This window comes from Cytobacillus sp. S13-E01 (assembly GCF_029193815.1).
Lineage (GTDB): Bacteria > Bacillota > Bacilli > Bacillales > Bacillaceae_L > Bacillus_BV.
On record NZ_JARFVC010000017.1, the window covers coordinates 1 to 57,671 of the forward strand.

Annotated in this window: 65 protein-coding genes and 2 pseudogenes (1 of these 67 running past the window's edge); 22 read left to right on the forward strand and 45 right to left on the reverse strand. The window is 36.6% G+C overall.

What is annotated here, in order from left to right; translation table 11 throughout:
• Together PY093_RS11905 and kapD are read right to left on the reverse strand one after the other, a co-directional pair.
• A pseudogene (locus PY093_RS11905) lies at positions 1-170 on the reverse strand (group II intron reverse transcriptase/maturase); the annotation flags it as partial.
• A gap of 584 nt (positions 171-754) precedes the next feature.
• A complete protein-coding gene (kapD, locus tag PY093_RS11910) occupies positions 755-1,378 on the reverse strand; it encodes a 3'-5' exonuclease KapD (RefSeq protein WP_275646093.1) in 624 nt (207 codons plus the stop codon).
• A 248-nt stretch (positions 1,379-1,626) separates the two neighbouring features.
• Between kapD and PY093_RS11915 the strand changes: the two genes are divergently transcribed.
• Entirely contained in the window at positions 1,627-2,811 is a 1,185-nt protein-coding gene (locus PY093_RS11915; protein ID WP_275646094.1) for an MFS transporter, read from the forward strand.
• Between the two features lie 157 nt (positions 2,812-2,968).
• Here the strand turns inward: PY093_RS11915 and PY093_RS11920 are convergent, their stop codons facing one another.
• Entirely contained in the window at positions 2,969-3,202 is a 234-nt protein-coding gene (locus PY093_RS11920) for a hypothetical protein (protein WP_275646095.1), read from the reverse strand.
• 227 nt (positions 3,203-3,429) lie between these two features.
• Here PY093_RS11920 and PY093_RS11925 point away from each other — a divergent pair, with 227 nt between their 5' ends.
• Genes PY093_RS11925 through mnhG form a run of 7 tightly spaced genes read left to right on the forward strand, consistent with a single transcriptional unit; the run spans position 3,430 to position 9,170 of the window.
• Entirely contained in the window at positions 3,430-5,826 is a 2,397-nt protein-coding gene (locus PY093_RS11925) for a Na+/H+ antiporter subunit A (protein ID WP_275646096.1), read from the forward strand.
• Positions 5,823-6,245, forward strand: coding sequence for a Na(+)/H(+) antiporter subunit B (locus PY093_RS11930; RefSeq protein WP_275646097.1), 423 nt, complete (start codon positions 5,823-5,825; stop codon positions 6,243-6,245). Before PY093_RS11925 ends, PY093_RS11930 begins: the two co-directional genes overlap by 4 nt.
• The gene (locus tag PY093_RS11935) at positions 6,245-6,586 is read left to right on the forward strand and encodes a Na(+)/H(+) antiporter subunit C (protein ID WP_275646098.1); all 342 of its coding nucleotides are present in this window, start codon (positions 6,245-6,247) and stop codon (positions 6,584-6,586) included. Before PY093_RS11930 ends, PY093_RS11935 begins: the two co-directional genes overlap by 1 nt.
• Positions 6,579-8,063 carry a Na+/H+ antiporter subunit D gene (locus PY093_RS11940; protein ID WP_275646099.1) on the forward strand — a complete coding sequence of 495 codons (1,485 nt, stop codon included), beginning with the start codon at positions 6,579-6,581 and terminating at the stop codon, positions 8,061-8,063. The genes PY093_RS11935 and PY093_RS11940 overlap by 8 nt, the downstream gene beginning before the upstream one ends.
• A gap of 3 nt (positions 8,064-8,066) precedes the next feature.
• The gene (locus PY093_RS11945; protein ID WP_275646100.1) at positions 8,067-8,543 is read left to right on the forward strand and encodes a Na+/H+ antiporter subunit E; all 477 of its coding nucleotides are present in this window, start codon (positions 8,067-8,069) and stop codon (positions 8,541-8,543) included.
• A complete protein-coding gene (locus PY093_RS11950; RefSeq protein ID WP_275646101.1) occupies positions 8,543-8,830 on the forward strand; it encodes a Na(+)/H(+) antiporter subunit F1 in 288 nt (95 codons plus the stop codon). The genes PY093_RS11945 and PY093_RS11950 overlap by 1 nt, the downstream gene beginning before the upstream one ends.
• Positions 8,814-9,170 carry a monovalent cation/H(+) antiporter subunit G gene (gene mnhG / locus PY093_RS11955; protein WP_481769296.1) on the forward strand — a complete coding sequence of 119 codons (357 nt, stop codon included), beginning with the start codon at positions 8,814-8,816 and terminating at the stop codon, positions 9,168-9,170. The genes PY093_RS11950 and mnhG overlap by 17 nt, the downstream gene beginning before the upstream one ends.
• Positions 9,171-9,283: 113 nt before the next feature.
• Here the strand turns inward: mnhG and PY093_RS11960 are convergent, their stop codons facing one another.
• Complete coding sequence (locus PY093_RS11960) at positions 9,284-9,670, reverse strand: hotdog fold thioesterase (protein WP_275646168.1); 387 nt, start codon at positions 9,668-9,670, stop codon at positions 9,284-9,286.
• 217 nt (positions 9,671-9,887) lie between these two features.
• Positions 9,888-10,961, reverse strand: a complete 1,074-nt coding sequence (locus PY093_RS11965; RefSeq protein ID WP_275646102.1) for a PQQ-dependent sugar dehydrogenase — start codon at positions 10,959-10,961, stop codon at positions 9,888-9,890.
• Positions 10,962-11,125: 164 nt separating this feature from the next.
• On the opposite strand from PY093_RS11965, the gene PY093_RS11970 reads away from it, so the two are divergent.
• Positions 11,126-11,974, forward strand: a complete 849-nt coding sequence (locus PY093_RS11970; protein WP_275646103.1) for an oxidoreductase — start codon at positions 11,126-11,128, stop codon at positions 11,972-11,974.
• 245 nt (positions 11,975-12,219) lie between these two features.
• Here PY093_RS11970 and PY093_RS11975 read toward each other — a convergent pair whose 3' ends face one another.
• Positions 12,220-12,558: an RlpA-like double-psi beta-barrel domain-containing protein gene (locus PY093_RS11975; RefSeq protein ID WP_275646104.1), complete on the reverse strand. Its 339-nt coding sequence runs from the start codon at positions 12,556-12,558 to the stop codon at positions 12,220-12,222.
• A 193-nt stretch (positions 12,559-12,751) separates the two neighbouring features.
• Here PY093_RS11975 and PY093_RS11980 point away from each other — a divergent pair, with 193 nt between their 5' ends.
• A complete protein-coding gene (locus PY093_RS11980; protein WP_275646105.1) occupies positions 12,752-13,207 on the forward strand; it encodes a YuzC family spore coat inner layer protein in 456 nt (151 codons plus the stop codon).
• A gap of 288 nt (positions 13,208-13,495) precedes the next feature.
• Here the strand turns inward: PY093_RS11980 and PY093_RS11985 are convergent, their stop codons facing one another.
• The 4 genes from PY093_RS11985 to PY093_RS12000 form a co-directional block, all read right to left on the reverse strand.
• Entirely contained in the window at positions 13,496-13,624 is a 129-nt protein-coding gene (locus tag PY093_RS11985) for a hypothetical protein (protein WP_275646106.1), read from the reverse strand.
• A gap of 18 nt (positions 13,625-13,642) precedes the next feature.
• Positions 13,643-13,810, reverse strand: coding sequence for a hypothetical protein (locus PY093_RS11990; protein ID WP_275646107.1), 168 nt, complete (start codon positions 13,808-13,810; stop codon positions 13,643-13,645).
• Entirely contained in the window at positions 13,807-13,962 is a 156-nt protein-coding gene (locus PY093_RS11995; protein ID WP_275646108.1) for a hypothetical protein, read from the reverse strand. The genes PY093_RS11990 and PY093_RS11995 overlap by 4 nt, the downstream gene beginning before the upstream one ends.
• Before the next feature lie 834 nt (positions 13,963-14,796).
• Entirely contained in the window at positions 14,797-15,564 is a 768-nt protein-coding gene (locus tag PY093_RS12000; RefSeq protein ID WP_275646109.1) for a sulfite exporter TauE/SafE family protein, read from the reverse strand.
• 239 nt (positions 15,565-15,803) lie between these two features.
• Between PY093_RS12000 and PY093_RS12005 the strand changes: the two genes are divergently transcribed.
• Complete coding sequence (locus PY093_RS12005) at positions 15,804-16,664, forward strand: dimethylarginine dimethylaminohydrolase family protein (protein WP_275646110.1); 861 nt, start codon at positions 15,804-15,806, stop codon at positions 16,662-16,664.
• Positions 16,665-16,676: 12 nt separating this feature from the next.
• Here the strand turns inward: PY093_RS12005 and PY093_RS12010 are convergent, their stop codons facing one another.
• Positions 16,677-16,844 (reverse strand): hypothetical protein, encoded by a 168-nt coding sequence (locus PY093_RS12010; RefSeq protein WP_275646111.1) that lies wholly within the window; start codon positions 16,842-16,844, stop codon positions 16,677-16,679.
• 244 nt (positions 16,845-17,088) lie between these two features.
• On the opposite strand from PY093_RS12010, the gene PY093_RS12015 reads away from it, so the two are divergent.
• Positions 17,089-17,700 (forward strand): biotin transporter BioY, encoded by a 612-nt coding sequence (locus PY093_RS12015; protein WP_275646112.1) that lies wholly within the window; start codon positions 17,089-17,091, stop codon positions 17,698-17,700.
• 447 nt (positions 17,701-18,147) lie between these two features.
• On the opposite strand, the gene PY093_RS12020 is transcribed toward PY093_RS12015, so the two are convergent.
• Positions 18,148-19,650, reverse strand: a complete 1,503-nt coding sequence (locus PY093_RS12020) for a leucyl aminopeptidase (protein WP_275646113.1) — start codon at positions 19,648-19,650, stop codon at positions 18,148-18,150.
• A 97-nt stretch (positions 19,651-19,747) separates the two neighbouring features.
• Positions 19,748-20,128, reverse strand: a complete 381-nt coding sequence (locus tag PY093_RS12025; RefSeq protein WP_275646114.1) for a DUF309 domain-containing protein — start codon at positions 20,126-20,128, stop codon at positions 19,748-19,750.
• Positions 20,129-20,230: 102 nt separating this feature from the next.
• On the opposite strand from PY093_RS12025, the gene PY093_RS12030 reads away from it, so the two are divergent.
• Both PY093_RS12030 and PY093_RS12035 read left to right on the forward strand, forming a co-directional pair.
• Positions 20,231-20,713 carry a divergent PAP2 family protein gene (locus PY093_RS12030; protein WP_275646115.1) on the forward strand — a complete coding sequence of 161 codons (483 nt, stop codon included), beginning with the start codon at positions 20,231-20,233 and terminating at the stop codon, positions 20,711-20,713.
• A 16-nt stretch (positions 20,714-20,729) separates the two neighbouring features.
• On the forward strand, positions 20,730-21,536 hold the full coding sequence (locus tag PY093_RS12035; protein ID WP_275646116.1) for a cobalamin-binding protein: 807 nt from the start codon (positions 20,730-20,732) through the stop codon (positions 21,534-21,536).
• A gap of 151 nt (positions 21,537-21,687) precedes the next feature.
• On the opposite strand, the gene PY093_RS12040 is transcribed toward PY093_RS12035, so the two are convergent.
• The 5 genes from PY093_RS12040 to PY093_RS12060 all read right to left on the reverse strand — a co-directional run bounded on the left by PY093_RS12040 (position 21,688) and on the right by PY093_RS12060 (position 25,374).
• Entirely contained in the window at positions 21,688-22,407 is a 720-nt protein-coding gene (locus PY093_RS12040; protein WP_275646117.1) for a 3D domain-containing protein, read from the reverse strand.
• A 170-nt stretch (positions 22,408-22,577) separates the two neighbouring features.
• A complete protein-coding gene (locus PY093_RS12045) occupies positions 22,578-22,901 on the reverse strand; it encodes a YuiB family protein (RefSeq protein WP_275646118.1) in 324 nt (107 codons plus the stop codon).
• Positions 22,902-23,002: 101 nt separating this feature from the next.
• Complete coding sequence (locus PY093_RS12050; RefSeq protein WP_275646119.1) at positions 23,003-23,122, reverse strand: YuiA family protein; 120 nt, start codon at positions 23,120-23,122, stop codon at positions 23,003-23,005.
• A 206-nt stretch (positions 23,123-23,328) separates the two neighbouring features.
• A complete protein-coding gene (locus PY093_RS12055; RefSeq protein ID WP_275646120.1) occupies positions 23,329-23,814 on the reverse strand; it encodes an NUDIX domain-containing protein in 486 nt (161 codons plus the stop codon).
• 336 nt (positions 23,815-24,150) lie between these two features.
• Positions 24,151-25,374 (reverse strand): NAD(P)/FAD-dependent oxidoreductase, encoded by a 1,224-nt coding sequence (locus tag PY093_RS12060; protein WP_275646169.1) that lies wholly within the window; start codon positions 25,372-25,374, stop codon positions 24,151-24,153.
• A 499-nt stretch (positions 25,375-25,873) separates the two neighbouring features.
• Between PY093_RS12060 and PY093_RS12065 the strand changes: the two genes are divergently transcribed.
• On the forward strand, positions 25,874-26,863 hold the full coding sequence (locus PY093_RS12065) for an NAD(P)/FAD-dependent oxidoreductase (protein ID WP_275646121.1): 990 nt from the start codon (positions 25,874-25,876) through the stop codon (positions 26,861-26,863).
• A gap of 219 nt (positions 26,864-27,082) precedes the next feature.
• Here the strand turns inward: PY093_RS12065 and PY093_RS12070 are convergent, their stop codons facing one another.
• From PY093_RS12070 to PY093_RS12080, 3 genes are all read right to left on the reverse strand, one after another.
• Positions 27,083-27,445: a HesB/IscA family protein gene (locus tag PY093_RS12070; protein ID WP_275646122.1), complete on the reverse strand. Its 363-nt coding sequence runs from the start codon at positions 27,443-27,445 to the stop codon at positions 27,083-27,085.
• Positions 27,446-27,634: 189 nt separating this feature from the next.
• Complete coding sequence (gene dapF, locus PY093_RS12075; protein ID WP_275646123.1) at positions 27,635-28,489, reverse strand: diaminopimelate epimerase; 855 nt, start codon at positions 28,487-28,489, stop codon at positions 27,635-27,637.
• 310 nt (positions 28,490-28,799) lie between these two features.
• Positions 28,800-29,036, reverse strand: a complete 237-nt coding sequence (locus PY093_RS12080; RefSeq protein WP_275646124.1) for a YuzB family protein — start codon at positions 29,034-29,036, stop codon at positions 28,800-28,802.
• A 621-nt stretch (positions 29,037-29,657) separates the two neighbouring features.
• On the opposite strand from PY093_RS12080, the gene PY093_RS12085 reads away from it, so the two are divergent.
• Positions 29,658-30,725 (forward strand): NAD(P)/FAD-dependent oxidoreductase, encoded by a 1,068-nt coding sequence (locus PY093_RS12085; protein ID WP_275646125.1) that lies wholly within the window; start codon positions 29,658-29,660, stop codon positions 30,723-30,725.
• A 446-nt stretch (positions 30,726-31,171) separates the two neighbouring features.
• On the opposite strand, the gene PY093_RS12090 is transcribed toward PY093_RS12085, so the two are convergent.
• On the reverse strand, positions 31,172-31,498 hold the full coding sequence (locus PY093_RS12090; protein ID WP_275646126.1) for a YuzD family protein: 327 nt from the start codon (positions 31,496-31,498) through the stop codon (positions 31,172-31,174).
• 166 nt (positions 31,499-31,664) lie between these two features.
• Between PY093_RS12090 and PY093_RS12095 the strand changes: the two genes are divergently transcribed.
• Positions 31,665-31,904 (forward strand): NifU family protein, encoded by a 240-nt coding sequence (locus tag PY093_RS12095; RefSeq protein WP_275646127.1) that lies wholly within the window; start codon positions 31,665-31,667, stop codon positions 31,902-31,904.
• 215 nt (positions 31,905-32,119) lie between these two features.
• Here PY093_RS12095 and thrB read toward each other — a convergent pair whose 3' ends face one another.
• From thrB to yutH, 5 genes are all read right to left on the reverse strand, one after another.
• Entirely contained in the window at positions 32,120-33,025 is a 906-nt protein-coding gene (gene thrB, locus PY093_RS12100; protein WP_275646128.1) for a homoserine kinase, read from the reverse strand.
• Positions 33,019-34,083: a threonine synthase gene (gene thrC / locus PY093_RS12105; RefSeq protein ID WP_275646129.1), complete on the reverse strand. Its 1,065-nt coding sequence runs from the start codon at positions 34,081-34,083 to the stop codon at positions 33,019-33,021. Before thrC ends, thrB begins: the two co-directional genes overlap by 7 nt.
• Positions 34,080-35,378, reverse strand: a complete 1,299-nt coding sequence (locus PY093_RS12110) for a homoserine dehydrogenase (RefSeq protein WP_275646130.1) — start codon at positions 35,376-35,378, stop codon at positions 34,080-34,082. The genes thrC and PY093_RS12110 overlap by 4 nt, the downstream gene beginning before the upstream one ends.
• 294 nt (positions 35,379-35,672) lie before the next feature.
• Complete coding sequence (locus PY093_RS12115; RefSeq protein WP_275646131.1) at positions 35,673-36,665, reverse strand: 2-hydroxyacid dehydrogenase; 993 nt, start codon at positions 36,663-36,665, stop codon at positions 35,673-35,675.
• Positions 36,666-36,744: 79 nt separating this feature from the next.
• A complete protein-coding gene (gene yutH, locus PY093_RS12120; RefSeq protein WP_275646132.1) occupies positions 36,745-37,752 on the reverse strand; it encodes a spore coat putative kinase YutH in 1,008 nt (335 codons plus the stop codon).
• A gap of 170 nt (positions 37,753-37,922) precedes the next feature.
• Here yutH and PY093_RS12125 point away from each other — a divergent pair, with 170 nt between their 5' ends.
• Complete coding sequence (locus PY093_RS12125; protein ID WP_275646133.1) at positions 37,923-38,423, forward strand: phosphatidylglycerophosphatase A family protein; 501 nt, start codon at positions 37,923-37,925, stop codon at positions 38,421-38,423.
• A gap of 94 nt (positions 38,424-38,517) precedes the next feature.
• Here the strand turns inward: PY093_RS12125 and PY093_RS12130 are convergent, their stop codons facing one another.
• The 3 genes from PY093_RS12130 to PY093_RS12140 all read right to left on the reverse strand — a co-directional run bounded on the left by PY093_RS12130 (position 38,518) and on the right by PY093_RS12140 (position 41,160).
• Entirely contained in the window at positions 38,518-39,291 is a 774-nt protein-coding gene (locus PY093_RS12130) for a TIGR01457 family HAD-type hydrolase (RefSeq protein WP_275646134.1), read from the reverse strand.
• A 106-nt stretch (positions 39,292-39,397) separates the two neighbouring features.
• Positions 39,398-39,835: a DUF86 domain-containing protein gene (locus PY093_RS12135; protein WP_275646135.1), complete on the reverse strand. Its 438-nt coding sequence runs from the start codon at positions 39,833-39,835 to the stop codon at positions 39,398-39,400.
• A 17-nt stretch (positions 39,836-39,852) separates the two neighbouring features.
• Positions 39,853-41,160: an EAL domain-containing protein gene (locus PY093_RS12140; protein WP_275646136.1), complete on the reverse strand. Its 1,308-nt coding sequence runs from the start codon at positions 41,158-41,160 to the stop codon at positions 39,853-39,855.
• 269 nt (positions 41,161-41,429) lie between these two features.
• On the opposite strand from PY093_RS12140, the gene PY093_RS12145 reads away from it, so the two are divergent.
• Together PY093_RS12145 and PY093_RS12150 are read left to right on the forward strand one after the other, a co-directional pair.
• The gene (locus PY093_RS12145; protein ID WP_275646137.1) at positions 41,430-41,696 is read left to right on the forward strand and encodes a DUF3055 domain-containing protein; all 267 of its coding nucleotides are present in this window, start codon (positions 41,430-41,432) and stop codon (positions 41,694-41,696) included.
• A gap of 136 nt (positions 41,697-41,832) precedes the next feature.
• Positions 41,833-42,078, forward strand: a complete 246-nt coding sequence (locus tag PY093_RS12150) for a cytosolic protein (protein WP_275646170.1) — start codon at positions 41,833-41,835, stop codon at positions 42,076-42,078.
• 272 nt (positions 42,079-42,350) lie between these two features.
• On the opposite strand, the gene PY093_RS12155 is transcribed toward PY093_RS12150, so the two are convergent.
• On the reverse strand, positions 42,351-42,707 hold the full coding sequence (locus PY093_RS12155; protein ID WP_275646138.1) for a hypothetical protein: 357 nt from the start codon (positions 42,705-42,707) through the stop codon (positions 42,351-42,353).
• Positions 42,708-43,268: 561 nt separating this feature from the next.
• A complete protein-coding gene (locus tag PY093_RS12160; protein WP_275646139.1) occupies positions 43,269-43,544 on the reverse strand; it encodes a YutD family protein in 276 nt (91 codons plus the stop codon).
• 164 nt (positions 43,545-43,708) lie between these two features.
• Here PY093_RS12160 and PY093_RS12165 point away from each other — a divergent pair, with 164 nt between their 5' ends.
• A complete protein-coding gene (locus tag PY093_RS12165; RefSeq protein ID WP_481769295.1) occupies positions 43,709-44,542 on the forward strand; it encodes a YhcN/YlaJ family sporulation lipoprotein in 834 nt (277 codons plus the stop codon).
• 32 nt (positions 44,543-44,574) lie between these two features.
• Here PY093_RS12165 and lipA read toward each other — a convergent pair whose 3' ends face one another.
• Positions 44,575-45,474, reverse strand: coding sequence for a lipoyl synthase (gene lipA, locus PY093_RS12170; RefSeq protein ID WP_275646140.1), 900 nt, complete (start codon positions 45,472-45,474; stop codon positions 44,575-44,577).
• A gap of 218 nt (positions 45,475-45,692) precedes the next feature.
• Here lipA and PY093_RS12175 point away from each other — a divergent pair, with 218 nt between their 5' ends.
• Positions 45,693-46,670 (forward strand): M23 family metallopeptidase, encoded by a 978-nt coding sequence (locus PY093_RS12175; protein ID WP_481769297.1) that lies wholly within the window; start codon positions 45,693-45,695, stop codon positions 46,668-46,670.
• A 56-nt stretch (positions 46,671-46,726) separates the two neighbouring features.
• Here the strand turns inward: PY093_RS12175 and PY093_RS12180 are convergent, their stop codons facing one another.
• The 12 genes and pseudogenes from PY093_RS12180 to sufD form a co-directional block, all read right to left on the reverse strand.
• Positions 46,727-46,852 carry a methionine/alanine import family NSS transporter small subunit gene (locus PY093_RS12180; RefSeq protein WP_275646141.1) on the reverse strand — a complete coding sequence of 42 codons (126 nt, stop codon included), beginning with the start codon at positions 46,850-46,852 and terminating at the stop codon, positions 46,727-46,729.
• Positions 46,852-48,363: a sodium-dependent transporter gene (locus PY093_RS12185; protein WP_275646142.1), complete on the reverse strand. Its 1,512-nt coding sequence runs from the start codon at positions 48,361-48,363 to the stop codon at positions 46,852-46,854. The genes PY093_RS12180 and PY093_RS12185 overlap by 1 nt, the downstream gene beginning before the upstream one ends.
• A 318-nt stretch (positions 48,364-48,681) precedes the next feature.
• Positions 48,682-49,449, reverse strand: a complete 768-nt coding sequence (yunB, locus tag PY093_RS12190) for a sporulation protein YunB (protein WP_275646143.1) — start codon at positions 49,447-49,449, stop codon at positions 48,682-48,684.
• A gap of 56 nt (positions 49,450-49,505) precedes the next feature.
• Positions 49,506-50,624, reverse strand: a complete 1,119-nt coding sequence (locus PY093_RS12195; protein ID WP_275646144.1) for an HD-GYP domain-containing protein — start codon at positions 50,622-50,624, stop codon at positions 49,506-49,508.
• A 129-nt stretch (positions 50,625-50,753) separates the two neighbouring features.
• Complete coding sequence (locus tag PY093_RS12200; protein WP_275646145.1) at positions 50,754-51,056, reverse strand: YunC family protein; 303 nt, start codon at positions 51,054-51,056, stop codon at positions 50,754-50,756.
• A 177-nt stretch (positions 51,057-51,233) separates the two neighbouring features.
• Positions 51,234-51,536 (reverse strand): annotated as a pseudogene (locus PY093_RS21425) (metallophosphoesterase); the annotation flags it as partial.
• A 20-nt stretch (positions 51,537-51,556) separates the two neighbouring features.
• Complete coding sequence (locus tag PY093_RS12205; protein ID WP_275646146.1) at positions 51,557-52,378, reverse strand: sulfite exporter TauE/SafE family protein; 822 nt, start codon at positions 52,376-52,378, stop codon at positions 51,557-51,559.
• Positions 52,379-52,407: 29 nt separating this feature from the next.
• Positions 52,408-53,262 (reverse strand): DUF72 domain-containing protein, encoded by an 855-nt coding sequence (locus PY093_RS12210; RefSeq protein ID WP_275646147.1) that lies wholly within the window; start codon positions 53,260-53,262, stop codon positions 52,408-52,410.
• A gap of 121 nt (positions 53,263-53,383) precedes the next feature.
• On the reverse strand, positions 53,384-54,781 hold the full coding sequence (gene sufB, locus PY093_RS12215; protein WP_275646148.1) for a Fe-S cluster assembly protein SufB: 1,398 nt from the start codon (positions 54,779-54,781) through the stop codon (positions 53,384-53,386).
• A gap of 83 nt (positions 54,782-54,864) precedes the next feature.
• Complete coding sequence (sufU, locus tag PY093_RS12220) at positions 54,865-55,305, reverse strand: Fe-S cluster assembly sulfur transfer protein SufU (protein WP_275646149.1); 441 nt, start codon at positions 55,303-55,305, stop codon at positions 54,865-54,867.
• Positions 55,295-56,515, reverse strand: coding sequence for a cysteine desulfurase (locus tag PY093_RS12225; RefSeq protein ID WP_275646150.1), 1,221 nt, complete (start codon positions 56,513-56,515; stop codon positions 55,295-55,297). The genes sufU and PY093_RS12225 overlap by 11 nt, the downstream gene beginning before the upstream one ends.
• Positions 56,515-57,671: the 3' portion of a Fe-S cluster assembly protein SufD gene (gene sufD, locus PY093_RS12230; protein WP_275646151.1), read on the reverse strand. Its footprint extends 151 nt past the window's final position; only the last 1,157 of its 1,308 coding nucleotides appear in the window; its start codon lies beyond the right edge, outside the window; it ends in the stop codon at positions 56,515-56,517. Before sufD ends, PY093_RS12225 begins: the two co-directional genes overlap by 1 nt.

Sequence of the window (57,671 nt, forward strand, 5' to 3'; positions counted from 1 at the left end):
TCATAAGTCCCTTCGAGGAGTTCCATTTTCATAGATTCCCAGTGTTCCAAGATGTGTTTCCGTAGGTTTTGTACGGACATTCCATCTACACCATGACTCCCTTTATTCCGTTCTACCCTTTTCAGGGCAGAGAGCAGATTTTCTCGTGATAGTATTCGTTCCATCAACATTGTTACGCCTCTTTCCGTGAACAACGGTTCTTCTTATGCCAGTTCTGCTCCACCATCTTGAGGTCCCCCGTGGAATTCACCACTTCCTCCATCAAGCATGCCATATCGGTTATCTGTGTTCTTCGCAGTTTACTGAATGCCAAGATGTTGTTCTCTCTAAATTGTTCAGCCCTTCCCATCCTTCTCGAGTTCGAATGGTACTATGGCTTCTGCTGACTTCTGATTGTTCAGCTATCCATCACTAGATAGGTTATCAAGTGTACTTGACGTATCAATCAGACCTCCCCAGGTAAGAGTACAGTCTTTCCCTCCATCTATCTGCTTCATTTACTCTGTATCACCTTTGGCAGAAAGGACTTTGTTTTGTATTGCAAACTCATCCAATGATACCTAGCCTTATATGAAGTTCGTGTTCCTCAGACCGGAGGTTTGCCGCTCGCTTCCTTCAGATTTTGCGTCACCGCAAACACCCTTGCGTTAAGCTACTGCTACTTCTGCCTTCACAGTTCGGGACTTTCACCCTATAGACTGCACCCATGCTGGGCGCACAATAAAAGCCAAATCACATGTTTGCGATTTGGCTTTTATAATGCGAATTTATTTAGTAATTTGGAAAAATCAACGCGATCACCAATTGTAGTCGGTTCTGGTTTAGCTAAGTATCGCTTATCATTTTCGACTAGCTTGAAGATGTTGTAAGTAGTTAAAGCATCATCTAAGGCACAGTGATGCTTTCCGGTACCTTCTTTTCCGTAATCTTGTACAGCCTTCCATAGCCCTGTTTGATTTTGGTCACCGAAAAACCGTTTGTATTCCATTGATAAATCACGTTGTTTTCCTGCGAACGGAAATGGAGTATTTGCTTTCATACAATTTTGACGCAGTACCTTCATATCCATATTTCCCCATGTAATTATCGTACTTGATTGACTAGTATCAAATTCCGATAACCGCTCAACTAGCTCTTTAAATGAAATCCCACCATTTACCTGATCTTGACTTATCGATAAAAATGATCTACAGCGGTCAGTTAAGATTGGGAATTTAACAGGTTTAACATATGAGGAAAATGTGTCGCATATTTTTTGACCTGTAACCGAAACTAAACCTACTTCTATGATCTCAGGATAAAAACCATATGGGTTGGCTCTATTTTCAGGCATTGTAAACTCAAAATCTATAAATAAGTATTGTTGCTTTTCATCCATTTTCCCTTCCCCCTTATTCACCTCAGGTCACGAACTTATATATTTAAATTTATTATACCATGAGAATACCTTGCGTTTATGTCTTTTTTTTCAGAATATAATAAAAATATACAAAAAATTCAATATAGTCAACTGGAAATCAAAACACTTTTAAAATTGGCAATATTATTCTATAATATTTAGGAAAACGAAATATTATAAACAAGAAGGTGTAGACAATTTCTATTGCAAAACGAAACTTACTCATTATGTGGTTTGCGAACTTTGGGGTTGCGGCAAGTGCAACTATGATTATGCCTTTTTTATCATTATTTATCGAAACGTTTGGCAATTACTCTAATGATTATGTACAAAAGTGGTCTGGTTTCGTTTTTGGCGTTACTTTTCTAACTGCCTTTCTAATTTCTCCATTATGGGGACGGTTTGCGGATAAACATGGGTATAAAAAAATATTACTAATCACTGGATCTGGTATTGCTTTAAGTATTTTCTTTATGGGATTTGTTTCTTCTGTTGAGGAACTTTTCATTCTTCGACTTTTTATGGGACTTGTAACCGGTTTTATACCAACCTCACTTGCATTAATTTCAGCACAAACACCTAAAGAAACGGCTGGCAGGACACTTGGAACGCTGCAAATGGGTACGGTTTCGGGTGGTTTGTTCGGCCCACTCATTGGTGGTGCCCTAGCTGATGCAGTTGGTTTTCAGTATACATTTATACTTACTTCTGTAGTAATCGGAATTGCAACTTTATTAGTAGCTGTAGGAATAAAGGAAATTATAGTAAAGAAGGATCCAAAAGATCAAAAGCAATATACTCGAAGAGAGGTCCTTGTTCATATTTTTCAAAATCCAGTTCTATTAACAATCATGGTTATTTCACTGTTGGTTCAAACAGCAAATTTTAGTATTCAACCTCTTTTGGCCTTATACGTAAGTGAGTTAAATGGATCTTCAAATATTGCGTTCTTTGCAGGCTTAGCTTTTTCAGCAACAGGCTTTGGTAATTTGCTTGCAACTCGTAGCTGGGGGAAACTTGGTGATAGAATTGGGCATGAACGGGTCTTAATGGTACTTATTGTATTTGCAGCCCTGATGTTTATTCCTCAAGGCTTTGCAACATCCTTATGGCAACTAGTTTTATTCCGTTTTTTATTTGGCATTTCAGTTGGTGGTTTAATTCCTTGTATGACTGCTTACATTCGTCAGGTTGCACCACTTTCGATTCAAGGTGAGGTTCTAGGCTATAATGTGAGTTTTAGGTTTCTTGGTAATGTGATTGGACCAGTAATGGGAGGGGTCGTAAGCGGTTATTTTGGTATCTCTTCTGTCTTCTTTGTCACTAGTGGGATCTTTCTAGTCAGTGCATTTATCCTATGGGGAAGCATCTATCGCCAAAATACTACAATAAAAAGACATGCAGATGCCTAAGAACAGATGGTTACAAACTGTCTGTTTTTTTCCGTTTTCGTTTCTTTTGTAATTGTTAATCTCTTTACACTATAATTAATCTATAGGACAGTATTAGTTACTGTTAGCGCTTTCAAGAATAATAATGAGGCACATTTCTTTTTAAAAATGCACCTAATCATTTGGATGGTTTACTGTGTACCCTGATATATTCTCTAGCTTTAAAGGGTTTATATAATGTCGGTCCACCATTAGTGTCGACATTTACAGACTGGATTTCAAAAGTACTGTTATAGGGATCAACTTGTTCAATATCCACATATTCACGCTTTGTTTGTTCATTTAGCCACCAAGCGCTAACAAGTAGAATTACAAAAATTGATACTGCAACCATAATCTCTTTTATAAACATAGAACCACCTCTTTTTATAGCTTTCGTCAAAGTTAAAGAATCTATACAAAAAAAATTCATAAAAATTTTTAAGGTAATTTTTACGTGTTTCTTCTTATTTAATAACTTTTGTAATTTTAACGAATACTACAATTGAATGGGCATGCAAGAAAAATATCTTTAGTATATAATTTGTCTTAGCTAGAACTATATAACTATAAATTTTAATAGAAAGAGGGGGTACTACTTTGTCATTGTTACACTTAGCCATTTTGTCTCCTTTTATACTGACTGTGTTCATTCCATTCTTTTATAAATATGCTCGTCAAATACATACTGGTTGGTTTGTGCTATTCCTACCTGTTTTGTTATTCGGCTATTTCCTTCAATTTATTAACGGAAATATGAATGGAGAGTCCGTAACGAAGACCTTAAAATGGATTCCATCACTTGGGATTGATTTCACAGTGTATGTTGATGGCTTAGGCCTTTTATTTGCACTACTAATTACAGGGATTGGGGCCCTTGTCGTTTTATACTCGATTTATTACTTATCGAAAGAAAAAGAAATTTTACATACGTTTTACATCTATTTATTGCTATTCATGGGAGCAATGTTAGGTGTTGTTTTATCTGATAACCTAATTGTCCTTTATACTTTTTGGGAGCTAACAAGCTTATCATCATTCCTTTTAATTGGATATTGGTATGATAGGGAAAAATCCCGCTATGGTGCTCAAAAATCAATGTTAATCACTGTTTTTGGCGGACTTTCTATGCTAGCAGGTTTTATCCTGCTGGGAATTATGGCAGATACCTTTAGTGTCCGGGAATTAATTGCTCAAGCTAATACATTACCTGATCACCCATTATTTATTCCAGCATTACTACTTGTCCTGTTGGGGGCATTTACAAAATCAGCACAATTCCCCTTCCATATCTGGTTACCAGATGCAATGGAAGCTCCAACACCAGTTAGTGCTTATTTACACTCCGCTACAATGGTAAAAGCAGGGATCTATTTAGTAGCAAGAATGAGTCCTATTTTTGCGGGTTCCGCTGAATGGTTATGGTTAGTAGCTGGATTTGGAATTGTAACTTTATTTTGGGGATCTTTTTTAGCTGTTAAGCAAACTGATTTAAAATCAATCTTAGCTTTTTCAACTGTCAGTCAACTTGGGTTAATCATGTCACTACTAGGAATAGGTGCAGCTGCACTCCATTATGATTTTCTTGATGACAATATCTATCTCACAGCCACTACAGCAGCTGTATTCCATTTAATAAACCACGCTACGTTTAAAGGTAGTTTGTTCATGGTGGTTGGTATAGTTGATCATGAAACAGGCACTCGTGATATTAGAAAACTAGGTGGCTTAATGTCATTTATGCCGATAACGTTTACCTTAGCAATTATTGGCACTTTCTCAATGGCTGGATTGCCACCATTTAATGGTTTTCTAAGTAAAGAGATGTTTTTTACAGCAATGGTTCGTGCAGCTAGCTTGGATATTTTCAACATGGAAACCTGGGGAATCCTTTTCCCTGTTCTCGCTTGGGTTGCGAGTGTATTCACATTTCTTTATAGCATGATCATAGTTTTCAAAACGTTTACAGGAAAATACAAACCAGAAGAGCTAGATAAAAAACCACATGAAGCACCAATTGGAATGTTAATTTCACCAATTATTTTAGCTTCGCTTGTAATTATCATTGGTTTCTTCCCTAATCTTATTGCCCAAAGCTTAATTGAACCAGCAATAGCTTCAATTCACCCTATGCTTGGTGATTCCTTCCTTGTCAACATTTATTTTTGGCATGGATGGACAATAGAGGTATATATGACTTTAGGAGTTATACTTGTTGGACTAGTATTATTTTTTACACTGGCAAAATGGTCCAATATCTACAATTGGTTTCCTAAGCGTTTAACCTTGAACAATTTATATGATAATGGCCTTATCACGATGGAAAGGTCTGCCTATAAATTTAACAATTTATACATGACCGGTTCTATTCGTAACTATCTTGTATTCATTTTCGGTTTCTTAATAGTGTCACTTGGGGGAACGTTAATTGTTAAAAACGCATTCTCTTTTGACATATCTGCTGGTGCACCCATTGGTTTATATGAAGTAGTATTAGTGCTCGCGATGATTGCTGGAACAGTTACTATCCTTTTCGCTAAATCACGCTTAACTGCGATTATCGCTTTAGGTGCTGTAGGATACTCGGTTTCACTATTCTATGTACTATTTAGGGCGCCCGATCTAGCTCTAACACAATTATTAGTAGAAACTGTTTCTGTAGCTCTATTTCTACTTTGTTTTTACCATTTACCTGAATATACAAAAAAACAGAAGCGTCTAACATTCAGATTAACAAACCTAATTATCTCATTAGGTGTCGGAACTATAGTCACTTTAATAGCACTCTCAGCCAACAGTACTCGGATGTTTAATTCAATCTCTAGCTATTTTATTGAGAATAGTTACACAGAAGCTGGTGGAAAAAATATGGTTAATGTCATTCTTGTTGATTTTAGAGGATTTGACACATTATTTGAAATAACAGTTCTAGGGATTGCAGCTCTTGGTATTTATGCCATGATCAAACTCCGTCTAACAAGGGGGAGAGAAGGATGAAGACAAATGATTTAATTTTACAAACGATGACAAAAATAATTGTGTTCATCATCTTTGCTTATTCCATTAATCTATTCTTAGCGGGTCACTATACACCTGGTGGTGGATTTATAGGGGGATTAATGGCGGCTGGTGCATTGGTATTGCTATTATTAGCTTTTGATATGAAGACTGTTCGTAAAATACTCCCTGTAAATTATATAAGCATGACTGCCTTGGGTTTACTAATTGCCGTAAGCACAGGGATTGGTTCTTTCTTTTTTGATGTTCCATTTTTAACACATACTTTTGGTTATTTTGACTTACCTATCCTAGGGAAAACTGGGCTCGCTACGGCCGTATTATTTGATATCGGGGTTTTCCTTGTGGTTGTTGGAGTTGCGATGACCATTATTCAAACAATTGGGGAGGATGAATAATGGAAATATTAATGTCTATTGTTATCGGCATCTTATTTACAGCTGCTACCTACCTCATTTTATCCAAGAGTTTGTTACGAATCATTATCGGAACGGGTCTATTAAGTCATGGTGCCCATTTATTAATCCTTACAATGGGTGGTTTAAAAAAAGGAGCGGCACCTTTACTTGGAGAAGATGCGGAGGTATATGTAGACCCACTTCCACAAGCTCTTATTTTAACTGCTATTGTAATTAGCTTTGGGGTAACATCTTTCTTCCTTGTAATGGCATATCGGTCATACCAGGAGCTTGGTACAGACAACATGGACAAATTGAGGGGAAATGATAGCAATGAATAATTTAGTTATATTACCGGTACTTATTCCTTTGCTCACTGGGATTATTCTTATCTTTTTCAGCAAATATGTCCCATTACAAAGAATCATAAGTACAATTGCAAGTTTACTTACAGTTTTCGCTTCCGGATATCTTGTCCAATATGTATTCAATAATGGCATACAGGTATTACAAATAGGGAGCTGGCAAGCGCCGTTTGGTATAGTCTTAGTAGCAGATATGCTTTCTGCTTTACTAGTTTTTACAACATCAATTGTTTCGCTTGCTTGTTTGCTTTATTCCTTTAAGGCAATTGGTGCTGCGAGAGAAAAATTTTATTACTATTCAGTTGTTCAATTTTTAATTGTAGGGGTAGCAGGAGCTTTTTTAACTGGAGATATATTCAACCTATTCGTCTTTTTTGAAGTAATGTTAATGTCATCTTACGTACTTATCGTATTAGGGGGCACAAAAATACAACTGAGAGAATCCATCAAATATATTTTAGTAAACATTGTTTCATCTGCATTATTTGTTGTTGCTGTCGCCTATCTTTATGCTGTAACCGGAACATTAAACATGGCGGATTTATCAGTTCGTATAAGTGAGGTAGGTGATGAAGGGATAATAACTGTTATTTCTATCCTATTTTTAATTGTGTTCGGCATGAAGGGAGCGATTTTTCCATTATTCTTTTGGTTACCTGGTTCATACCAAGCACCACCTACACCTGTTACCGCACTATTTGGGGCTCTTTTAACAAAGGTGGGAGTCTATTCAATCATTCGCGTATTCACCTTGATTTTTAATCAAGACGTAGCTTTTACACATCAGTTTATTGGGGTACTAGCCGGTTTGACGATTATCATTGGTGTCATCGGTGCAGTTTCATACTGGGATGTCAAAAAAATCATTATCTATAACATCATGACCGCTGTTGGAGTTATTTTAGCAGGCTTAGCTGCATTTTCAACAACAGCTTTAGCTGGATCGATTTTTTACATCGTACATGACATGATCATAAAAGGCGCACTATTCCTTCTAGTAGGAGTTATGATCGTTATAACTGGAACAAGCAACCTAAGGCAAATGGGTGGCTTGATAAAGCACCATCCGTTCCTTGGCTGGATGTTCTTTGTCGCCGCCATTGCACTTGCTGGAATCCCACCTTTAAGTGGGTTTGTTGGAAAATTACTAATCGTAACAGGCGGGTTTGAAAGTGAAGACTATTGGTTATCCGGCCTTGTCCTGTTATCAAGCTTACTCGTTCTGTACTCAGTATTTAAGATTTTTATGAATGGATTCTGGGGTGAAACTAAACTTCAAAAATCAGAAGAAAAAGGCTCAACTAAAGGTTTATTGTTTCCATGTGCACTTTTACTGGTTCTATCAATAGTTCTTGGAGTGGGTGCAGATTGGTTCTATCCTTATTTCTATCTAGCTGCTGAAACAATAATGAACCCTTCTATCTATATTCAAGCAGTATTAGGGGGGATATAGAAAATGGCTTTGCAAATTTTACTAAATATTTTTATAGCCTTTACGTGGATGTTCTTAGCTAACTCATATGATTTTGCCTCTTTTTTTGGAGGATTCATTATAGGCCTATTTATGATTTTAGTACTAAGACGATTTTTCGACCACCGCTTCTATTTGTGGAATGTCTATGCTGTACTAAAACTGTTCCTTTTATTTATAAAAGAGCTAATATTATCAAACCTTGAGATACTTAAAATCATCATAAAGCCAAAGTTAGATGTAAAACCTGGAATCTTTGCCCTACCGATAGATGTCAAAAAGGATTGGGAAATCACTGTATTAGCAAATTTAATTACCCTTACACCTGGTACCCTTGTCATTGATATTTCCGATGATCACAAGCTATTATATGTCCATGCCATGGATATTACTGATGTAGATGATGCCATTGATTCTATTAAGAATTCATTCGAAAAAGCGATTAAGGAGGTGAGCCGATAATGGTAGATATACTTTTAAATATTGCTTTGCTGATATTATCGGTTGCCACTCTTGGTTGTATATACCGTGTTGTAAAGGGTCCCTCTGTTCCAGATCGCGTAATTGCACTTGACGCTATCGGTATCAATTTAATTGGAATTACAGCGATTACATCGATAATTTTAAAAACAGAAGCTTTTTTAGAAGTTATTTTATTGATTGGAATACTTTTATTCATTGGTACGGTAGCTTTTTCAAAGTATCTAGAGAAGGGAGTTATCGTTGAACATGATCGAGGAGACTCTTAAAATAATATTTGCAATTGTGATTCTATCAGGTTCACTTTTAAGCCTAGCTAGTACAATTGGTTTAATAAGGCTACCGGACGTTTATACTCGTAACCATGCAGCATCTAAAAGTGCAACACTTGGTGTACTCTCCATTTTATTTGGTGCTTTTTTATTCTTTTGGCTTGAAAATGGTTATATGAATTCAAGAATAATCTTAGGAGCTGTTTTTGTATTCATGACTGCTCCTGTTGCAGGACACTTAATTAGCAGAGCAGCATACAATTCAAAGGTACCACTATGGGAGCATAGTGTTCAAGATGATTTAAAAATGAAAGTGAAAGTGAAATCGAAGGATTAACAAAAGCGCAGGGCGCTCTGACCTAGACACCAAAACTAGGTAGAATTTAATCTTATCTTTTAAAAAAGCTTTTAAAAACCCGAAATGTCAATGTTAGACATATCGGGTTTTTATTACTTTCTCAATTTTAATATCGCCATTGTACAACGGGAAATACAAATTAGATTTTCCTCTTCGTCGACAATTTTTATATCCCATACCATCGTTGTACGACCTTTATGCAAGGGCGTACCTATTGCAGTTACGACTCCGTCTTTCTTTGATTTAATATGATTAGCATTAATTTCTAAGCCGGCACAAGCTTCTGTTTTCTGATCGACTAAATTGTAAGTTCCAACACTAGCAACCGTTTCAGCTAAAGCAACTGATGCACCACCATGTAATATTCCAAACGGCTGACGCGTTTTGTCATTAACAGGCATGGTTGCGACTACCCGCTCAGGTGATAGTTCAGTGAACTCAATTCCTAGGGCTTCAACTAACGTGTTTTCTCTATTCATATTAAGTTCCATTAATCATTCCCCCTTAAATTCCTCTAGTCCTATTTTAAAACACTTTTTAATAATTTCCAATTTTTAAACTCCAATTACTATTTTTCCATTCAGAAAATCAACGCAGGTGGCAGACTAATAATCTGTGAGGGGGTTACTGGCCTAATAATATTGATAGATAGTATTTTAGGTTAATGCAGACATCAATTACACTAACCATTTTTATTTACTCTAAATGAAACTTAATCATTTTGTCATCATCTTCCTGTGGATCACCACGTCCATCACGATTATTTGTAAGTGCATAAAGGGTACTATTTTGAATATAGATATCCCGCATTCTTCCACCCTGCAAAAAAACAACAGTTATTTTCTTTGTTGTCAGATCAAAACTTCTAATCCGTCTATCCCTAAGTGTGGCTACATAAAGCTTTCCATTGTAGTACCCCATTCCAGAAGGTGCCCATGTATAGTCTCCTGTGTGAAAAAGTGGCTTTTCCATTCCATCTCTTACTTGATCACCCTGTATAACCGGCCAGCCATAATTTTTACCTGGCTTTATAAGATTGATTTCATCATGTGCACTTTGACCATGCTCTGAACTGTACAAGTTATTGTTTTCATCCCACACTAAACCTTGGGGATTTCTATGACCAAATGAATAGACAAATGAGTTTTCAAAAGGATTATCCTTTGGTATATCTCCATTTATTTGCATTCTTAATATTTTACCGCCCAAGTTATCTAGGCTCTGGGCGATTTCAGGCCGACCAGCATCACCTGTAGTAATATATAAATTCTGATCAGGTCCGATTTCTAATCTACCTGCATTATGAATTCGTCCACCAGGAATGTTTTCAAGTAACGGTCTTACCTCTCTCCACATATCTCCACTTTTTTCAATAAGTACGACACGATTTAATATTTGATTGTCTTCTTGATAGGTATAATAGATAACTGCTTCGTTCGTAGTTTCAAAATTAGGTGCTAGCACAAAGCCTAATAATCCGCCTTCACCTATATGATAGACATCTTTCTTCACTTTTAGGTTATTGGTTGTTACCTTATTGGTTTCTTCATCTATCCTAAGAATCGTCCCTTTCCTCTCTGTTACATAAAAGGTGTTACCCGCTTTTTCAATTGACCAAGGTATATCAAGATTCTTCGCTAAAACCTCTGGTGAAGCGGATACCACAGCTTCAATTGAGTCTTCCTCTACCATACTCTCACCGTTATTTAGGTAGGAGCATCCTCCAGTTAATATTATTAAACCTACTATTACAGTTATTAGCCATCTCACGTTTAGAGCACCCTTTCCTTATAGCTTCTTATCCATATAATAACAGTTACTGAACAAAATAATAAATATGTAAGAAAGAAAGGTCATAATAATCAAAATGTAAATTGTACTTTTACCTAAATACAGTAAACTAGAGTTAGATCACCCACTTTCAGGAGGTTTCTATGAAAAAAAAGACTGCAGTTATTACAGGCGCTTCTAGTGGATTTGGTTTCCTTACTACAATCGAACTTGCTAAGGAAGGCTTTTATGTACTTGCAACAATGAGAGATTTATCAAAGAGAGAGAAGTTAGTAGAAACTCTTACAGATCTCGGATTACAAGACTATGTAGATTTTCAAAGATTAGACGTAACAAAAGAACAATCTATTCAAGAATTCGGAAGTATTTTAGAAGGTTTTGAACAAATTACTCTACTAGTAAATAATGCTGGTTTTGCGTTAGGTGGGTTTGCTGAAGAGGTTACAGTGGAAGAATACCGTAAACAATTTGATACAAACTTTTTTGGGTTAATAGCAGTAACAAAAGCAGTGCTCCCACATATGAGGAAGCAACAATACGGCAAAATCATTAACATTGGTAGCATAAGTGGACAAATTGGATTTCCTGGATTATCACCCTATGTATCTTCTAAGTACGCATTAGAGGGATTTAGCGAGTGTTTACGGTTAGAAGTGAATCCTTTTGGAATAGATGTTGTTTTAATAGAACCAGGATCCTATAATACAAATATTTGGACAACCGGTAAACAAATTGCTCAAAAATCCTTACACATAGAATCTCCCTATAATCCAATGATGGAAAAAGTAGAAAGAGAAATAGCAAAAGGACAAAGTTCATTGGGAGACCCAATGGATGTCGTAAGGTTAATTTGTTCGATTGCAACGAAAAAATCTAAAACCACAAAGCTTAGGTATTCAATTGGAAAAGGAGTTAAAGCATCTATATTTTTAAAGAATTGCCTACCTTGGAGGCTATGGGAAATCATCGTGTTAAAACGTCTGTTTAAATAGGTACAATAGGATTATTTCATCATTTATTAAAGGGATAAGCCTCACTGAAAATAGCTTTGGAATGATTAGGAACTAGTAGTGGGGACGATAGAGGCTTTTGATGGCCGTAAATCAAAAAATAGTACTTGTACGGTAACCTTAGTTGGCCGTTTATCCACTTTAATTTAGTAAAATATCAAAATGTTATAACAAAGTCCTAACTAAAAATAAAAGAGATATTTTTTCAAGTATCTCTTTTAAAAAAACTACGATATTGGGTAAAACTCAACTTCAATAATTCCAACACTTGCTTGTGAACCTAATGCTTCAAATGCCTTTTTGTGTAAATTTAATTTTGTTGGTGCGTATCCTTTAACTTCATCAACAACTATTACGAGTACTTCCTTCGGTTTGTCAATCGAGATATTTTTAACTAATAGCACTTGACCACATTTGTATGGGCTCTTGTCACTAACAGCTACAGTCATGTGATTATTGTGTTCCCATGACGTTCCACATTTTGTTGTTTTCCCGCCCTCAGTCCATGTGGCTATACCATATTTTGGCTTTTTTACGTTAAACATATTTCCTAACCAACTGGGCACTTAAACCCCTCCATTCTAAGATAGCCTACAATAGTGTATGCGCAATCTAGGTGTTGGTAACAGGGGCAAATGCGTATTTCAACGACAAAGGAATTATACCTGTTTTTTTAATGGCCTTTTCATTTAATAACCAGTCACTTTGATAGGCCTATGTTCATATAGTGTAGTGAGTTTTGAAAGGGAGGGACAAAGATTGTACCAACGTCCATATTTTATACAGAACCCGAGGAAATATCCTACAACCTATACAACACATAATTATGCATCACAACAACCAATGCCATTACCCTATATTCCATATTCACAACAAATCAATTATCAGGGGATATATTATCCGGTTCAAAGACAGTATCCTGAGGTAGACCCAACATTGTTCAATGAATCTGCAAGACAAATGCAAATTCTTATGAATGAAGCAAGTATTGTATTAAAAAGGATAGCGGAATCAAAGTCTTTTGCAAAAAAGGTTATGTCTGCAGCACAGGATTCACAATTAGAAGAAGTAGAAAGGTTGATTAAGACTACTGGCATTACATCCAAGGTAGAAACAGCATTTAACCCTGATGGCATCAATATGAAACTTACCTCTAAGATTGACGACACAGAGTGCTGTCAATTGACAATAGCTTTAAAATGGCGTAATTTTTAAGGTATGTCGATTATGAATGTTAAGAAAAGCGCAGGGCGCCCGCCTATCGGCGCGTCGATTAAAACGCGCCACGTCCTGTGGCGAACATCGACATCAGCACATCCTGTGCACGTCAAGCATAAGACGAGCCCTGGCTGAAGGCGTTTTTTGCCTTCGGGAAGGGATTGGCTTATGACCTCAGGTCCGATGGCGCCCGGAGCTAGACACTAAAACTATGTACAAACTTTTATCCTTTCTTATCTTTTAAGAAAGGATGCAATAAACAATCATTTGCATCCTTTCTTTTCCCTATCTCTTTCTAGGGGTAAGTTTTGGTTTTTGGTGTTGCTGTCTTATTTCAGAATTTGCTCCGTAGGTTGAAGAAGATAAATTATTATTCATTGCTCCTTCTTCATTGAGTTTCTCACCTCTTGCCACTTCATTCACTCCTTCTCACTATGCGTTCGTATTATCATCAATTTTTTGTTTCCCGGGCCTATGGATTAAACCATTTCTTAAATCATATCCCTCATCAAACTTACTGACGTGAAGAATATCCTCATCTGCACCCTTTTTGCTTGCTTCTTTTACTTCATCTATTTCTATATCATTTATTCTTCTCATTTTCCCTCCAAAGATACACAGTCCTCTTCATCTTCGCCGCTTTGAGTTAAATAATGATTTTCACCCGTAGCAAAATTTATATTGCGTAGATCCAATTCAGGATCTAAATCAATTCTATGCTTATTACGTTTATCTTCTATGCTTTCATACATTTTTTTACCTCCCTGTTAGGTATTATAATTACCTATAACGCAACCTTTTCATTCCTTTAAAAAAGTGTGTAATGTTGGAAGTATAAGAAAAGCGCAAGGTGCCCGCCTTTCGGCGCGTCTATTAAAACCCGCCACGTCCTGTGGCGAACATCGACATCAGCACATCCTGTGCACGTCAAGCATAAGACAAGCCGGCTGGAAGGTTGTTCTTTAACCTTCCGGACGGATTGCCCGAAATGCATAAGCGCCAGTTTCCAATCTTTTAGATATGGAAATCGGCAGAAGTATAATTTCACTTCTCCACACCTTAAATAGTCCACAATAACCTCAAAATAACGGGGTGTTTCTTTTGTTAATGGGTTCCGTTTTGAGGTGCAAATCCTATAAATTACAATGAAAAAGGCGTGCAATCTGACAACAGATTTGACACCTCTTTGACACCCATAAATAAAAATATAGAGCGAACCCTCAAGGACCAAGAGATGAGGGAATCAGCATGGTTTAATAAATAAGCGGAGAAATTTCTCTTAATTACGAAATAGCACTTAAAATCGCTTAAATAGACGGAAGAATTCCGACTATTTACACAAAAAACGTCAAAATGGATCATTTGGCATTGCTTAAGCGGAAAACCTCCGCTTATATACCCCGAACCAAGCCTTATTACGCAGTTTAACCGGAAAATCTCCTCTTATTTTAACGAACGATCACTGGTTACTAAATTTAGGAGATGACTTCTGATGTATAAGGGATAAATCGCGTTGTTGCTAGATGCGAAACTCAAGTTATAATTCCCTAAACAATAAAAAATGAGATGACATATAGTCATCCCACCTAATAAATCAACTTAATTCCGCTCATTAAAATGATAATGCCTATTATAGTCCGGAGGGGCTTTACAGGTACTTTAGCCGATAATGTACTGCCAATAATAACTCCTGGTATCGATCCAATTAAAAGATTGGCCACTAACATGAAATCAACATTGCCAAGTCCTATATGAAAGATACCACTTACTGTAACTAAAATAAACGCATGAGCGATATCTGTCCCAACCAATTCCGAAGCCTTTAGGCTATATAAATATAACATTGCCAAAGCAAATAATGAGCCCGATCCGACTGAGGTTAATCCGACAATGAAACCTAATAATGCACCTAGCATAATTGTAATAGGAATCTTTTGCTCTAACGATTTTTCGATATAAGAGTTTTTTTTATATCGATCCCCAAATAATGTTTTCATAATAGTGGCTATTGCTACAAATATTAATACATAACCTAAGGTAAGTTTTATGATCTCTCCTTGGAGATACTGTGAACCTCCAAAGTACATGAGTAAAGTAACAGCAATTATAGCACTTGGTACACTTCCAATTGCTAAGTATTTAACCAACTTTAGATTTATTGTTTTTTGACGAAAGTGTTGAACAGATCCAAAAAACTTTGTTATTGAGTTATAAACAAAATCTGTACCTACTGCAACTACTGGATTGATGCCTAGTAAGATTAAAAATGGGGTTAAAAGAGCTGCACCTCCAACACCTGTTAAGCCGACCAAAAAACCTACAAAAAGGCCCATTAATAATATTCCAATGCTCACATTCCGACACACTCCCTAAATACCCGGATATGGGCATTATATTGTCGGAACATTGTTTCTGACACAATTAAACAAGCGATAACAACTATTTGGGCATTTATACTACTGAGTGTTTAATTACTTACTTAACTTTTAGTACTCTTTGTTCTTACTTTCACCCCAAATTTAACATAATACAAATATCATACCTCATAATTGTAAATGCTAAGATTACACACTATTCTAATGGGGGCTTGATCATGTCAACTAATGATACAAAAAATACAAAATCATTTTGCGCGAGTGAGTATGGTGTTCTAGAGCGTGTTATTCTATGTGAACCAAAACATATGACGATTCGTGATGTTATCAATGAGACACAAAAACATTTTAAGAACGAAGGTATACATATTAAAAAGGCGATGGAGCAACATAAGCAATTTGTTGAAACATTACAAGAACATGGAGTTGATGTCATTTTATTACCCACACAAGAGAAATACCACGAGCAGGTATTTACCCGAGACATTGGATTTACTCTAGGCCAAACGATTTTTGTTGCTGAAATGGCTAGTGATGTACGTAAAGGTGAAGAAGATGTATTAAAAGAGTGGCTTGAACAAGAGGAGATCTCCTATTACAACTTAATTGGAGATCATATTGAAGGCGGAGATGTGATTATTGACCGTAACACAATCTATATCGGCTTAAGTAATAGAACGAATCAACAATCAATTGACCATATGCAAAGCCTTATTTCGGACTTTGAAGTTATTGGCGTCCCATTTAAAGAAAAGTATCTACATTTGGATTGTGTGTTTAACATTCTTTCTCCCGATTTGGCACTATTCTTCCCTGAAGCTTTTACAGAAAAGGAAAAGTCCATACTTGATTCCAGATACGAGTTGATTGAGGTAAGCAATGAAGAACAATTTACCCTCGGGACTAATGTACTCTCGATTGGAAATAAAAAAATAATCAGCTTACCGGTTAATAAAGGGGTTAATGCACAGCTCCGATCAAGAGGCTTTGAAGTAATAGAAGTTGATATTACTGAAATTATTAAGTCTGGAGGATCATTCCGGTGCTGTACGCTTCCTCTACTCCGGGAAAGCAATTAAAAAGAAGTCCCTTTAACTAGGGGCTTCAGATTTTAGTTCCATTATTTTATTTAGATGATAATTAAGCTGTTTTTCAAGTTTTATTTTTAACTTTTGGTCTAAACAAGATTCGAATAATGCATTGAAATACCTTGCTCTAACAAAGTGCCATCTTAGTACAATTCCGGTGAATATTGACATAAGGTGTCCTCCTTTGCTAATAAAATTTCTATCATTACCTATCTTCTATACAATTTCGATCTCAACCGAATTTATATGGGGGTAAAGTAAATAGTTCTAAATTACTAATATTTATAAATTTCGGGCTATTACTTAAAGATTTGTGTCTTTTTTAATGTCAACCTATTATGATATAAGGTTGACATTAACCTCAATTTGCTATACTATTTTGTTAACATCATATATTAGGAGGTTTACATAGTTTATGTCTACAATATCTAAACCAAGATTTCGTGCAGTTGATATTACCTTTGTTGGAATGTTTGCAGCGTTAATGGCGTTTGGTGCAAATATAACTTCATGGGCACCATTTTTACAAGTAGCTAACATACCTTTATCAATGCAACCATTTTTTGCAATTCTAGCTGGCCTTCTTTTAGGAAGCAGACTAGGGGCAATCTCAATGACAGTCTATATGTTAATTGGAATGGCTGGGGCGCCCGTATTCGCTCAGTTTAGTGCAGGAATTAGTCCAATCTTTGGTGGATCTGGTGGATTTATATTATCTTATATTGCTACAGCTTTTATAGTAGGAAAAATTGTTGAATCTAAAAGTAAACCAGCACTGACTACCTTCATGATTGCTTCATTTGCTGGAATCACAACAATCTATTTCATCGGAACAAACTATATGTATTTTGCTTATAATCTATGGTTAGACTTTGATATGGGTTATGCAACTGCATGGAAGGTAATGGCTTGGTTTGCAGTAAAAGACATTATGTTTACAATCTTTGGAGCATTGATTGCCCCGCGAATCTATCATACTATAAAAAGAACGTCCCGTATTAGCTCTATTCAGACAAAAGCTTCATAGGAATTAGCCAAGCTGGTTAAAGGACCGCAGCTTGGCTTTTTTATTACTCTTTAAATGGGGATACCTGTGTACCAACGTACTTAGAAATAACTTAATATAATATCACGAGAACTGCAATTATACTGCACTCATCTATTTTCTAAAACACCTTAACTAAGAAAAGCGCAGGGCGCCCGCCTATCGGCGACAAGCATAAGACAAGCCGGCTGGAAGGTTGTTCTTTACCTTCCGGACGGATTGGCTTATGACCTCGAGTCGATGGCGCCCGGAGCTAGACACTAAAACTTGGTACAAATTTTTATACTTTCTTATCTTTTAAAAAAAGAAACTTCCCTCAGTGGGGGTTTATTGACTTTTTAACATTAGGAGCGAGCTCATCAATCACTGCATGCCTTACTTGCAATTCATGTGCTTCGCGGTCTTTTTCGGGCTAAATGTTTATCTACCTTATTTTTCACTTTTAAATCTTTCAACTAAAGTAGCAAGAGTTCGAACCATTACCCCAGTAGCTCCAGATGGGCCTAAATCATAGTCACTTGATGTAGTTGCTGTGCCTGCAATATCAAGATGTACCCAAGGGGTATCCTCTGCAAATTCTCCAATAAATGTACCTGCAAATATCGCATGGCCGTCTCTACCTGGAGAGTTATTTAAATCAGCGACCTTACTTTTACGAACACGTTCTTTGTGTTTATCATTAATTGGAAGACGCCATATTGCCTCCCCAGTTTCATTTGAAGCTTCTAATACTTGTTCAAAAAGCTCCTCATTATTGGTCATAGCACCCGTTATATCATTACCTAAAGCAACAATCACACCACCAGTAAGTGTTGCTACATCTACTAAATAGCTAGCTCCATGATGTTTCGCATACGTTACTCCGTCAGCTAATGCAAGACGCCCCTCTGCATCGGTGTTTAAGATCTCAATAGTTTTTCCACTCATTGCAGTAATAACATCATCAGGCTTAAATGCATCACCACTGATCATATTATCTGTTGAAGGGATAACAGCCACTACATTTTGTTCAGGCTTAAGTTCTCCGATTACCTCCATCGCACCTAATACAGCAGCAGCACCACCCATATCAGATTTCATACCGACTATTCCGTCTTTTGGTTTGATCGAGTAGCCACCCGTATCAAAAGTAATCCCTTTTCCAACAAGTCCGATAACATCGTCCCAGCTTTCTCTACCTTGGTACTTCAACACAATCATTTTTGGTGGCTCAACAGATCCTTTATTTACTGCTAAAAGTGCACCCATCCCCAGTTTTTCCATCTCTTCTTTTTCAAGAATTTCTAGTTCGAATTGGTATTTTTCTGCAAGCTCTGTTGCATAATTAGCCATATCTGTCGCTGTTAGCATATTCCCTGGTAGGTTAACTAGCGTACGTGCAGAGTTAACTCCTTTTGCATGTGCATACCCAACAGTTAGCCCAGCTTCAATTTCCTCTGAGTCACCATTACTGTAAACAATTACAGTGTTAATTTCTTTTTCTGGCGTGTTAGATTTTTGCTTATAATCAGCAAATGTATAGGTAGCAAGTGGCAGCGCCTCACCTAAAGCATGTGCTGATTCGTTAAAATCAATCGTCTCTGTTACAAACGAATCCATTGCGATTGCAACTTCCTCAAACTTCGCAGCTTTTAACGTTTTAAATAATTTTCCATAAGTATCACGCAAAATTTCAAAAGTTAACTTATCTTCTTTTCCTAACCCAACAAAATAGATGCGTTTTGTACTTAGTTTTCCTAGAGTATGTATTTTAGTTAGTGACTTTATCTTTGCCGAAATATCTCCATCTTTTAGCAACTCAGTAATTTGTCCTTCTAAAACTGAATCTAATTTTTCAGCTAGGCCTTCTACCTTTTTACTTTTTTCGAAAAGTCCAATCACAAGAACTTCATGTGCTCTAGTTAGATCTAAATCTGTTTTTACGGTAAACAATTCAAGCACCTCCGTTTATCATAGTGCGGCTAAAAATTACTAACCATTAAGGGTAACACTTTCTATTATAAGTGAAACTAGAGAATAATTCGAGTTTCTAATCTTCTTCTAGATATAGTAAAAGATTAGGTAGCTTGGGTAATGTTTCAACGTCTTCAAACGGAACATGGTCAATATGTTGTGGTATAATGGAAAGACATGTTTCGATGAAACTGTTAACTGTCTCTAGTTCAAGCCCCCAATAATTCGGGCGGTATTTTTGAATATAAAGGTGTCCAGCATTCATCATTAAGCGCGCACCCTTTACGTTCCCGTATTCGTAATGATAGATGGCGACAGACATTTGTAAGAGTCCTTTTAAGAACAGGTTACTTTTTTCCGTTAACCACATTTCTTCAAGAAGGTCATGACAGGTATAATAATCACCTTCATTAAAATGAATAAAAAACTGATAATACTCCATTGGGTACTTGCTCATTTTAGGCACCCCATTTAATAAGTATTTGTTACCATAAAAGCATATCAAGCATAATGATGCTAGTTACTATCTTACACTATTATTGTTGAAAGGACGTTATTTATGGACTTATTCTCAAATTTCCCGCTTTGGGCTGCATTAGCCGGCATTGGCTTTGCACAATTTATTAAAGTACCTATTCAATTTATTGCTACTCGAAAAGTTGAATGGTCACTTTTAACAAGTACCGGTGGTATGCCTAGTTCACATTCGGCCGCCGTTACCGCTCTTACTACGGGAATCGGGATAGAGCATGGACTTGGTTCTCCCTTTTTTGCAATATCAACTGTGTTTGCAATTATAGTTATGTTTGATGCAACAGGGGTAAGACGTCACGCCGGGGAACAAGCAACCGTATTAAACCGGTTAGTTATTGATTTCAACAAGTTTGTTGCAGAAGCCAAAATGTGGCCAACTATGAACGAAAATGAAAAGCGAAAAGAACTAAAAGAATTATTAGGACATCAACCAATCGAGGTATTTTTCGGTGGTCTTTCGGGGATTTTACTAGCCCTACTGTTACATTATTTATTAGTAATTATGTAGGAAGGTGGAAGGGTTAATGAAATTGATTTCAATTTGCCCAAGCAATACTGAGCTACTAGCTTATTTAGGCTTAATTGACGAATTAATAGCCGTTGATGATTTTTCTGATTGGCCTGAATCGGTTTCTAGTTTACCAAAACTTGGTCCTGATCTTTCAATCGATATGGATAAGGTAGAACAATTTGCGCCTGACCTGGTTCTGGCCTCTCTAAGTGTGCCTGGTATGGAAAAAAATGTAGCCGAACTTAAAAGGCGAGGAATTCCTCATATTGTCTTAAATCCTAACTCTTTAGACGAGATTGCTGATGATCTTTTAAAAGTTGCTAAAATAACGGCTACAGAAGTAAAAGCACGATATATTATAACCAAATATACTCATTTTATTAATGAGTACAAAAGTATTGCAAATACCATTCAAAAGAAGCCGACACTGTATTGGGAATGGTGGCCAAAACCAGTTTTTACACCTGGGCAATTAAATTGGCTCACTTATATTAGCCAACTTTCTGGCGCCGTTAACCTTTTCAAAGATATTGAGCTTGCAAGTATTCAAACGGATTGGGAAGATGTACGAAAAAGAAATCCCGATCACATTTGCCTAGCTTGGGTTGGTGTTAAACAAGAAAAAATGAAGCCCGAACTAATACGAAAAAGACCTGACTGGCATGAGCTTGATGCCATTAAATATGAACGAATTCATATACTAGAGGAACCGCTATATTGTCGTCCATCACCTAGATTATTACTCGGTCTAAAAAAACTCGCTGCCCTGATTCATCCTGGGACATACCCAGCAGATGATGGGATAGATCCATTACTTTAAATACCCGGGGCACCGGCTACCTGCGATTCTGGACGGATTGGCGTATGACCTCAAGTCCGATGGCGCCCGGAGCTAAACACCAATACTTTGTTCACATTTTCTCACCCTTTAAAAAAGAAGCCTAGGAATTCACACCTAAGGCTTCTTTTGGTTACGAGCTCTTCCTACCAATATATTGTTGACGGAATACTTGCATTGACTCATCTTCATTTAACAATGCTAGTTCTTCCTCTGAAATTTTCCCTTTACCCATCTTCACAACATAAACCTCTACCTTCTTTTTACCCCATTGATCATAAACATCAGCAACTGTTTCATAATACAAATCGATTTTATTACCTTTAATCGCTCCACCCTTATCAGCTACCACGCCATATCCGTAGCCAGGAATAAATAAAATTGTTCCTAGTGGAAATACATTTAGATCTGCTGCAACTGTTGAATATAGATCACGCTTTACCTTTATCCCTGAATACGTAATACCGTACTGTGGGTGGGATGCTGACTTCCCAGTGGATTCTACACCTGCTGTATAACCTGTAGCTACAACTGTTCTTTTAGGGTATTTCGTCCAATCAATTGCATCCTCTAACGTCATAGAGCTTTCTACTGATCCACTGGATGAAATAGAAGTTGTTACAACGTTTGAACGCTTTATAAATTTATAAAATAGATTTAACCGTTTTTTTGTATTGTCTTGATAGCTTAAACCACCTTGTTCTTGCTGTGTTAATCGACTCCTATAATCATCAATCCACTCTGATAAGTCCTTTGCTTCTACACCTGAAATTGATTGAAATGTTGTAAAGAATGCTAAAACAAAAAGAATTGACATTACTGTACGCCTAGTTATTGTTTTTATGTTACTCATTTTTTTCCACTCCTCTCACGAATCTATTTCTTTCCAAAATGCAAAGAAATTATTCGTGAAGCGGAAAAAATAATTTATAATTTTTAAAATATTTATGAATTCAATGTATTATTGTCTATTTAACATTCAAAAAGACCCCTACCTAAAAAGTAAGAGTCTAGTGATTATTCCTAAAACATTTGATAGCCCTTTGATCTTAGCCAACGAATGACAATACCAGAAAAAAATGCACCTATCAATCCACTCAGTAATATCAATACATCAGCTAAAGCAAGTGCAGCCAACTTATCTTGTAATCCACTAAATGAAGAACCAGGAGATCTAATATATTGAATCAATTTTATATCGTCAATGATAAATATTGAAATGATTGGATAAATAATTGCCATGATCCAAGACATTCGTAGAAGCATATTTAAAAGGAAGCCAATCCCAAAAAACAAAACAAAAAATAATAGCATTGAAATTAATAAAACAGGAATGCTCATTGGCATATCAACGTTCACCTCCAGTACAACTCAATGAATAGTGTACTAAAGTAATGAACAGCTAGTCAATCTAAATAGCTATTAAAAAACCTGATATAGTTTCAATTTTATTTTTTGCCACTTCCTTGGCAGGAATTACACGTTTCAGATCCTCCCAACACTAATTGAAAATACCCTTTACCTGAGCAATATGCGCATTCTACCATTTCCTCTTGCTTACTATTCATTGAACCATCTCTCCTTTTAAAAATTAATTTAATTTTCTGATAATATATCAATTTTTCATCAAAAAGGAAAGACCTAAATATCGTAAAATCAGCCAGTGTAAGCGAATACATACACCATTTTCTATCATTCTCTCTTTTTTTCATACTTTTCTAAAAACTTTTTTAGCCAAAACTATCCAAAATGAATAGCCGACAAAGATCAGATTTTAAAAAAACAGTTTATATGACGTATATCCAAATTGATTACCTGGATCGACATCATGATGTGGTCTTTGTAAATTAGATACCCCTATTTCTAATAAGTATTTAATAATGACTGAGGATGAAGTATCTTGTAACAGTTCCTTCGGATGAACAAAACTCGCTTCTAGTAATTCCGATTCCTGCGCAATAATTTCGTCTTGTTTTATAGCTTGTAATGAAAAAATAATCATATTGTCACTAATTTCATTTCGAATAACCCCAGATCTTACGCCAATAACCCCTTGTACCATACAACTAACACCTGTTTCTTCCTTCACTTCACGAATAACTGCTTGATCCACTGTTTCATCTGGTTCAACAAATCCAGCAGGTAAGGACCACTTTCCTTTTAACCCACCATACCTTTTCTTGACAACCAGCCACTCACCTTCATCTGAAATAACTAAGCCAGCAACAGCAAGCCAAACATTTCCCCTTTTACTGTTCATAGTAACCACCTTTACTCGTTTTTATTATTTTACCATTATGAAGAAAAGCGAAAGGCGCGCCCGCCTTTCGGCGTGTCGATTAAAACCCGCCACGTCCTGTGGCGAACATCGACATCAGCACATCCTGTGCAAGTCAAGCATAAAAGACGAGCCCTGACTGAAGGCGTTTTTTGCCTTCGGGAAGGGCTTGGCTTATACCATAGAGCCGATAGCGCCTGGAGCTAGACGTAGATAGACAGAGACACGAAATTATACACAACCTTACAATTTTATAAATTCCTAAACAACAAAAAAATAGAGCGATGATTTTAGTCATGGCTCTACTTCAAATGTAGATTATAGTAGATTAAATTTTCCTTTTTTCAATACAGTTGAGGCTCCACCAATCATGAACAGTGCACGATTATCAATCATTTTTTTCATGAATGATGCTTTAGCACCCCAAACTTTTTTGCCAAATACTACACCAATCGCATCATCTTCACCTAATGAACATACAGTTCCTTTTAGGTCAGGTGTAAATGTTTCTAGCTCACCCTGGCCTCTAACAAGTACTGCAAGGTTCTTTGCACATATTACTCCTTGTTGCATAGCAATTTGTGCTGTTGGTGGGTATGGTCGATTAATTTCTTCGTTAATAATTAGCGCACAGTCTCCAACGATAAATACATCTTCATGACCTGGGGCACGTAACTCCGGGTCAACCTTTACACGTCCGCGCATTGAGTCGAATCCAGCTTGTTCAATGACACTATTACCACGAACACCAGCTGCCCATACGACAGTTCCTGCATTAATTTCTTCAACCTGATCATCTTTTGCAACAATAATACCATCTGGAGTAGCTTCTTTAATAGCTGTACCAATTTTGAATTCGATACCTTTTCGTTCTAAATGACCTACAGCATATTCAACTAATTCAGGATCAAATCCTGGCAATACCATTGGAGCTGCTTCAACACAAATTACGCGTACTTTGTCACGGTCAACGTCATATTCACGGCATAGTTCTGGAATACGGTTTCCTAACTCTCCTAGGAATTCAATTCCAGTAAAACCTGCCCCACCAACAACAATTGTTAAACGTGAATCATTTTTCTCAAGCTCTGTGTTATAAGTAGCAAATTGATATTCAATATGCTCGCGAATTTGACGTGCTGCATTAATATTTGTAATTGAAAATGCGTATTCCTTTAAACCTTTAATACCAAATGTTTCAGATTCTCCACCTAATGAAACCACTAAATAATCGTAAGCATATTCGCCTTCTTCAAGAACAACGCGCTTTTCTTCACGATTAATCGTAATAACAGTTCCTTTAACAAAGTTAACCTTAGTTCTATCTATTACATCAGTAATGTTATAGCGCGCACGATCATGATGTAACGTTCCTGCTGACGCTTCATGTAACCATGTAGTCTCATAATGATATTCATTTTTATTAATTAGAGTAATTTCAGCTTCATTTACACCTAATGCTTTTTGCAAACTTACAGCCGTCATTAAACCACCATAACCTGCACCTAAAATAACAACCTTTGGCTTCCTCAACCGTATCACATCCACCTTTAATAATTTGTTTTTACGATAGATAATTCTATATAACCTTATCATCCACCGAAATACTATTTTTATTTGTAAGAAAAACTTCGGTTTCTCTTCTTCTGGTATAAATTATTCCCAGAAAGTTTGTGATATTTTTCACTAATAACATCACAATTTTGTAAAAAAATTGTACGAAAATATTCATAAAAAATTAATATTATATCTACAATACATATTATTCTTTTTAGGTTGGTTTTTCAAGCATAATCACCACTTTCCAAAACTTAAGAATATTAAAAAAACAACAGTGGTTTTCTATTTTTCACAAAAATTTAATAATATTCCTTTGTTTAGTTTGAAAATTTGGCACAAATAACAAGATTCACAATATTTCTCCAAAGAGGAGTGAGATATTATTTTTAATATATGATAATATATGTATTATAAGGAAATTATGGAGCTAATTGTCTTCATTCATCCAAGAAATTTAATAATACACACGGGGGGGATTACAGTGAGAGAAGATCAAAATGTATATGACATTACAATTATCGGTGGAGGACCTACTGGGTTATTTACTGCTTTTTATGGTGGGATGAGACAGGCAAGTGTAAAAATCATTGAAAGCCTTCCACAATTAGGTGGGCAATTATCGGCACTATATCCTGAAAAATACATATATGATGTAGCTGGCTTTCCAAAGATTCGTGCACAGGAATTGATTGATAATTTAAAGGAACAAATGGAAAAATTTAACCCAACTGTATCACTTGAACAATCCGTAGATAAAGTTGAAAAGCAGCCAGATGGACTATTCAAAATAACAACAAATCGCGAAGTACATTATTCTAAAACGATTATTATCACAGCTGGAAATGGTGCATTCCAACCTCGTCGCCTCGAGCTTGAGAGCGCTGTCAACTATGAGGGTAAAAATCTTCACTACTTCATTGATGACCTAAACAAATTTGCTGATAAAAAAGTTGTTGTTTTCGGTGGTGGAGATTCAGCAGTAGATTGGGCATTAATGCTAGAACCTATCGCAGAAAAGGTGATGCTAGTTCACAGACGTGATAAATTTCGTGCACATGAACACAGTGTTGAAAATTTAATGAACTCAAAAGTAGAAGTTAAAACTCCATTCGTACCTGTAGAACTTGTTGGGGATGACAAAATTACTCAAGTCCTACTAGCACAACCAAAAGGTGATGCTAAAGAAACGGTTGATGTTGATGCAGTTATCGTGAACTACGGCTTTGTTTCATCGCTTGGTCCTATTAAAGAATGGGGGCTTGATATTGAGAAAAATTCGATTGTTGTAAACTCAAAAATGGAGACCAACATTAAAGGTATCTATGCAGCAGGAGATATTTGCACATATGATGGAAAAGTAAAATTAATTGCTTCTGGCTTTGGGGAAGCTCCAACAGCCGTCAATAACGCTAAAGCGTACATTGATCCGAAAGCAAAACTACAGCCACTTCATAGCTCAAGTATGTTTTAAAGAAAAGCACTGGGCGCCCGCTTACCTGAGCGTCGATTAAAATCCGCCACGTCCTGTGGCAACATCAACATACCAAGGCGGCCGTCCGGATGGTTGTGCTTTAACCTTTCGAACGGATGGGCTTATGCCCTCAGGTCCGATGACGCATGGAACTAGGGTACTAAAAACTAAAAAGAGTTGAGGTATCCACATTAGGCCTCAACTCTTTTTCAAATTAAATTAACATTCCTCAGGCTGCCCAACATTTGAAGCGGTTCTAAAAGAAGATCCACACCCACAGCCTGCAATCGCATTTGGATTATCGATGGTAAACCCGCCGCCCATCATTGATTGTTTAAAGTCTATGACAACACCTTTTAAGATTGGTTCACTTTCTTTATCAACTAATACTTTGATTCCATGCTGCTCAAACATAGTGTCATTTTCTGTTTTATCTTGTTCGAAGCCCATACCATATGAAAGGCCACTACAACCTCCTCCTTTTACGGCTACACGTAGAAAAGATCCTTCTTCTCCACTTTCTTTGATCATATCGTGTATTTGATAGCCAGCAGCTTCAGTTATTGTTAAAATATCAGTCATGTTACTTCCCTCCTTCTAAGTCATTGGTAATTACTATTATTATAAATGTTATATTGTTAACACTCAAATATTCAAACTTTAAAAAGTAAAACTTCAATCACCGTGGGTTTTCTTATCCCCTATTTATAGAGAGGTAAACTTAGATAGCTAGAGGTAAGGGTCTTACTGCCCCTTTAGCAATGGTAAAAGTTAGTAGAAATAGTTCCCCGTACAAATAAGCTCCGCCGGACCGGTCATTAATACATGACCTTCAGCAGTCCATGTGATATCAAGATCTCCACCAGCTAGATGAACAACCGTTTTTTCATTACGTTTTGTTTTTCCATTTAATACAGATGCAACTACTGCAGCACATGCTCCTGTTCCACAAGCCTGAGTAATACCTGAGCCCCGTTCCCATACTCTGAAGTTGATTTCATGTTCGTTTATAATCTCCAAAAACTCAACATTTACTCCTTCAGGAAAACGCTTATCTTTTTCAATTACTGGACCCAGTGTTGTAAGCGGAGCATCGTCTATAGAATCAACATAAAAGATTGCATGTGGGTTTCCCATTGACACTCCAGTCATTCTAAGCTTTTGACCTAAGAATTCAACCGGTTCATTCACAATTTGGTTCACTTCTTCACCAACCATTGGCAGTTCACTTCTTTTTAACCGAGGATTCCCCATATTAATCGTAATACTGCTTACTATTCCATTGTTTACGTGTATTTCAGCCTCAACCAAACCTGATAGTGTTTCAATTTTAAAGATCTTATTTTTTACTATTTTATGCTCATAGACATACTTTGCGACGCAGCGTAATCCATTTCCACAGTTTTTCCCTTCTGATCCATCATTATTAAAAATCCTCATTTTTACAGGGGCTAACTCGGATGGGCAAATTAAAATCATACCATCAGATCCTATCCCTGTATTAACATTCGATACTTTAATTGCTATGTCTGCTAAAAGGTCTTCTTGCAGATTTTCTTCAAACATATTTACATATATATAATTATTCCCTAAGGCATGCATTTTGGTGAAAGAAAAAGTGTTCATGTATTCCTCCAAAAAAATTAGTTTCACTAAGTATAAAATGATTTAATTTTGAACACAATGAAAACATCCCCCGTTTTTCTTATTATAGAGCTCCTCATGGAAATCATGAGGAGTTTTTATATGCAAACACATCGATATCTACTAAAGCTATAGTGTATATCTATGTATTATCCCGAAAATTAAAGCAGATCGAATCAGTTAAAAAGGGAATAAATCAAATGGCTCGAGACGTTGGCAGGACATTCGCGAGGAACAGAGAAACATCAAATTAAAGAGTGCACTCGGAGAAAGTGAGTGCACTCTTCTATATTTAAAACATTGGATTTTCATCTAAATAGACATAAATATTTTCGACAAGTTGATCAGGATCATCTCCGGTCACAACTTCGCCATTTACTAGTGCAAACAAGGTACTAGCACACTTTCCACAATAACTTAAACACCCGTACTCGATAATATCGAGATTTGGATCTTTCTCTAACTTTTCAAGCGCTTCTTGTGCCCCGCTGGCTAAGTTACTAATACAGAACTCAATAATTGGCTTCATTGCTTTCACCTCTACTAAATTTATAGCCTACCTTTTTTTAGTGGAAACGTCAATAAGCATGAATCTATTTTTAATTTATTTATCATATTAATGTTGTTATTTTGCCACAATTTCGCTATACTTTTAATGTTATTTTGATTTGCACACGATTGCAACTGATGCTAGCTATACCTTTTAATGCGGCATTATATAAAGGGAACTTCTCACAGTGGGGGTTTTCTTCATTCTTTACTGTGGGTCAATTGAACCTATAACACTAGGAGAGAAGCATGTCCTGTGCTTCGGCCGAGCTTTTACAGGCAGTTTCCTCGTTCTAACGATCGCTCTAATCCTCTTCCCTAGAAAGTGCTCGTAAGAACCCATTTCCTCTCGGTTTCCCATACTTAAACTTCTTCGAATTCCCAAAGTCAGGAAGTGGGGAGGGATCTTACTGCCCGTTCATAGGATTGACTATTACAAAGCTGTTTGGCGGATAAACGCCACCACATTTAGACGGCGTACCAAGCAAAAAAACTACTTAATAGGGTTGGTGGAGAGATAAGGGTTACAGGTCCTATAAAGCCTGTATAATAGATTGATGCTCCGCCCCCTTACTTCATACAAAAAAAGGAGAAATCCGTAATGAAAAATCTAGTTATACTTGGTGGAGGCTATGGTGGAATGCGATTGCTTCAACGTCTTCTACCAAATCAGCTACCAGAAGATATTGAGATCACGCTTATTGACAGAATACCATATCATTGCTTAAAAACGGAGTATTATGCACTTGCTGCTGGAACGATTTCTGACCAACATGTTCGCGTATCTTTTCCTGAACATCCTCGCTTACGAGTGAAATATGGCGAGGTTACTGATATTAGCTTAGAAGCTAAGCTTATCTACCTGAAAGACCAAGATCCTATTGTCTACGATGACTTAGTAATCGGTCTTGGTTGCGAGGATAAATACCACAATATACCAGGTGCTGAGGAATTTACATACAGTATACAATCGATCGATAAATCTCGTTCTACGTACCAGAAATTGAACAATCTTGGGCCTGGGTCCACGGTTGCAATTGTTGGTGGAGGTTTAAGTGGTGTAGAATTAGCAAGCGAGCTAAATGAGAGCCGTCCAGATTTACAGGTAAAACTATTTGATCGCGGAGATCATATTCTCTCAATGTTCCCTGAACGCCTTAGTAATTATGTTGAAAATTGGTTCCACACACATGGAGTTGAAATCATCAACGGAGCGAACATCACCAAAGTAGAGGAAAATGTCCTATACAACCAGGATGATGCAATCCCTTTTGATGTCATTGTTTGGACCGCTGGAATACAACCAAGCAAAGTAATCCGACATCTAGACGTTGAAAAAGATGGACAAGGTCGCGTCGTATTAACTCCTCAGCATAATTTACCAACTGACGAACATGTATATGTAGTTGGTGACGGTGCAAGCCTACCACATGCACCAAGTGCACAACTGGCTGAAGGACAGGCAGAACAAATTGTTCAAGTATTGGTAAAGCGTTGGAATAACGAAGAGCCACCAAGTGAATTTCCAGCAATTAAACTAAAAGGTGTACTAGGCTCACTAGGTAAAAAGCATGGTTTCGGCCTAGTAGCAGACCGTGCAATTACGGGGAGAGTTCCTCGTTTATTGAAGTCTGGAGTACTTTGGATGTATAAATATCATAATGGGTGAAGTTTTAGGAGATGGACAGGTTTTTCACCTGTCTTTTTCATTGTTTATGAATTTATAAAATTGTAAGGTTATGTATAACTTCGTGTCTTTTGTCTATCTACGTCTAGCTCCAGGCGCCATCGGACCTGAGGTCATAACCATTACCTTTAAGAAGGAAAAATCGATTTAAAGATATTGATAATCGTTTTAATGATTTTGATAATCGTTTTAATGATTTTGAACAAAAGACAAATAACCATTTTAGTGTTCTAAATGTAAAAATAGACAAGCTATCTGAGATAATAACGGCTCATCAGGTAGAAAATATAGATAATCTATTTGCTAAAGTTCAATTCCTTAGAGCAAGTGTGGCTTTTGTAAATCGAAAGGTTGCGGATGCTGAGCTAGAAATAAACTTCTTAAAACAAAAGCAATAAAAAGCAGTCCAAATTTATGGACTACTTTTTTCATTTAGATTTAAAGCCGTATTTTTCTAATTCAGCATAAACTGTTTTCAGTTTAGGATTTCCTTCGCCTGCTATCACGCCTTCTATTACAACTACAGGATAAAACATATCCTCTTCAACAACACGAATAGCAAATTCCTTTTTGCTATTTTCTACCGGTGGATTATAAATATCGACATAGGCAATCGTAAATGGCTGCTCTGGATATTTTCTACTAATCGCAGCATCTAACCACTCATACGTTTCTCGTGATGAAGGAAGATTAACACAACTTGGACATAAAACCTCTGCACCATAAACAACGATTTCTACACTTTTATTTGACATAATATGGTCTCCTTAACAAAGCTTATTATATTCCATTTTACATAAACTATGGTAGAATAGACAATATAAATACCTAAATAATTTCACAATACATTGCACAATCATCTTGAATGGATTTTTCATACAATAGTGATTATAATAGGTATAAGGAAAGGAGCCGATTAAAATGACTGTAGAAACAAATATTACTGAACAAGTTCAAGAAGTATTAGATAAACTTCGCCCATTTTTATTACGTGATGGTGGAGACTGTGAGTTAGTTGATGTAGAAGATGGAGTTGTAAAATTGCGCCTTCTTGGAGCTTGCGGAAGCTGCCCAAGTTCAACAATCACATTAAAAGCTGGTATCGAGCGCGCACTTTTAGAGGAAGTACCAGGAATTGTAGAAGTAGAGCAAGTGTTTTAATTCTACAACTAGTAAAAGCGACTTCACGGGAAGTCGCTTTTTTTTGGCTTATCAGAATTTATATCCATAAATTTTGATAAGCATAAGGGCAACTACGCCTCTGTCTTCACCCTTCAAGCTTGCGATTCGGCGAGTTTTCTTTAAAAGATAAGAAAGTATAAAAGTTTGTACATAGTTTTAGTGTCTAGCTCCGGGCGCCCTGCGCTTTTCTATAATTACATTTGCTCTTGAAATTCATTCTTTGTAACAACACTGCCTTTATTATCTATTGAAAGCTCTTCAATTTGAAAATGAGGAAAGTCATTAATCAGTTTCTTTTTAACTTGCGGTCCTTTCCCTTTTTCCGCAAAGCAAATGACTGTAGGTCCCGCTCCACTTATAGCAACGCCAAATGCAGCAGAGTTAAGTGCACTTGAACGAATCGCTTCTATTTCGGGAATAAGTGGTAATCTAAATGGTTGGTGAAACAGATCCTTTTCCATCATCTTTCCAGCCAGTTTCCATTGTTTTGTGAGTAAAGCAGCGACTAACATATTGCTAATAGCACTAGCTTCCACAGCATACTCTCTGGTAAAAGTAGTGGGAAGGACTTTTCTTGCATCCTTGGTTTTGATCTCATAGATTGGGATAACGACAACTATATCTATATCTAAATTTTGCACATGGATAACATCAGTGTCATCTGCACGATGGCTGCCGATTACCAATCCACCCATTATTGATGCACCCACATTGTCAGGATGACCTTCATAAAGACTTGCGAGGCGAACTTTTTCTTGTGCAGTCATCCCTAAGCATAACAAAGCATCCGCTAATTCAATGCCTGCTGAAATGGCAGCAGCACTACTACCAAGCCCTCTTGCAAGAGGAATATTACTCCAAACATCAACAGAGCAAGCTGGTAATGCTTTGCGATAGTGATCAGCAACTTTCTCAGCTGTTTGATACACTAAATTATCTTTACCAGACGGTATTTCCGCAACATCCTTAGAAAGTGGTCGGAATATCCATTTATCACTTAATTTTACATCTAATGTGAGATAACGATTGACCGCCAACCCAACAGAATCAAAACCAGGCCCAAGATTTGCAGTACTACCTGGTACGGTTATTCTCAGCATTGTGGAACGACTCCCCTAATATGTTCAAACACCACTTTCTCATCATTTGGCAGTACAAGCGGCTTAATTTCATTCGATTCAATCGCAACATTTGGATCCTTCAATCCATTACCAGTTAATACAGCAACTACCTTACTACCCTTGCTAATTTCACCACTTTGAAGTTGTTTTATAATACCTGCGACAGATGCACATGATGCAGGTTCAGCAAATACCCCTTCTGCTCTAGCTAATAATTTATAAGCTTCGAGTATTTCTTGGTCAGTTACTTCATCAATTTTTCCACCTGAAGTCTTTGCTGCATTAACAGCTTTGTCCCAACTAGCTGGATTTCCAATTCTAATCGCTGTTGCAATGGTTTCAGGGTTTTCAATGATCCTATTTCTTACGATTGCAGCTGAACCTTCTGCTTCAAAGCCATGCATTTTCGGCAATCCTGTACCACGCTCTTGGTGATATTCCTTAAACCCTTTCCAATATGCAGAGATATTTCCTGCATTTCCAACTGGAATAGCTAATACGTCTGGTGCTTGTCCTAATTGATCTACAATTTCAAATGCAGCCGTCTTTTGCCCTTCAAGACGATATGGATTCACAGAGTTAACTAGTGTGATCGGCTCAGTTTTGCTAATACTTCTCACCATTTTTAGTGCTTGGTCGAAATTTCCCTCAATTGCAAAAATTTCCGCACCATACATTACAGCTTGAGCTAGTTTTCCCATTGCAATTTTCCCATCAGGAATAACAATAATACTTTTCATTCCTGCTCTTGCAGCATAAGCAGCTGCAGCTGCGGAAGTATTACCTGTCGATGCGCAAATGACAGTGTTACTGCCTTCCTCTTTTGCCTTCGCAACAGCCATAACCATACCTCTATCTTTAAACGAACCTGTTGGGTTTGATCCCTCTGTTTTCACATATAACTCAATTCCAAGCTTGTTTGATAGATTGTGCAAAGGAATTAACGGTGTATTCCCTTCGTTTAACGATAGTAAAGGTGTATTTTCTGTAATTGGTAGGTATTCACGGTATTCCTGTAACAAGCCTTTCCACATCATTGCATTTCATCTCCCTCAACTCTGTATGAGCTTTTCACTTGTTTAACTACTTCTAAGCTTTCAAGCTGCCCGAGGATTTCCTCGTAATCTTTTAGTGACGCTCTATGTGTAACTATTACAATTTCGGCAACATTACTTTTATTTAGTGGAAGCTGAAGGATTTTCTCAAAGCTTACACCATGTTCAGAGAAAATTGTGGTAATTTTTGCAAATGCCCCCACTTGATCTTGAACATGTATTCTTAGGAAGTATTTTGAATACCTTTCAGAGTCTAATTTTAATTTCTTCTCATATTGAGGTGAAACTGCACTTAAACCATTTACACCCAACCTCATATTTTTCATTACTCCTACTAAATCGGACATCACCGCCGTTGCAGTTGGAAGTCCTCCGGCACCTGGTCCATAGAACATCGTTTCTCCAACAGCTTCACCACATACATACACTGCGTTGTATTCATCATTAACCGCTGCTAACGGATGATTTTCTGATAGAAGTGTAGGCTGGACGCTCACTTCAACCTTCTCACCATCTCTATGCGCTATCCCGATCAGCTTCATTGTATATCCTAAGCGCTTACTGTAATCTAAGTCTTCCTCTGTAATGGTAGTTATACCTTGCGTTCTAACATCCTGTAAATCAATATTCATTGAAAAGCCTAGTGTAGCTAATATTGTCATTTTTCTTGCTGCATCCAGACCTTCTACATCTGCTGTAGGATCAGATTCTGCATATCCAAGGTGCTGCGCCTCAGCCAAAACATCTTCATATGCACGTTTATCTTTACTCATTTTAGTTAGAATGAAATTAGTTGTCCCATTTACGATTCCCATCATTTTTGTAATTCTATCAGAAGCTAATCCGTCCACTAAGCTTCTTAAAATTGGAATACCTCCGGCTACACTTGCTTCATAAAATAAATCACAGCCGTTTTCTGAAGCCTCTAAAAGTAACTCTGAACCGTACAAAGCCATCAAATCTTTATTTGCTGTTACAACATGTTTCTTATTTCTTAAAGCAGCCAAGATATACTTACGTGTCTCTTCAACACCACCCATTACTTCAATAACAACATCTATCTCTGGATCATTAATTACCTCATCAACATTTTTTGTTAGCAAGGACTGATCCACTTCGACACTTCTCTCCTTATGTAGGTCCTGGACAACTACTTTTTTAAGCTCAATAGGACAGCCCACTTGGTGCATTAACTTATCCTGATGATTAGTTAAGATTGTTACTACACCGCTACCAACCGTTCCTAACCCTAATAAACCTATAGAAATTTTTTTCATTGATATCCCCGCCTTCATTGTTGTATTCCTAAAAAATACATATGTTTATATATAATGGACATTATAGATTGTTATCACATGTTTGACAATACCCTATTTTTAGTAAATTTAAATGTAAACGCTTAACTTACTGTCGTAAATACTTTTTTAAATTTTCGAACCGCAGAACGATATTAAATAAAAGAAATGTGCGGGGCGTCTGGATGGAGCTAGACACTAAAACTAGGTACAAACCTTTATACTTTCTTTTCTTTTAAGAAAACCACAGTATTATACCGTGGCATCTACACTTAATTAATTTACTCCCGACTGCTTCCACTCTTTATTTACTATCGTTTGCGGTATGTTATTTGTTAATACCGCTTCAATATTGTCACAACATAACCTCATCATGGTGATTCTAGTTTCAGTACTAGAACTTCCAATATGAGGAAGAGCAACCACATTTTTTAGAGTTAAAAGTGGGTGATCAGCGTTTATTGGCTCTACTTCAAATACGTCCAAACCAGCCCCAGCAATTTCCCCTGTCACAAGAGCATTATAAAGCGCTTTTTCATCAACTACTGGACCACGAGAGGCATTTATAAAAATAGCACTTCGTTTCATCTTTTTGAAAGTGGCAGCATTAAATAAATTTCTTGTTTCAGTTGTTAACGGTGTTAAACAGACAATAAAATCAGCCGTCTCAATTAAATCATCAAAACTACAGTATTTCGCACCTAACTGATTTTCTGCCTCACTATTTCGGGAGCGATTATGATATAAAATATCCATTTCAAAGCCTGTTGCTCTTTTGGCTACAGTTTCACCAATTTTGCCCATACCAACAATACCAATCGTTTTGTGGTGAATATCCTGGCCAGCTAGTAGTAGAGGGCTCCAACTTTTCCATTTGCCTTCCCTCACTAAATCAGCAGCCTCGATTAATCTTCTAGAAGTAGCCATTAATAGTCCAAATGTCAGATCTGCTGTAGTATCTGTCAAGACATCTGGCGTATTACATACAGCTATGTTTTTTTCTGTAGCATATTCAACATCGATATTATCAAAACCTACTGCTAGATTTGCAACTACTTTTAAATTGGGAGCATTATCGATTATAGTTGAATCAATTTTATCCGAAAGCATAGTTAATAATGCATCACACTTTCTTGCTTCCTCTAGCAGAATATCCCTAGGTACTGCTACATCTTCTTTTGGCCACATTTTTAATTCAACAAGTTGTTGTAGTTGACCTATTGCTTTTTTTGGTAATGTTCTTGTAACGAATACATATGGTTTCTTCATCCTTTGACACCTCATACATTATGTAATAATAGTAACTGTTTTACCTATATTATCACAAAATGCGTATGTATCCCTACTTTTACAATTCAATTAGCCAATTCACCTTTGGAATACTAATACTACGATTAGAATGTTGCATTATCTTGGTAAACTCGCTCAGGAAGGCTTCATATTCTGATGAGGACGCCAAATAAGAACTAAGCCTATTCTCCTGTTGCTTTTGTACTTCTACTGATTCAGTTAAGTAGTATCCTTCAATACACTCAAAATAATGGATTGGAAACAATAAACGTGAATACATTAATCTCCATGCGAAAGAGGATAATCGTGTTACCCGTTCATAATCTCTAATATTAGTAGAAATAGTAGTATAATCGATTCGTTGTTGTTCTAAAAATAGATGCCTTACCCATTCAGCTAAATCGCGACTACAATGATCCAAGACCCAATTAATTGGTGTCTTTACATGTTGATCACGTGGCCAAGTAGTAGCGTTGAAACGGTGATGACATATCGTAGCAGAATCAATAGGACTTGGGCGATCGTCTATTTCGGTATCCACTAAATATTGAATTGCATTTTCAGTTAATCCAATATAATAAGGGAATGACTCGACAAATAACTTTTCAAAATAGTTTTCAGGATGCTGACGAACCTTGTCATTCCAAAAAAGCTCCATTTGATCTACCCTTTGTTCCCATAAGTTCTTCCATTGTCCGATTCTGTTATTTTTTACGATTCGGTATGGAAAAGTTCGTCCTTTTTCATGAAAATTTGCCAACTCATAGCCTAATGAGTAGGATTTCCTTGTCTGATTATAAGGATAACGAAGCACAACCACCTTTTGTTCTTTAACTGTACCAAACAGCTTATTTTCCTTTGTTAAGACAAACGATGCAATACTTAAATCACCCTTACTAATTAAATAATCACTCATCTGTTTATATTCATATACTTCCTCTTGTTCCATATTCACTACAGGCACAATAGTATATAGTATATTTCGGCATTGAAATGCTTCATAATTACCACCAGTGACTTTTTTATCTATTGTGAGCCCATACTGCTCATAGAGGTGCTGATTCACGATTAGTCCCCCTTTAATTAAATCGATCTATAATCATCTATATGAGATCATTTATGGTAACTTGTGTTAAACTTGAGAAAAACTGAATAAACTCATGTTTGTCGGTAAATAAGAAGAGATAGTGGTTATAGACTTAACTATCTAATACACACAGAATTGGGTGAATGCTTATGACAGAACAACGACCAGTTAGTGAAATTGAGAAAAAGGCAAGGCAATGGTTAAAAGAACGTGGGGTTACGATTCAAGACATCGCAGACCTTGTCTTCTTTCTTCAGGAAAAATACCATCCTAGTCTTAAGATGGAAGATTGCTTAGAAAATGTTGACAGAGTATTATCAAAGCGGGAAGTTCAAAATGCCGTTCTTACAGGGATTCAACTTGATATTCTTACAGAAAAGGGGATGCTTGAGGAACCATTACTTTCTACATTGAAAGCTGATGAAGGTTTGTATGGAGTCGACGAGGTTTTAGCGTTTTCTATCGTGAATGTATATGGCTCAATCGGTTTTACTAATTACGGTTACATTGACAAATTGAAACCAGGTATTCTTGAGAGATTAAATAATAAAGACTCTGGAGAATGTCATACATTCCTTGATGACATTGTTGGAGCCATTGCTGCAGCGGCATCAAGTCGTCTAGCACATAGTGCAGCTCATGTAGAGTAATATAATCCATTTGAGTGTGAGACCAGTTGGCCTCACACTCTTCTTAATTTAAGTAAGCAAATTGTGCTGAAGTTTGGTGACCTCCAAATTTTGATTATAATTTATCTATCCACTCTTGTAGTGAATCAATTACATATGTAGGTTTACGGTTGTAGTTTACCAAATGTTCTTTTGTTGTCACACCAGTATGAACTAGCAAGGTATCTAGGCCGGTATTCATACCAGCTAAAATATCAGTATCGTAATTGTCTCCAACCATAAGCGTATCTTCTATCGGAGTACCAAGTACTTTAAGAGCTTGCTCCATGATAATTTTTTCTGGCTTTCCGATAAATAGAGGGTTAACTGTTGTTGACACAGTAATAACGGACGTTAATGACCCATTACCAGGCAACAATCCACGTTCTGTAGGAATTGCAATGTCGCCGTTGGTAGAAATAAAGGTCGCTCCACTTCTAACTGCTAAACAGGCCTTAGCAAGTTTCTCATAGGTTATTGATTGGTCTAGCCCCACTACTACAAAGTCAGGATTCTCATCCACAAGCTGTAAACCTCGTTCCATTAGCGCATGACGTATTCCATCTCCACCTATCATATAAATAGAGGCATTTGGCTGTTGCTCAAAAATATAATTAGCGGTTGCAAGGCTAGTTGTAAATACTTGATCTTCAGAGACCGGGATATCAAATTCTTCAAGCTTCTCAGCAACCTGGGATGGCATTTTTGAAGAGTTATTTGTAACAAATAAATAAGGGAGTCTCTTTTCTTGTAATGCTTTAACAAAGTCACTTGCAGCTTCAATACGTTCTTTCCCTCTATACATGGTTCCGTCTAGGTCAATTAAATAACCTTTATATTTTTTTACCATTGATTTATAACCTCCACAAAAATATCTTATTGTTTTAAAATATCATTTACTATTTAATTAAAAAATCCCAGCACTTTATCTCTTGAAGTGTTGAGATCTTCATAAGCTATTTTTTAAAAGCTGAAACTGGACCAAGCTCATTTTCTAAATACGTTCTAACTGATGTTGAAAACAAATTGATTGCTGCTATATTTTCAGTCATCGCTAGCGAAATTTCATTATGATTAATCTCTAAATAATCTTGGACTATATCTTTTCGTAACTTAACTATGTTCTTTAATCGGATCGCATGTTCACTTATAACTACTTTCTCATCCTCTAAAATATCTATAATGTCTTCATAGCTTCCAGGGTCACGCATGATAAATCCATCAATCATGTCATTGCCTACATCTAATATTGCTTCAATCGAGATATGTACAATTCGCTCTAAAGCTTTTTTTTCAATTATACTATCCCACTTAGAATGATTATTAAATAGTGTTAGTAGATCCTCAAGGCAAACTAACGTCTTTTCGATTTTTTCTCTATCTACAAAATACATTGACTTATCCCTCCATATTAGGATGGTATTTTACCAATAAGATTCATGTCCCCTGGTTTTGCATAAAAATAGCCTTGTGCAAGGTCAACCTTGTTCCTACTTAGGACAGCAGCTTCACCTTCGTTCTCAATTCCCTCAGCAACTACTAAAGAGCCTGTTTCTTTTGCAATCAAAAGTAAGCCCTTCAACATTGATTCTTTTACTTTGTTTGTATCGATATCCTGTATTACAGATCTATCGATTTTAATAATATCAGGCATAATCTTATTTATAGTGTGCAGGCTAGCATATCCAGCTCCAGTATCATCGATTGCAATTTTAAATCCAAAGGAACGTAGCTTTTTAATGTTTCCAATGAAAAACATGACTTCATCGATTGAATCTCTTTCTGTTATTTCAAAAATAATCCTGTTTGGATTAATTTCACTATATTTTAATAACATTCGATTTATTGCCTTGATAAACCTAGGATTTCCTAATGTCATAGGCGTAAAATTGATAAAAACCCTTTGCTGACAGCCTGTTTCAACAATTTGTTTAAATGCTTTTTCTAACACAATCAATTCCAAATCGAAAAGCATTCCTGTCTGCCTAGCAACCGAAAACAAGGGTAATGGACTTTCAAGTGCAGTTCCCACAGGACCCCGTGATAACATTTCCCACGCTTTAATTTCATTTGAAGACACATCAATAATAGGCTGTGCTAACAGTCTAACACCCTTTTCTTCAATAATTTTACCCATTTCAAATAGCATATCATTATATTCCGTCGTAACTCGTTTATCTGCCATTGCAATAGCTTGATGTTGTGCTTTAAGCAATGCTTCATCAACATCCCTGCTATTTTTTTCCACGAACATATAGCCAGTATGAAAATCAATCCTGAGCTGTGGATACTGTTCGACTAGGATGGCGTTGACGGACGCTTTCATTTTTCTAATGAGTAGTTCAATTTCTGATACACCCGTTTTTTTAGAGTCGATTTTGACTAAAAATGCTAACCCTTCACTATAGTAATTATATAAAGCAATAATATCGTTATCATCCACAGATTTTTGAAAAACATCCTTAAAAATCTCTCTTATCGTTTGTTTACATTTATTAATTTGTTTAGAACCTAATAAATCAGTTAATTCATTTACATTTGCTAAATTAAAGGCTATTACAGCAACTTGAAAGTCCTCTTTAAAGGCTTGTCTAACACCAGATACTATTGGATTTCTTACAGTAAAGACGGGTGGATAAAAACGCAAAAACCGTTGTGGTAGTAGCAGTTTACTCCACTTACTAAATGTCTCTTTCTTAAATGTCCACGGTCCAAACATGGATTAAGCCACCCCTTCGACTAACGACAATTTTCCTTTTCCCTATTTTAACATAAAATGAGCAATTTCGATTTTTTCAAACAGAAAATTTTTACAAATTCGTTTTTTTCTTTTATAACCTAGATAAAGATATAATAATTTCTATTTTTAAAATCCTTTGTTATGATAAAAGAGTAGATTTTCAATTTGAGATTGAGGTAATTAAACTAAACATTTTCTACTTACAACCAAAAACTAATTTGCTAAATACGGTAAAAGGAGACAAATTTATGGCAGAACGTTTTTTCTTATACGATGATACGGTTGAAACACAAACGAGATTTATAAGCTTCATGGGGGATAACCAACGCTTTGATTTAGCAATAATTAAATCTGATCGTTATTATGGAAAGCAGCTGATTCTTGATATACAAAGTAGCCGCTTCGCAATCATTGGCAGAGATGATTTAGACGAACCTGGATATATCGAACATGCCTATAATTTAAGCGAAGATGAAGCAGAAGAGCTTCGTTCATTTTTATATGAAGTTGTTTAGAAACGGATAAAAATAACAGTAAATAATAACCTCCTTCTCGGGAAAACTATCACAAACCTGAGATAGGAGGTGTTTTGCTTTGTCTAGAAGAGATAAAGAAGAAGAAACTTATACTGATGTTTCAAATGTTGAAACGATGCGTAATTTTTTAACTTTCGAGGAATTCGGAGAAGGTCCTTATGGAGCACCCGAAGGTAAAGTTGAGCCTGTTGAAAATAAGAGCACCCCGTGGAAAGAAGGACAGCGTTTCTACACACCTTTTAACTATGAGGTTAAATCCTTTCACCAAGATCTACCACGGCAATTCCCAGGTGCCCACCCAACACATGATGATCCAGATGTAGAAGTAGAACCACCTTATACAGAAGGAAACCAAAAATAAGCGCAGGGTTCCCACTTGCGAGGAACGTCAACTAAAACCCGCCACGTCCTTTGGAGAACATCGACATCAGCAAAGAAAAGCGCAGGGCGCCCGCCTATCGGCGACAAGCATAAGACTAGCCGGCTGGAAGGTTGTTCTTTACCTTACGGACGGATTGGCTTATATCATAGAGTCGATGGCGCCCGGAGATAGACACTAAAACTTGGTACAAAATTTTTATACTTTCTTATCTTTGAACAAAAGCGCAGGGCGCCCGTATTGAGGAACGTCGATTAAAACGTCTTTTGATTACCGTTTTCTATTTTTTGCAGAGTTTCGGGCATCAGACTGCCCTTTTGGTTACCGTTTTTTATTTTTTTCAAGATTTCGGGCATCAGACTGCCCTTTTGATTACCGTTTTTTATTTTTTGCAGAGTTTCGGGCATCAGACTGCCCTTTTGGTTACCGTTTTTTATTTTTTTCAAGATTTCGGGCATCAGACTGCCCTTTTGGTTACCGTTTTTTATTTTTTTCAAGATTTCGGGCATCAGATTGCCCTTTTGGTTACCGTTTTTTATTTTTTTCAAGATTTCGGGCATCAGATTGCCCTTTTGGTTACCGTTTTCTATTTTTTGCAGAGTTTCGGGCACCAGATTGCCCTATTGGTTACCGTTTTTTATTTTTTGCGGAGTTATATTTTTTATACCCTACTCCTTTAGAAATCACCGATACCAAGGTATCTTGTGCCAGGATTTTTGATCTATTATGCCGTTTAAAGTCTAAAAGGATCAACATATTAAGTCTGATAGTATACGAAAAGCGCAAGGGCACTTAGAGCTAGACACCACCAAAACTAGGGAACAAAAGCGCAAGGCGCGCGCCCGCCCATCGGCGCGTCGATTAAAACCCGCCACGACAGGTAGCGACAATCGAAGTTAGACACAAATACCAGGTAAAAAAATTATACTTTCTTACCCTTGAACAAATGCGCAAGGCGCAAGCCTTTCGGCGACAAGCATAGGACACGCCGGCTGGAAGGTTGGTCTTTAACCTTCCGGACGGATTGGCTTATACCATAGAGCCGATGGCGCCTGGAGCTGGACGTAGATAGACAAAGACACGAAGTTATACACAACCTCACAATTTTATAAATTCCTTAACAATAAAAAACTGATGCGAGGCAAAATTAAGATTTCTGCCTGCATCAGTTTTTATTTTTTTATTCGTCGCAATACGAAATAGGAACAGCCAAAATTACAATACTCATAAAGATACTCAGATAATGTACTTATCTTAGTATCATATGTTGCCTTTTGATTTTGATCATCATAAAATCCCCGCAGTCTTAACTGACTATAACCCCAATCACCAACGATATAATCATACTTATTAAGAATATCACTAAATCTTGCGCGAAATGCTTCTTCATTAAAACCATTTCTTTCGTCTTCAACTATTTCGTAGCTGAAATTATTAATCATTATCATCTGAGATCACCTCTTCTCGGGTAGTTCTACTAGTAAAAACAGTTTGTCAATAATTTTAACAACCTCTTTTTTTTACTTTACCATAAATTATAGCCAATTCACCATCAATTACTAAGAGAAAAAATCTAATTATCGGCCATTCTAATAATGAGGAGGTGCTTATGGTGAAAAAGACATTAATCATTACTGGAATTTGCTGTATGGCAGCATTGACAGGATGTATGAATCCAAATGAAGCTGAAGTTTATGAGGAAAGTGGAAACACAATAAATGTGCTTGATCGAAACGAAATCTACAATGATGATGGTATACGAAATAATGGGGATAAACAATCCAATTTTGGGTTTGTTAGACATCAAAAAAGCCCACTTCCTGGTGATAAAACGGCTTATGATAATATGCCAACCCTTAATCGAGAAGTCGTTGCTGATTTAATTAGTAAAATGTCTACACAACTTCCTAATGTAAATGATGTAGCTACATTAGTAACTGATGAAGACGTATTAATTGTATATCAAACAGATTCTAACGACCGTTTTGAAACAGCAGACCAAGTTAAAAAGACAGGCTTATCTGTTGTCCCTAGATGGTATCATGTATACGTCTCAGATAATCCAATACTAATAAGAGAAGTTGAGGGCTTTGGTAACCTCGACACAAACGCTCGAAATGTTGATCAAATACTCGAATCAACGATTAAGCGTATGCTAAAGTCCCCACAAGGACGTAAAATTAGCAATGGAGAAAATGAAAATGGAGAAACATATGGCGGCATGAATGATGAATACGAGATTCGGATGGGGGAAGAGGATGCTGACAAGCATCAAATCATGAATAGAAACAATGACAGAAATAAAAACAACAACGACGGTGAAGAACACTTAATTGATCAAGGCCACAGGACTCCACAAGGATTAGATGGATTAGGGGAATATGATCTGAGTAAACCTACCCAAGATGGAAACGATCTAACAAGACCAAATGATAACAGGTCTTAAATCCAAAGAGGGACATTGTCCCTCTTTTTTGATTAGGCTTCTTTAGCTTGTTGTTGTTTTTTTGCGGCATTTACTTGTTCGTCTGCATGGTAGGATGAACGAACTAGAGGTCCTGCCTCACAGTGACTAAAGCCTTTAGAAAGGGCAATTTCTTTTAGTTTGGCAAACTCATCTGGATGGTAATATTTTTGAACCTTTAAATGTTTTTTAGAAGGCTGTAAATATTGTCCAATTGTAATAATATCTACATTATTTGCACGTAAGTCATCCATTGTTTCAATAACTTCTTCTTTCGTCTCTCCTAAACCAATCATAATACTGGATTTAGTTGGTATATCACTATACAGTTCCTTAGCGCGTCTTAAAAGTTCTAATGATCGGTCATATTTCGCTCTTGCTCTAACACGGTCAGAAAGATTACGAACGGTTTCAATATTATGGTTAAGAATATCAGGTTTAGCATCCATTAGCATTTTAAGGTTTTCAAATACCCCTCCCATATCTGACGGAAGAACCTCAATTGATGTAAACGGACTTTTTCTTCGGATAGCTCGGACAGTTTCAGCAAACACTGCGGCACCACCATCCTTTAAATCATCACGAGCTACTGCAGTTATCACGGCATGCTTTAAACCCATTAGACTGACAGAATCTGCAACACGTTCTGGCTCCTGCCAATCTAACTCTGATGGAAGGCCTGTTTTAACAGCACAGAAACGACAAGCACGGGTACAAACATCTCCAAGGATCATAAATGTAGCTGTTTTTCGTACAGCCCAACATTCATGTATATTTGGACATTTTGCTTCTTCACATACAGTATGTAAATTCTTTTCTCTCATCATTTTTTTAAGGCCAGTGTAATTCTCGTTCGTGTTTAATTTTATTTTAAGCCATTCAGGTTTGCGTAAGTATTCTTCTTTTTTTGCCAAATTTATCAACTCCACATAAAAAGTCTTACCTATATTATATCGATAAAATACATTTAATCCAATATTGTTACTTCCCAACTGTCACTTTAACATAGCAAAACTATCTATACAAGAACTTGAATCAAGTTAATTACCATCATTTGATATTTATTAAATTGGTTCGATTCAACAAACTAACAATATGAAACCATCTGAAAGGAGTTCTTTATGTGCGAAAAATTCTATTCATTACCTTTATCATAACATTTCTACTACCAACTTCACATAGTAACGCAGAAGATAATAAAAATCCCGAGCAAATATATGAAGAGCGTATGTTTTTATATAAAAAAGTGGAAGTAATAACACAGATTCCTTGGTATTATTTTGCAGCGATTGATCAATATGAGAGAAGCTTACGCCGCTCCCGAAAAGACTTACCTAAAGCCGAGGGGCTCACTGGTATATATTTTAACCCCACATTTTGGGCAGGTAGCTTAAATCCTAATAAAGAAGATACTAATCAGGTAAGCATTGGTTTATTTGGTGGTATGGGTCTAGATGGTAACGGTGATGGCAAAGCAGAAAGTACAAATGATGAAGACGTACTCTTTACACTCGCCGACTACATTAGCGGTTATGGCTATGACGATGAGAATATCAAGATTGCTCTCTGGGATTATTATCAACGTGATAAAACGGTAGACATTATCATGGGTAAAGTTAAACTATATAAAGCATATGATACACTTGATTTAGATAAGCATGCATTTCCTCTTCCGCTCCGATTTAACTATAGCTTTAAGAATACTTGGGGAGATGCAAGAGGTTGGGGAGGTCGCCGCATCCATGAAGGTACTGATATCTTTGCGAACTACGGAACCCCAGTTCGTTCAACATGCTATGGTGTGGTTGAAATAAAAGGTTGGAATCGGTATGGAGGGTGGCGAGTAGGCATTCGTGATATCAATAACACATACCACTACTTCGCCCACCTAAACGGTTTTACAGAAATTAAAGAAGGTCAAATTGTTGAACCTGGAATGGTAATTGGCTCTGTTGGTAGCTCTGGCTATGGGCCACCAGGCACTGCAGGAAAATTCCCTCCACATCTCCATTATGGAATGTATAAAGATAATGGATACACTGAGTGGTCCTTTGACCCGTTTCCACATTTAAAATCATGGGAGCGTGCAGAAAGAAGGAGCAAAAAATAAGAAAAAGCTATAAATTAAAAATGGTGGTCAGAATATGAATCTGACCACCAAAATATTTATGCTTTACTTTGTTCAGCTTTACTTTGCTTCGATTTTTTCACTGCATGTAGAATACTTGCAGCTAAACCGCCCCAAATTATAACCATACCAACTAGCATCATCGTCACAGCACTTGCATCCATTATTGTGATACCTCCTTATCAGTAGGCATATCTAATTTTCCTTTTTCCCATTTAACTAATGATAATAGCACTCCAACAATAATTGCACCAATCGCTACCGACCATCCGGTATATAGTAAGAATGAAGTAGGATATCCTTCATAATTTTCAGTAAGATTTGTCTTAATATTATCAAACATCATATACCCTAAAACTACTGGTGTTATCACACCTAAACATATCTTCCACCAGCCATGAAGCATAATGTCTGAAATTGAATTTGCATGATCTTTTAAATTGTTTAATTCTTTCATAAACCAGGCAACAGCCACAACTTGAACTAAACCAGAAAGTGCTACACCGAAGTTATTAATAAAATAATCAGCAGCATCTAGGAAGTATAAACCACCTTTTGTAGCAAATAGAATCGAAATTAAAGCTGATAAACCTCCACCAATTGCTACTGACATTGTTCTTGAAATCTTAAATTTATCTTGGACACCTGCAACAAAAGTTTCAACTATCGAAATTAATGATGATAACCCAGCTAGGACTAAGCATCCAAAGAATAAGAATCCAAAGAATTGGTTGAATGCCGGGAACTCATTAATAATTTGTGGGAATACCACAAAAGCAAGTCCTACACCTGCAGTCACTACTTCTGATACTGGAACTCCCTGCTGTGCAGCCATAAAACCTAATGCAGCGAATACTCCAATTCCTGCAAGAAGCTCAAACGCAGAGTTTCCAAACCCAGTAATAAATGCGTTATTTGTAATATCAGTCTTTTTCGGTAAATAACTTGAATAAGTAATCATAATAGCAAATGCAATAGATAAACTGAAGAATATTTGACCATATGCCGCTACCCAAACCTTACCACTAGAAATAGTTTCCCAATTCGGTTTGAAGAAGGCGTTTAGACCGTCCATTGCACCATCTAATGTTAGTGCACGAACTACGATAATGAAGAATAAGATTACAAGTGCTGGAATAAAAATTTTATTTGCAACCTCAATACCCTTTTTAACCCCTTTAAACAAAATACCTAATGCTATAACCCAAACTAATATTAATGGTAAAAATACTCCTGGAACTATTCCACCGAATTGTCCTGGCGCTTCTGCTAACTGCAAATATTCACCAAACAAGAATCCACTTGGATCGTCTCCCCATTTTAAATTTAACGCAAAAACTGAATAAGACATTGCCCATGCGATAATTACAGCATAATAAGTGGATATAACAAATGACACCGCTACTTGCCACCAACCAATCCATTCAGCCTTTTTATTCATACGTGCATATGATAATGGTGCTGATCCTTTATATTTGTGCCCCATCGTAAATTCAAGCACTAAAAGTGGAATACCTGCTGTTAGTAAGGCAAATAAATAAGGAATAAAAAATGCCCCTCCACCATTTTCATAAGCAACTGCTGGGAAACGCCAAATGTTTCCTAATCCAACCGCCGAACCAACTGCTGCTAAGATAAAACCTAATCGTGTACCCCATTGTGGACGATTATCCATAAAATGACCCCCTCTTAACTAATTTCATTCTTAGTGTATGAACAATGTCCTACATTAAGAATTCAAATGTTTTATATTTTCTGACTCTTTAGTCTAAGCATATTATAGCGAGTTTTGTCGAATATGTCAAAACATTATTTCGAATATAATTTTTCCGCAAAAAAGTAAAAGACAAAAGCTAGCCTTTGTCTTTTATTTTTAAGTTTTTTTACAATTATTTCTATCATTAATATTATCCAAATATCAATTTAAAGGCATATACCGTTGATTTATTTCTACTAACAAAGGATATCTAATTAATGTCAATAGTACCATTCGTCAATTTCTATTTTTAGGTAGTTGAATGGAAGGTGGTGAATTTCCCCCACCGTTATTATAGTAGTCTGGGACATCTCCTTGAATTATCTGTGTAACAATTGGAAAAGTACCGGTCGCCTGAATTTCTTCAGTTGCAAATGGGACAATTACTTGTACTGTTACATCTATAACGATGCTAATTTCAATTACCATATTGTTTATGCCTGCGGGTTTTATATTTGTTATTATGTCAGGCATTACGTCCCCAATCATATGAAAACGTATAGGTACCCTTGGCCCTAAGTTACCTAGTAAAGCATTATTAGTCGCTGCACCAAGTGGAACTTCAAAATAAAATCCTGCATTTCTTGAATTTTCATCAACTTCAATTTCTACTTCTGGAATTTCAAGGGCATTTACATTTCCTTTATCTACATATCTTAAGTACTGTTCAACTTTATCAGTGGTTAAAGTTGATATCCGGTTTATAATGTTATTATTATAATAAACACCCTGTATTTTTCCAGATTCATCCTCTTGAATATTTATAATTTCATTCACATTTAATTCTTCTTCAGTTATCTGTTTATTTACCGCATTTTTAATTACTAAAGTAGCAATTCGTCTTGTTTCGTTTTCAGCATATGCCATAAGCACAGGCTCAATCCCCTTATTCACAACCCAAAGCCCCGCAACAGTTGAAAAAATAAAAAACACAAATGTAAGTAAAAATACGTAGCGAAAAGGCAATGGTCCTCTTCGGGGTAGGCCACCTCGAAATTTCGCCAAATAAATCCCCCCTTTACAAGCTATGTTTATGCTGTAAAGAGGAGGTCTAGGCCAACTTATTTAAGTTTAACTGGTAAGTCTCCACCAACTAGGGTAGTATCACATTTTGAAATGATTAAATCTAACTTTAGCTTTAAATCAACCTCATATGGAATCTCGAGTTCTTGTTCGTTTTCTTCAAGAATTCTAATGACCGGTCGTTCGCTCAATCCTTGATTTTGCTTTGAGACAACACCTTTTCTTCCATCATTTAGATACACGGTTAAACCTACAGGATAAATCACAACTGCTCTTCTAAAAGCTTCAACTATTTTTGTATCAAACAAGGTCCCAACACCAGAATACAAAATTTCTAAACCTTCATGTGGTAGCATTGCACGTCGGTATACTCGGTTGGATGTCACCGCATCAAATACATCTGCAACAGCTAATACTTTTGCAAAATGGTGAATCTCTTCTCCCGTAATTCCTCTCGGATAGCCAGAACCATCAATACGTTCATGATGCTGATAGGCACAATGCGCTGCAACTAGCGGAACGGTTGATACATTCCTTAATAATTGAAAACCATATTCTGTGTGTCTTTTTACTTCAATATATTCATCATCTGTCAGTCTTCCCGGCTTCAATAATATCTCAACTGGCACATTCATTTTACCAACATCGTGTAAAATTGCTCCTAAGCCTAAGATTTCTAATTGTTTCTCTGTCAATTTAAGCTCAGAACCAATTGCTAACGTATACAACGTAACATGTAATGAATGTGTAAAGATATAGTTATCATATGTATAAACATCTGACAAAAGTGTTATAAGTTCTTTACTATTTTTCACTTCAAATAAGACCGATCGAATGAGTTTAGTTAAATGTCTCGTTGTTTTTTCAACAACGAAGGATTTCGACAATATTTTTTCATTTTGGAAATCGACAAACATATTTTCGATTGTTTCAATGGCCATTGATCTTAGCTTGCTAGAAATAGGTTGGCTTGGCTCAATATCATTTGTCCGACCGTCTTGAATATAAACGAACGTTATTCCCAGTTCATTTAGTCTTTTGATCATCCGTTCTGTTAAAGGAACGCCTTCGCTAATTAATGTCTGTCCATTATCATTAAAAACCGACTTTGCCAATTTTTTACCTGGCTTAAGTGAGTTTGTGGAAACTAATATCATATAGTACCGCCCTTATCTACATGTCTCTATCTTAGGTTATCGTATAATGAAAATTAACTTTTGTAAAACAAATATTTTATGAACAAAGCATAAACCTGTCAAACATCTGTTTAACAGGTTGTATTTTACTTATATCATTTTTAAAAGGGCGTCCTTCCCTTTCATCCCAATTATAATTCCTATATTTTCCGCCTCAATTGTAACAGACTCAAGCGGTGCTTCAAGTAGCTGTTCAATTGTCCGAACTCCTACTGCCCTTGCCGCAATAATGCCTCGATCCTTAAGCTTTTCATTTAAGAGTGCAACATCCAATGCACCGCACATGATATAGCCCTTTTCGTTTGTCACCGCCATAAAGTTTGTCTTAGGTAGCTTGACGGTAATGGCTGTAAATTGATGTTTACCTATTAGAATTGGAGTCATTGTAACCATAACTACCACCACCCCTTTCTCTAATCAATTTATGAAATGAGAACAATTTTGTGTATGGAATTGAGATGGGTTATGGCCCTTTTTTAAAAAGATAAGAAAGGACAAAAGTTTTTTCCTAGTTATGGTGTCTAGATCTAGGTGTCTTGAGCTTTTCTAATTAGCAATACAATCACCTGAAAATTTTACAGCATCATAAAGCTTATTGAGTGAATTGTGAGATAAAGTTATCCCTTCATTATTTCCGATTGTTACATTGTTATAGCCAGTTTATTTAGAAAACCCACATTCCTTTTCCAACCGTAACTTCAGAAATTGCATTGAATCTGTCAACATGATCTCCTATATCGAATAGTAACATCTATTCATCTTTCTGTTTGTGTACTAGTCTCATAGAATTTATATATTGAACAACTTTTGGCCAATTTTTTCAAAATGGGTATGTAGATCATTAGTATGGTAAATATGAATGGTTTCGTTCAAAAAAATCACTCCTCACAGAGTCAGGTAAGTCCTTGATATATTAAACGTAATCCAATTATGATTAAAATTACTCTTAGTAGTGTAATTACAGTATGCCCTTTTAGCCTTGTATTAATTTTAGCACCAAATGCCCCACCAAACCATGCACCAGGTACTAAAACTAATGTTAATAGCCAATGAACATTCCCTAAGCTGATATGTGCAACAGAACTTGTAACGGCTGATAAAAAAATCATAAACATTGATGTTGCAACTGCAATATGTGGCGGAAACATGAAAAGTAAAATCATTGCTGGTACCATTAACGAGCCACCACCAACCCCAAATAGTCCCGAAATAAGACCAACCACAAAAGAGATAGGGAGAGCTACAAACGGATTAAAGCCATATGATGTTTCGAGACCATTTTCATTTGTATAATTACGCATATAATTGTATTTACTTCTTAGCTTTAAAGGCTTTATTTTTCCACGTACCATTAAAATAATTGAAACCAAAATCATAAATAGGCCAAAATATAAGGAAAAAGATTGCACATTCATCGATTTATTGATAAATGCACCAATAATGCTCCCTGGTCCACTACCAATAAAAAAGATTAATCCACTTTTATAATCCACTGTTTTATGTTTCATATATGCTAAAGTGGAGGATAAGCCTGTAAAAATAACAACGATTAAAGATGTACCAACAGCAACTTGCGGAGACAAATTATCTAAACCTGGTATAAACGAGCCAAGATAAATCAAAGCAGGAACAACAATTATTCCCCCACCTAAGCCAACCAAACTTCCAAGTGTACCTGCTGCCAAACCAACCAATAAAAGAAAAATCCATTCCATCTATGACAACTCCAATAAACCCATTGTGTTTATATACCACCAAAGAAATCTAGTTGCCTTGGTGCTAACCCTTTATATTCAATTCCAAGTAATTTAACAAACTGTTTTGCATTATCTGCAGCATCTCCACCGGAGTTATTATTGAATAACACATAAATAGCTTCTGAGTCTTTATTTAACTTACCTATATGTTGTGACCATTCTAATAGCTCCGCCTCATTATATCTGTAAAGATACCGTACTTCTCGCCAGTCCCCTGCACTAGGTTTTTGCCACCCATGGATATTACGCCCGTGAAATCTCACTAAAGTCTTCTCACTATTTGTTGGCTTTAAAACAGTAGGGACGGAGCCAAGTCCAGCTTGTGGTTCATCACATATACTATGTATCCAGTTTTCTTTTTCCATAAAAGAAAGAGTTTTATCATAGAACTTAGGTGAGAACCAAGATTGATGACGGAACTCAAGAGCTAAAGGTATACCTTGCATCTGATCTTTGCACCAACGTAGATAATCCACATTCTCTCGTTTACATTCAAACCATGGGGGGAATTGAAAGAGTACCATTGCAAGCTTATTTGCAGAGGAAAAGGGTACAATCGATTCTCTAAATACTCCAAACATCGCTTCCTTTGAGTCAAATGGGATTTCCCCTCGTTGATGTCCAGTCATACCTTGATATGCCTTTACAACAAATTGAAATGAAGCTGGGGTAACATTAACCCATTTTTCTACATTTTTTAGAGGTTGAATCGCATAAAAAGAAGAATCAACTTCGACAAGTGGAAAGTGTCCTGCATACTCTTTTAATTTATTGTTTGAGGCAATCCCTGATTGGTATAAGCTGTCTTGATCCCCCCAACCAGTTACACCGATATAAATCAATGTCAGTACTCCTTTACAACAATATTGTCCAATAACAAAATGTATTTTCATTATACTGTACATTGTGAAAAAATAGAAAAAAACTCGCTTGAGGTTCCCTCAAACGAGTTTTGTATTATGTTTATCCTATACTACCTTCCATTTCGAACTTGATAAGTCGGTTCATTTCGACTGCATATTCCATTGGAAGTTCTTTTGTAAATGGCTCGATGAAGCCCATTACGATCATTTCAGTTGCTTCTTGTTCAGAAATACCACGGCTCATTAGATAGAATAACTGTTCTTCTGACACTTTTGAAACTTTCGCTTCATGCTCTAATGAAATATTATCATTTAAAATTTCATTGTAAGGGATTGTATCTGAAGTAGATTGGTTATCCATAATTAATGTATCACATTCGATATTTGCACGTGCTCCGTCAGCTTTACGTCCGAAGTGAACGATACCACGATAGGTTACTTTACCACCATGTTTAGAAATAGATTTCGAAACAATCGTGGATGAAGTATTTGGTGCTAAGTGAATCATTTTCGCTCCAGCGTCCTGGTGCTGACCTTTTCCGGCAATTGCAATAGAAAGCGTCATACCACGAGCACCTTCTCCTTTAAGGATTACAGCTGGGTACTTCATCGTTAACTTAGAACCGATATTACCATCAATCCATTCCATCGTTGCGTTTTGTTCAGCAACTGCACGTTTTGTAACTAAGTTAAATACGTTGTTTGCCCAGTTTTGAATCGTAGTATAACGGCAATACGCATCTTTTTTGATGATAATTTCAACTACAGCACTGTGTAGTGAGTTAGTTGTATATACTGGTGCTGTACAACCTTCTACATAGTGAACATGTGCACCTTCATCAACAATGATTAAAGTACGTTCGAATTGTCCCATGTTCTCAGAGTTGATCCGGAAATAAGCTTGAAGTGGTGTATCAACTTTAATCCCTTTTGGAACATAAATGAAAGATCCACCTGACCATACTGCTGAATTTAATGCAGAAAACTTATTGTCAGTGTTAGGAATAACCTTACCAAAATGCTCGCGGAAAATATCTTCATTTTCCTTTAAAGCAGTATCAGTGTCTTTAAAAACGATACCTAGATCTTGAAGATCTTGTTTCATGTTGTGATAAACAACCTCTGATTCATACTGTGCAGAGACCCCTGCAAGGTACTTTTGTTCTGCTTCAGGAATACCTAATTTATCAAATGTTGCTTTAATCTCTTCAGGTACCTCATCCCAAGAACGCTCAGACTTTTCTGATGGTTTTACATAATACGTAATCTCATCAAAATTTAAACTCGCCATATCTCCGCCCCACTGTGGCATTGGCATATTATAAAAATGCTCTAGTGATTTTAGACGGTAGTCCAGCATCCATTGTGGTTCACTTTTCATACGAGAGATTTCTTCAACTATCTCTTTCGTTAAACCACGTTTCGAACGGAAAATCGAAACGTCTTTATCTGCAAAGCCATACTTGTAATCGCCGATATCAGGCATTTTCTTTGCCATCCGTTATTCACTCCTTCATAAGGGTTAATTGAATAGAAGTAGATACTAATTATCTACCCTGTTAATCCTATTTTTTAAACCCTTTATTGTTTTTGGCTATCTAAACCTTTTTCCATAGCCTTCCAAGCAAGTGTTGCACATTTTATTCGAGCCGGAAATTTTGATACACCTTGAAGTGCCTCTATATCCCCTAAATCAATGCTGTCGTCATACTCTTTTCCAAGCATCATTTCTGAAAAAATGTGAGAAAGTTTAATAGCATTTTCAATGGTTTGGCCTTTTATTGCCTGTGTCATCATTGAAGCAGATGACATTGAAATAGAACAACCTTCGCCATCAAACTTAGCTTCAGTTACCTTGCCATCTTCTACCTTCATACTTAATTGTATGCGGTCACCACATGTTGGATTATTCATATCTATAGTTAATGATTCATTTTCTAAAACACCACGATTACGCGGATTTTTATAATGGTCCATAATCACTTGTCGATATAAAGTATCTAAATTGTTATTAAAAGCCATTGCTGAAATACTCCTTTGTTTTGATGAGTCCTTCAACTAGTTTATCAATTTCTTCTTCAGTATTATAGAGGTAAAAACTTGCACGAGCAGTAGCCGACACCTTTAACCATTTCATCAATGGTTGTGCGCAGTGATGACCAGCACGCACGGCAATACCTTCTGCATCTAGTACTGTTGCAACATCATGTGGGTGTACATCTTCAATATTAAAAGTGACAAGTCCCGCTCGCTGTTTTGGACCAAAGATTGTTAAACCTTCGATTTCCGACATACGGTTCATTGCATATTCTGCTAATTTATGTTCATGTGCTTCAATGTTTTCAAGACCTATTTCGTTTAGAAAGTCGATGGCTGTCCCTAAACCAATTGCACCTGCAATGACTGGAGTACCAGCTTCGAATTTCCAAGGTAATTCCTTCCAGGTCGATTCATAAAGATTAACAAAATCAATCATTTCGCCACCTGTTTCAACTGGCTCCATGTTTTCTAGCAATTGTTTTTTGCCATATAAAACGCCAATACCTGTAGGTCCACACATTTTATGACCTGAGAATGCAAAGAAATCACAATCTAAGTCTTGTACATCTATCCTCATATGGGGTGCAGCCTGCGCACCATCGACAATCATGATTGCTCCATTTTTGTGGGCAATATTAGCTATTTCTTTAACTGGATTGATAGCACCTAAAACATTCGATACTTGCATAACAGAGACGATCTTTGTATTTTCAGTAATCGTTTCCTCAGCGTCTGTTATCGAAATAGAGCCATCCTCTAGAAGTGGGATGTATTTCAGGATAGCACCAGTCTGTTTTGCAAGTTGTTGCCATGGAATAATATTTGCATGGTGTTCCATATAAGTAATTACAATTTCATCACCTTGTTTAAGGTTATCTCGTCCATAGCTTGCAGCTATTGTATTAATCGCTGTTGTTGTACCTCTTGTAAATATTACTTCTTCAATCGAATTGGCATTAATAAACTTACGTACCTTTTCTCGTGCTCCTTCATACCCATCGGTCGCTCTCGTACCAAGAGTATGAACACCACGGTGAACATTTGAGTTATATTCACGGTAGTAACGATCAATAGTCTCAATTACTTGAACTGGCTTCTGTGACGTAGCAGCACTATCAAGGTAGACAAGTGGTCTACCATTGACTTCTTGGTGGAGAATAGGGAACAGTTCTCGAATACCTTGAATATTCATTATTTTACTTTCCTTTCAATTACCTCAACTAGCTGCTTTTTAACGCCTTCAATTGGAAGCACATTTACAACTGGAGCTAAAAATCCGTGGATAACAAGTCGTTCAGCCTCAGTTCTTGAAATCCCGCGACTCATTAAATAGTAAAGCTGAAGTGGGTCAACTCGACCTACTGAAGCCGCATGTCCTGCCGTAACATCATCTTCATCAATAAGAAGTATTGGGTTTGCGTCTCCACGAGCTTTTTCACTTAGCATTAATACCCGTGATTCTTGTTCAGCATTGGATTTTGATGCACCATGCTCAATTTTTCCAATTCCATTAAAAATTGAGCTTGCACTATCCTTCATAACACCATGCTTTAAAATGTAACCTTCAGAGTTTTTACCAAAATGAACAACACTTGTTGTAAAGTTTTGTTTTTGGTCCCCGCGACCAACTACAACTGTTTTCGTATCTCCAATTGAACCATCGCCCATTAGGTTAGTAATGTTTTCAGAGATTGTATCTCCATCGTTCATTAAACCTAATGCCCACTCAATTTTGCTATCACGACCAGCAACACCGCGGCGATTTACGTAGGTAGTAACACCCTTTGCAAGTGTATCTACAGCACCATAGGTAATTTTTGCGTTATTATTAGCAATTACCTCAGAAACAATATTTACCACAGCATTATCTACGTCAGTAGTAGAGATATAGTTTTCAACATATGTTACTGAACTATTATCATCCGCAACCACAATAACGTGATTAAAAAGTGTTGCCTCTGGGTTCTCATGTATATAAATAGCTTGGATTGGAGCTGTTACTTCAACATTTTTCGGTACATACAGGAATGCTCCACCATTCACTAATGCTGCATGTAATGCCGTTAAACGATGCTCATCAACTTTAACGCCATTTTTCATAAAATAGCTCTGTAATAGGTCCCCATGCTTACTTGCAGCAGTATGAATATCAGTGAAAATTACACCTTTTTCTTTTAACTCTTCAGAAAGAGACAGGTACGCTGGTGTATTATCACGTTGTATATATAAACTTTTATTTTCTTCATTTAAATCGACCAACGATTTTACTTCTTCTGGAAGTTCATCTAAAGATGTAAATGGAGCACTTTTAACAGTGTGGTTTTTGAACTCTGTAAAATTCCACTTGT

Coding starts and splice junctions, on each gene's coding strand:
- kapD (WP_275646093.1), bottom strand. CDS start 1,378: ATGGATGAAAAGCAACAATACTTATTTATAGATTTTGAGTTTACAATG.
- PY093_RS11915 (WP_275646094.1), top strand. CDS start 1,627: ATGTGGTTTGCGAACTTTGGGGTTGCGGCAAGTGCAACTATGATTATG.
- PY093_RS11920 (WP_275646095.1), bottom strand. CDS start 3,202: ATGTTTATAAAAGAGATTATGGTTGCAGTATCAATTTTTGTAATTCTA.
- PY093_RS11930 (WP_275646097.1), top strand. CDS start 5,823: ATGAAGACAAATGATTTAATTTTACAAACGATGACAAAAATAATTGTG.
- PY093_RS11935 (WP_275646098.1), top strand. CDS start 6,245: ATGGAAATATTAATGTCTATTGTTATCGGCATCTTATTTACAGCTGCT.
- PY093_RS11940 (WP_275646099.1), top strand. CDS start 6,579: ATGAATAATTTAGTTATATTACCGGTACTTATTCCTTTGCTCACTGGG.
- PY093_RS11945 (WP_275646100.1), top strand. CDS start 8,067: ATGGCTTTGCAAATTTTACTAAATATTTTTATAGCCTTTACGTGGATG.
- PY093_RS11950 (WP_275646101.1), top strand. CDS start 8,543: ATGGTAGATATACTTTTAAATATTGCTTTGCTGATATTATCGGTTGCC.
- PY093_RS11960 (WP_275646168.1), bottom strand. CDS start 9,670: ATGAATAGAGAAAACACGTTAGTTGAAGCCCTAGGAATTGAGTTCACT.
- PY093_RS11970 (WP_275646103.1), top strand. CDS start 11,126: ATGAAAAAAAAGACTGCAGTTATTACAGGCGCTTCTAGTGGATTTGGT.
- PY093_RS11990 (WP_275646107.1), bottom strand. CDS start 13,810: ATGAGAAGAATAAATGATATAGAAATAGATGAAGTAAAAGAAGCAAGC.
- PY093_RS11995 (WP_275646108.1), bottom strand. CDS start 13,962: ATGTATGAAAGCATAGAAGATAAACGTAATAAGCATAGAATTGATTTA.
- PY093_RS12005 (WP_275646110.1), top strand. CDS start 15,804: ATGTCAACTAATGATACAAAAAATACAAAATCATTTTGCGCGAGTGAG.
- PY093_RS12010 (WP_275646111.1), bottom strand. CDS start 16,844: ATGTCAATATTCACCGGAATTGTACTAAGATGGCACTTTGTTAGAGCA.
- PY093_RS12015 (WP_275646112.1), top strand. CDS start 17,089: ATGTCTACAATATCTAAACCAAGATTTCGTGCAGTTGATATTACCTTT.
- PY093_RS12025 (WP_275646114.1), bottom strand. CDS start 20,128: ATGAGCAAGTACCCAATGGAGTATTATCAGTTTTTTATTCATTTTAAT.
- PY093_RS12030 (WP_275646115.1), top strand. CDS start 20,231: ATGGACTTATTCTCAAATTTCCCGCTTTGGGCTGCATTAGCCGGCATT.
- PY093_RS12035 (WP_275646116.1), top strand. CDS start 20,730: ATGAAATTGATTTCAATTTGCCCAAGCAATACTGAGCTACTAGCTTAT.
- PY093_RS12040 (WP_275646117.1), bottom strand. CDS start 22,407: ATGAGTAACATAAAAACAATAACTAGGCGTACAGTAATGTCAATTCTT.
- PY093_RS12045 (WP_275646118.1), bottom strand. CDS start 22,901: ATGCCAATGAGCATTCCTGTTTTATTAATTTCAATGCTATTATTTTTT.
- PY093_RS12050 (WP_275646119.1), bottom strand. CDS start 23,122: ATGAATAGTAAGCAAGAGGAAATGGTAGAATGCGCATATTGCTCAGGT.
- PY093_RS12055 (WP_275646120.1), bottom strand. CDS start 23,814: ATGAACAGTAAAAGGGGAAATGTTTGGCTTGCTGTTGCTGGCTTAGTT.
- PY093_RS12070 (WP_275646122.1), bottom strand. CDS start 27,445: ATGACTGATATTTTAACAATAACTGAAGCTGCTGGCTATCAAATACAC.
- dapF (WP_275646123.1), bottom strand. CDS start 28,489: ATGAACACTTTTTCTTTCACCAAAATGCATGCCTTAGGGAATAATTAT.
- PY093_RS12080 (WP_275646124.1), bottom strand. CDS start 29,036: ATGAAGCCAATTATTGAGTTCTGTATTAGTAACTTAGCCAGCGGGGCA.
- PY093_RS12085 (WP_275646125.1), top strand. CDS start 29,658: ATGAAAAATCTAGTTATACTTGGTGGAGGCTATGGTGGAATGCGATTG.
- PY093_RS12090 (WP_275646126.1), bottom strand. CDS start 31,498: ATGTCAAATAAAAGTGTAGAAATCGTTGTTTATGGTGCAGAGGTTTTA.
- PY093_RS12095 (WP_275646127.1), top strand. CDS start 31,665: ATGACTGTAGAAACAAATATTACTGAACAAGTTCAAGAAGTATTAGAT.
- thrB (WP_275646128.1), bottom strand. CDS start 33,025: ATGCTGAGAATAACCGTACCAGGTAGTACTGCAAATCTTGGGCCTGGT.
- thrC (WP_275646129.1), bottom strand. CDS start 34,083: ATGATGTGGAAAGGCTTGTTACAGGAATACCGTGAATACCTACCAATT.
- PY093_RS12110 (WP_275646130.1), bottom strand. CDS start 35,378: ATGAAAAAAATTTCTATAGGTTTATTAGGGTTAGGAACGGTTGGTAGC.
- PY093_RS12115 (WP_275646131.1), bottom strand. CDS start 36,665: ATGAAGAAACCATATGTATTCGTTACAAGAACATTACCAAAAAAAGCA.
- PY093_RS12125 (WP_275646133.1), top strand. CDS start 37,923: ATGACAGAACAACGACCAGTTAGTGAAATTGAGAAAAAGGCAAGGCAA.
- PY093_RS12130 (WP_275646134.1), bottom strand. CDS start 39,291: ATGGTAAAAAAATATAAAGGTTATTTAATTGACCTAGACGGAACCATG.
- PY093_RS12135 (WP_275646135.1), bottom strand. CDS start 39,835: ATGTATTTTGTAGATAGAGAAAAAATCGAAAAGACGTTAGTTTGCCTT.
- PY093_RS12140 (WP_275646136.1), bottom strand. CDS start 41,160: ATGTTTGGACCGTGGACATTTAAGAAAGAGACATTTAGTAAGTGGAGT.
- PY093_RS12145 (WP_275646137.1), top strand. CDS start 41,430: ATGGCAGAACGTTTTTTCTTATACGATGATACGGTTGAAACACAAACG.
- PY093_RS12150 (WP_275646170.1), top strand. CDS start 41,833: ATGCGTAATTTTTTAACTTTCGAGGAATTCGGAGAAGGTCCTTATGGA.
- PY093_RS12160 (WP_275646139.1), bottom strand. CDS start 43,544: ATGATAATGATTAATAATTTCAGCTACGAAATAGTTGAAGACGAAAGA.
- PY093_RS12180 (WP_275646141.1), bottom strand. CDS start 46,852: ATGGATGCAAGTGCTGTGACGATGATGCTAGTTGGTATGGTTATAATT.
- PY093_RS12185 (WP_275646142.1), bottom strand. CDS start 48,363: ATGGATAATCGTCCACAATGGGGTACACGATTAGGTTTTATCTTAGCA.
- PY093_RS12195 (WP_275646144.1), bottom strand. CDS start 50,624: ATGATATTAGTTTCCACAAACTCACTTAAGCCAGGTAAAAAATTGGCA.
- PY093_RS12200 (WP_275646145.1), bottom strand. CDS start 51,056: ATGGTTACAATGACTCCAATTCTAATAGGTAAACATCAATTTACAGCC.
- PY093_RS12205 (WP_275646146.1), bottom strand. CDS start 52,378: ATGGAATGGATTTTTCTTTTATTGGTTGGTTTGGCAGCAGGTACACTT.
- sufB (WP_275646148.1), bottom strand. CDS start 54,781: ATGGCAAAGAAAATGCCTGATATCGGCGATTACAAGTATGGCTTTGCA.
- sufU (WP_275646149.1), bottom strand. CDS start 55,305: ATGGCTTTTAATAACAATTTAGATACTTTATATCGACAAGTGATTATG.
- PY093_RS12225 (WP_275646150.1), bottom strand. CDS start 56,515: ATGAATATTCAAGGTATTCGAGAACTGTTCCCTATTCTCCACCAAGAA.